The 57671-nt window shown below is 49.0% G+C and carries 41 protein-coding genes (2 of these 41 running past the window's edge); 12 read left to right on the top strand and 29 right to left on the bottom strand.

The window, feature by feature from the left end:
* The 5 genes from L0660_RS08140 to L0660_RS08160 all read right to left on the bottom strand — a co-directional run.
* Nucleotides 1-320, bottom strand: the 5' portion of a protein-coding gene (locus L0660_RS08140; protein ID WP_235159032.1) for an efflux RND transporter permease subunit. 2773 nt of this gene lie to the left of the window's left edge; the window shows 320 of its 3093 coding nt (coding positions 1-320); its start codon is at nucleotides 318-320; the stop codon falls past the left edge of the window.
* A 9-nt stretch (nucleotides 321-329) separates the two neighbouring features.
* On the bottom strand, nucleotides 330-1430 hold the full coding sequence (locus tag L0660_RS08145; protein WP_235159033.1) for an efflux RND transporter periplasmic adaptor subunit: 1101 nt from the start codon (nucleotides 1428-1430) through the stop codon (nucleotides 330-332).
* A 38-nt stretch (nucleotides 1431-1468) separates the two neighbouring features.
* Nucleotides 1469-2767, bottom strand: a complete 1299-nt coding sequence (locus L0660_RS08150) for a TolC family protein (protein ID WP_235159034.1) — start codon at nucleotides 2765-2767, stop codon at nucleotides 1469-1471.
* 109 nt (nucleotides 2768-2876) lie between these two features.
* Nucleotides 2877-4229 (bottom strand): HAMP domain-containing sensor histidine kinase, encoded by a 1353-nt coding sequence (locus L0660_RS08155; protein ID WP_235159035.1) that lies wholly within the window; start codon nucleotides 4227-4229, stop codon nucleotides 2877-2879.
* Entirely contained in the window at nucleotides 4229-4906 is a 678-nt protein-coding gene (locus L0660_RS08160) for a response regulator transcription factor (protein ID WP_235159036.1), read from the bottom strand. Before L0660_RS08160 ends, L0660_RS08155 begins: the two co-directional genes overlap by 1 nt.
* 263 nt (nucleotides 4907-5169) lie before the next feature.
* On the opposite strand from L0660_RS08160, the gene L0660_RS08165 reads away from it, so the two are divergent.
* Entirely contained in the window at nucleotides 5170-5688 is a 519-nt protein-coding gene (locus tag L0660_RS08165) for a DUF4142 domain-containing protein (RefSeq protein WP_233798711.1), read from the top strand.
* 125 nt (nucleotides 5689-5813) lie between these two features.
* Here L0660_RS08165 and L0660_RS08170 read toward each other — a convergent pair whose 3' ends face one another.
* From L0660_RS08170 to L0660_RS08200, 7 genes are read right to left on the bottom strand one after another with little or no spacing between them, the layout of a single operon-like run.
* Entirely contained in the window at nucleotides 5814-6974 is a 1161-nt protein-coding gene (locus L0660_RS08170) for an exo-alpha-sialidase (RefSeq protein ID WP_235159037.1), read from the bottom strand.
* 2 nt (nucleotides 6975-6976) lie between these two features.
* On the bottom strand, nucleotides 6977-8203 hold the full coding sequence (locus L0660_RS08175; RefSeq protein WP_235159038.1) for an AGE family epimerase/isomerase: 1227 nt from the start codon (nucleotides 8201-8203) through the stop codon (nucleotides 6977-6979).
* Between the two features lie 6 nt (nucleotides 8204-8209).
* Nucleotides 8210-9742 carry a sialate O-acetylesterase gene (locus L0660_RS08180; protein ID WP_235159039.1) on the bottom strand — a complete coding sequence of 511 codons (1533 nt, stop codon included), beginning with the start codon at nucleotides 9740-9742 and terminating at the stop codon, nucleotides 8210-8212.
* Entirely contained in the window at nucleotides 9739-12336 is a 2598-nt protein-coding gene (locus tag L0660_RS08185; protein ID WP_235159040.1) for a sodium:solute symporter family transporter, read from the bottom strand. The genes L0660_RS08180 and L0660_RS08185 overlap by 4 nt, the downstream gene beginning before the upstream one ends.
* 47 nt (nucleotides 12337-12383) lie before the next feature.
* Nucleotides 12384-13325: a dihydrodipicolinate synthase family protein gene (locus L0660_RS08190; RefSeq protein ID WP_235159041.1), complete on the bottom strand. Its 942-nt coding sequence runs from the start codon at nucleotides 13323-13325 to the stop codon at nucleotides 12384-12386.
* A 24-nt stretch (nucleotides 13326-13349) separates the two neighbouring features.
* The gene (locus L0660_RS08195; protein WP_235159042.1) at nucleotides 13350-14930 is read right to left on the bottom strand and encodes a RagB/SusD family nutrient uptake outer membrane protein; all 1581 of its coding nucleotides are present in this window, start codon (nucleotides 14928-14930) and stop codon (nucleotides 13350-13352) included.
* Between the two features lies 1 nt (nucleotide 14931).
* Nucleotides 14932-18318 carry a SusC/RagA family TonB-linked outer membrane protein gene (locus L0660_RS08200; protein WP_235159043.1) on the bottom strand — a complete coding sequence of 1129 codons (3387 nt, stop codon included), beginning with the start codon at nucleotides 18316-18318 and terminating at the stop codon, nucleotides 14932-14934.
* A 154-nt stretch (nucleotides 18319-18472) separates the two neighbouring features.
* Here L0660_RS08200 and L0660_RS08205 point away from each other — a divergent pair, with 154 nt between their 5' ends.
* Both L0660_RS08205 and L0660_RS08210 read left to right on the top strand, forming a co-directional pair.
* Entirely contained in the window at nucleotides 18473-19207 is a 735-nt protein-coding gene (locus tag L0660_RS08205; protein ID WP_235159044.1) for a FadR/GntR family transcriptional regulator, read from the top strand.
* A gap of 158 nt (nucleotides 19208-19365) precedes the next feature.
* Nucleotides 19366-20046: a VTT domain-containing protein gene (locus L0660_RS08210; RefSeq protein ID WP_235159045.1), complete on the top strand. Its 681-nt coding sequence runs from the start codon at nucleotides 19366-19368 to the stop codon at nucleotides 20044-20046.
* Nucleotides 20047-20064: 18 nt separating this feature from the next.
* Here L0660_RS08210 and L0660_RS08215 read toward each other — a convergent pair whose 3' ends face one another.
* From L0660_RS08215 to L0660_RS08245, 8 genes are all read right to left on the bottom strand, one after another.
* Nucleotides 20065-21798, bottom strand: coding sequence for an ATP-binding protein (locus L0660_RS08215; protein ID WP_235159046.1), 1734 nt, complete (start codon nucleotides 21796-21798; stop codon nucleotides 20065-20067).
* A gap of 22 nt (nucleotides 21799-21820) precedes the next feature.
* On the bottom strand, nucleotides 21821-22945 hold the full coding sequence (locus L0660_RS08220) for a universal stress protein (protein WP_235159047.1): 1125 nt from the start codon (nucleotides 22943-22945) through the stop codon (nucleotides 21821-21823).
* A gap of 208 nt (nucleotides 22946-23153) precedes the next feature.
* On the bottom strand, nucleotides 23154-24254 hold the full coding sequence (locus L0660_RS08225) for a porin (RefSeq protein ID WP_235159048.1): 1101 nt from the start codon (nucleotides 24252-24254) through the stop codon (nucleotides 23154-23156).
* Between the two features lie 84 nt (nucleotides 24255-24338).
* A complete protein-coding gene (locus tag L0660_RS08230; protein ID WP_235159049.1) occupies nucleotides 24339-24896 on the bottom strand; it encodes a K(+)-transporting ATPase subunit C in 558 nt (185 codons plus the stop codon).
* A gap of 37 nt (nucleotides 24897-24933) precedes the next feature.
* On the bottom strand, nucleotides 24934-26973 hold the full coding sequence (kdpB, locus tag L0660_RS08235) for a potassium-transporting ATPase subunit KdpB (protein WP_235159050.1): 2040 nt from the start codon (nucleotides 26971-26973) through the stop codon (nucleotides 24934-24936).
* Nucleotides 26974-27041: 68 nt separating this feature from the next.
* Nucleotides 27042-28727 carry a potassium-transporting ATPase subunit KdpA gene (gene kdpA / locus L0660_RS08240; protein WP_235159051.1) on the bottom strand — a complete coding sequence of 562 codons (1686 nt, stop codon included), beginning with the start codon at nucleotides 28725-28727 and terminating at the stop codon, nucleotides 27042-27044.
* A gap of 27 nt (nucleotides 28728-28754) precedes the next feature.
* Nucleotides 28755-28832: a K(+)-transporting ATPase subunit F gene (gene kdpF, locus L0660_RS26295; protein ID WP_084439444.1), complete on the bottom strand. Its 78-nt coding sequence runs from the start codon at nucleotides 28830-28832 to the stop codon at nucleotides 28755-28757.
* Between the two features lie 303 nt (nucleotides 28833-29135).
* Entirely contained in the window at nucleotides 29136-30485 is a 1350-nt protein-coding gene (locus L0660_RS08245; protein ID WP_235159052.1) for a sigma-54 dependent transcriptional regulator, read from the bottom strand.
* A 138-nt stretch (nucleotides 30486-30623) separates the two neighbouring features.
* Between L0660_RS08245 and L0660_RS08250 the strand changes: the two genes are divergently transcribed.
* From L0660_RS08250 to L0660_RS08285, 8 genes are all read left to right on the top strand, one after another.
* Nucleotides 30624-31262: an ATP-binding cassette domain-containing protein gene (locus L0660_RS08250; protein WP_235159053.1), complete on the top strand. Its 639-nt coding sequence runs from the start codon at nucleotides 30624-30626 to the stop codon at nucleotides 31260-31262.
* Nucleotides 31259-32332 carry a hypothetical protein gene (locus L0660_RS08255; RefSeq protein ID WP_235159054.1) on the top strand — a complete coding sequence of 358 codons (1074 nt, stop codon included), beginning with the start codon at nucleotides 31259-31261 and terminating at the stop codon, nucleotides 32330-32332. Before L0660_RS08250 ends, L0660_RS08255 begins: the two co-directional genes overlap by 4 nt.
* 188 nt (nucleotides 32333-32520) lie before the next feature.
* A complete protein-coding gene (locus tag L0660_RS08260) occupies nucleotides 32521-35676 on the top strand; it encodes a SusC/RagA family TonB-linked outer membrane protein (protein ID WP_235159055.1) in 3156 nt (1051 codons plus the stop codon).
* Nucleotides 35677-35688: 12 nt separating this feature from the next.
* Nucleotides 35689-37167 carry a SusD/RagB family nutrient-binding outer membrane lipoprotein gene (locus tag L0660_RS08265; protein WP_235159056.1) on the top strand — a complete coding sequence of 493 codons (1479 nt, stop codon included), beginning with the start codon at nucleotides 35689-35691 and terminating at the stop codon, nucleotides 37165-37167.
* 30 nt (nucleotides 37168-37197) lie between these two features.
* Nucleotides 37198-38754: an alkaline phosphatase family protein gene (locus tag L0660_RS08270; protein WP_235159057.1), complete on the top strand. Its 1557-nt coding sequence runs from the start codon at nucleotides 37198-37200 to the stop codon at nucleotides 38752-38754.
* A gap of 98 nt (nucleotides 38755-38852) precedes the next feature.
* Nucleotides 38853-40247, top strand: coding sequence for an alkaline phosphatase (locus tag L0660_RS08275; protein WP_235159058.1), 1395 nt, complete (start codon nucleotides 38853-38855; stop codon nucleotides 40245-40247).
* Nucleotides 40248-40400: 153 nt separating this feature from the next.
* Complete coding sequence (locus L0660_RS08280; RefSeq protein ID WP_235159059.1) at nucleotides 40401-43760, top strand: TonB-dependent receptor; 3360 nt, start codon at nucleotides 40401-40403, stop codon at nucleotides 43758-43760.
* Between the two features lie 10 nt (nucleotides 43761-43770).
* The gene (locus tag L0660_RS08285) at nucleotides 43771-45309 is read left to right on the top strand and encodes a RagB/SusD family nutrient uptake outer membrane protein (protein WP_235159060.1); all 1539 of its coding nucleotides are present in this window, start codon (nucleotides 43771-43773) and stop codon (nucleotides 45307-45309) included.
* Between the two features lie 128 nt (nucleotides 45310-45437).
* On the opposite strand, the gene L0660_RS08290 is transcribed toward L0660_RS08285, so the two are convergent.
* The 4 genes from L0660_RS08290 to L0660_RS08305 form a co-directional block, all read right to left on the bottom strand.
* Nucleotides 45438-46532: a phytase gene (locus tag L0660_RS08290; protein WP_235159061.1), complete on the bottom strand. Its 1095-nt coding sequence runs from the start codon at nucleotides 46530-46532 to the stop codon at nucleotides 45438-45440.
* 71 nt (nucleotides 46533-46603) lie between these two features.
* Nucleotides 46604-47863, bottom strand: coding sequence for a right-handed parallel beta-helix repeat-containing protein (locus L0660_RS08295; protein WP_233798739.1), 1260 nt, complete (start codon nucleotides 47861-47863; stop codon nucleotides 46604-46606).
* 39 nt (nucleotides 47864-47902) lie between these two features.
* Nucleotides 47903-50662 (bottom strand): TonB-dependent receptor, encoded by a 2760-nt coding sequence (locus L0660_RS08300; protein WP_235159062.1) that lies wholly within the window; start codon nucleotides 50660-50662, stop codon nucleotides 47903-47905.
* Between the two features lie 259 nt (nucleotides 50663-50921).
* The gene (locus tag L0660_RS08305) at nucleotides 50922-52565 is read right to left on the bottom strand and encodes a tetratricopeptide repeat protein (RefSeq protein WP_235159063.1); all 1644 of its coding nucleotides are present in this window, start codon (nucleotides 52563-52565) and stop codon (nucleotides 50922-50924) included.
* 209 nt (nucleotides 52566-52774) lie between these two features.
* Here L0660_RS08305 and L0660_RS08310 point away from each other — a divergent pair, with 209 nt between their 5' ends.
* Complete coding sequence (locus tag L0660_RS08310) at nucleotides 52775-53770, top strand: endonuclease (protein ID WP_235159064.1); 996 nt, start codon at nucleotides 52775-52777, stop codon at nucleotides 53768-53770.
* Here L0660_RS08310 and L0660_RS08315 read toward each other — a convergent pair.
* From L0660_RS08315 to L0660_RS08335, 5 genes are all read right to left on the bottom strand, one after another.
* Nucleotides 53749-54855: a glycosyltransferase family 4 protein gene (locus L0660_RS08315; RefSeq protein ID WP_235159065.1), complete on the bottom strand. Its 1107-nt coding sequence runs from the start codon at nucleotides 54853-54855 to the stop codon at nucleotides 53749-53751. The genes L0660_RS08310 and L0660_RS08315 overlap by 22 nt on opposite strands.
* Nucleotides 54856-54905: 50 nt before the next feature.
* The gene (locus L0660_RS08320; RefSeq protein WP_235159066.1) at nucleotides 54906-55889 is read right to left on the bottom strand and encodes a lysylphosphatidylglycerol synthase transmembrane domain-containing protein; all 984 of its coding nucleotides are present in this window, start codon (nucleotides 55887-55889) and stop codon (nucleotides 54906-54908) included.
* Nucleotides 55886-57058, bottom strand: coding sequence for a glycosyltransferase family 1 protein (locus L0660_RS08325; RefSeq protein WP_235159067.1), 1173 nt, complete (start codon nucleotides 57056-57058; stop codon nucleotides 55886-55888). Before L0660_RS08325 ends, L0660_RS08320 begins: the two co-directional genes overlap by 4 nt.
* Nucleotides 57059-57160: 102 nt before the next feature.
* Entirely contained in the window at nucleotides 57161-57493 is a 333-nt protein-coding gene (locus tag L0660_RS08330) for an outer membrane beta-barrel protein (RefSeq protein WP_235159068.1), read from the bottom strand.
* A 44-nt stretch (nucleotides 57494-57537) separates the two neighbouring features.
* Nucleotides 57538-57671: the 3' end of a hypothetical protein gene (locus L0660_RS08335; RefSeq protein WP_235159069.1), read on the bottom strand. Its footprint extends 472 nt past the window's final position; 134 of the gene's 606 nt are visible here — the last part of the coding sequence; the start codon falls outside the window, past its right edge; it ends in the stop codon at nucleotides 57538-57540.

Raw genomic sequence — 57671 nt, forward strand, 5'->3', positions numbered from 1 at the left:
AAATCCTCCACATTATCCTCAAAAAGCACGGTTACCACCGATAATCCGAAGAGCGAAATGGAACGCACGTCCGTTTTTTTCGGGATCGTGTTCATTTCTTTCATCACGGGCAGCGTCACGAATTTTTCGATTTCCTCAGCGCTGCGTCCGGGCCATTGCACAATGATCCGAGCCCGCGTGTTGGTGACGTCGGGAAATGCTTCGATGGGCGTGTGGATGTAACTGACCACGCCCACCACGGCCAGAACGGCTGTCATAAAGAATATGATCATCGTATTTTTCAGCGAAAATGCGACGATGCTTTGTGTTAATTTTTGCATGATATCGGATTATTTTCTCGAAGCATTCATCGCTTCGGAAAAGAGGAGAAGTTGGTTGCCTATGACCACTTTTTCACCGGCGGCAATTCCGTTTTTTATGAATATGCGGTCGTTATCTTTCACATCCACGGTCACTTTACGCGGTTCCAATGTCTGGTCGGGCTTTTGGATCAGCAGGTAATTTTCGTTGTTATGAAAAATGAGCGCATTGGCGGGCAGGCCGATGGCTTTATCACTGAGCTGTTTCTTAATGACGGCTTCTATCGTCAGTCCCGGCTTAAATTTCATTTCCTTATTAGGCATCAGAATGCGGGCTTTGAGCACTCTTTCATTGGGATCAAAAACCTGCGAAATCTCCGAAACCACGCCATCGAAAGCTTCGTCGGGATAGGCTTTGGATTTGATAACGGCTTTCATTCCTTTTTGTACAAAAGGCAGATCGACGGCATAGACATTCGTTGTTACCCAGACGTCCGACAAGTTAGATATTGTGAACAGATCGGAGTCATTACCGCTGATCTGGGTGCCTGCTGAAATGTTATTTTCAACGACATAACCGCCGATCGGGGCTTTGATCTGAAAGATCCCTTTTTCCGAGCTCGCATTGTAAAATGATAAACTAGACTGCACCTTATCGATCTCCGCTTTTAAAATTGCGACCTCGCTTTGCGCTTCCAGCAAATCCTTTTCCGAACCTATGCGATCCGAAAACATGGATTCTGCAACAGAGAGCTTTCTTTCCGCAACATTCAGTTGTGATTTCAACGTTTTGTTTTGCGCACTCAGCCCGGTCAGTTCGTTGCTGCGAAGCTCGGCCAGCACCTGTCCTTTTGCTACTTTATCGCCCAGCGAAAAGTAAGTTTTGGTCACAATCCCGTTCACCAGGCTCGCATAGTGCACAACCTGATTGGGATTGTATTCGATCTGCCCATTAAGCCGGATCGATTGCGTCACGGGTTCTATTTGCACGGCGTAAGTTTCAACAGCTCTCGCGGGAGCCGCATTAGTTTTAGGATTTTTCTCCAAAACCGTTTCCTGCTTTTCGTTGCAGCCGGCCAATGTTAAGGTAAGCATAGTGAGTACCAGAAAGATTTTTGAATTGTGTAGCATGAGGAAGTTTGTTCTGAAATTGAATGTTCGCGGAATGCTTAATCGATGTCGCTGGCGGTCATGAATGAGAGCTCTTCCCGTTTGTCGAGCAACTGCTTGCGGGTGACCAGAATGGTGCGTTTATTGGCAATGTAGGCGTCGAAGAAGTCGAGATATTCGACCATATTGATCTGTCTTTTGAGGAAATATTGGGTATAAGTCCGGAAAACCTGATCGAGATCGGCGTCGTAGGAGCTTTCCAGGCTGCGGAATGCTTGCAGGCTTTTTTGCAGGTCACGGAATGTGCCTGTCACTTCCGCCTCGATCATTTTGTTCTTCTGCCCGGCTGCGATCCTGGCTTTGTCGATGCCAATCTTGCTATCCAGTATGGCTCCCTGGTTCCGGTTGAAAACAGGCACATCGACTTTTAATCCAAACCCGAAGAAATTGAGCAGAAAATTGCCGCCACGGTCATAATTCAAGCCCAATGTGAGATCAGGCTTGCGCCGGGCGTATTCATAATCATATTTTTTTTCAGACCATTTCTGTTCAAGAATGCTGATCTTGCCGTCGGGACGGTTGGAAAGTGCGGTTGTGATGAGTTGTTCGAGTGATAATTTGTTCAGCGAATCAAATGTTGGATTCGGATCCGCACCGGCGACCAGATATTTGCTCGCAGGAATGTTCAGCAGGATGCCCAGGTCCTTTTGCGCGGCATGCACTTCCCGCTGCGATTCGAGCATTTGCTGGTTCAGTTCAAGCCGCAATGCTTTGAGCCGGAACAGCTCCTGCTTGCCCAGATTTCCCTGCGCATATTGTCTTTCAAATGACGCCAGCAGCTGATCCAGTGCGCTTAACTGACCATTCAGGACGGATAAATAGGATTGTTGGAATGAAAGCTCGTAAAAGTTTTTGCGCAGCTGCGTTCGCAGTTCCCGCAGCAGCTCGCTGAAATATTCGATTGAAATGTCACGCGAAACGGTTTCTAATGCAATGCGTTTTCTACGTTTTCCACCCGTTTCGATAAGCTGGCTGAGCTCGGCAGTGAACTCGCGATTTTTGCCAAAATTCCCGATCAGCGGCGGGATCGTCTCACCTGACGAAAGCTGGTTCTGCGTCGCCCAAAGATTAACTTCGTCCAGACTGAATTCGGGATTAGGCCAGAGTTTCGCCTGGATGATCTGCGCCTCGGCTTGCTGAATACTAAGCTTTTGCGCAACCAAATCCAGGTTATTGTTCAGAAACAAGGCTTCTGCCTGCTTTTGCGAAATGCGCAATGTGTCCTCGGCAGCATAGGACGCTTTCGGAAAAATAATGGTGATAAAAATGAGGATTACTGATGCAATGTGTGCCTTCACTACGAACGGGTTTGTTAAAAGCACAAAATTACCCGCGCAACATTAGACGCTTCTTTGAGCAACATTAAACCTGCATGAGGCCAACATTAAATCTAAATGAGAAAATTTCTTAGAAAAGCAGACTGATAACCGTTCCCTCTTCTCGCTCCGACCGGATATCCATATCAATGTGATGAATGTCCAGAATTTTCTTCGAGATGGCCATTCCAAGCCCGCTACCACTGGTTTTACTCACATTCTGACCCCGGAAAAATGGCTCGGCAATGTGCAAAAAGTCCTCCTTACTGATCCCTATGCCCCTATCCCGGATTTGCAAATGCAGCTTTGCATTTCTTTCACTGACAGTTATCTCAACCGGCTTGCCATCCGAAAACTTGGCAGCATTCTCAATCAGGTTATACAAAGCAATGTAAAGCTGCGTGTGGACACAGTTGAAAAGGAGCAATTCCTGCTTGTCCTCGGAAAGGTTCCATTGCAGATTAATCCTGGTGGATGGATATTCCTTGGCAAGCTGGTCGAGGACTTCCCATAGGATCTCGTCCATACGTTCCCGGCTGTTTTTCATCGGTCCGGATTGTTCCAAACCAGCGAGTACGAGCAGATTTTGAAGGATTTTTTCGAGCCGTGCGGCATCTTTCAGCACTTGCTGGTTCACGTCTTTATACTCCATAATTTTTCTGTCCTTATGCAAAAGCACTTCCAGGTTCCCGACAATGGAAGCGAGCGGACTTTTCAATTCATGCGAGGCATGGCTGATGAAATTCTTCTGAATCTGCACACTTCGGTAAACCTTTTCGAGCATGGAATTGAATTCCTTGAAAAGATCTTCGAGCTCATCTTTTGTATCGGGATAGGTAAGCTGATGCCGTTTTCTGGTCATATCAATCGTTTTGACCTGTTCTATAATGTGCCGAACAGGCTCATATGCCAGCCTCGAAAGCGTATAACTCACTGCAACGATCACCACCAGACCAATCACCAATGCAATCCCGAGAATGTTAATCAGTTCCCATTCCTGCGCCTGCAATGTGGGATTATGGGCCTTGATAATGATGCTGAATGAACCCTGATTATCCCTGTAGTAAATGGCATAGTAAAAAGCATCGCCCACTTTGAAGTTGTAGCGGCTGTTGGATCGGATCGTTTTCAGGATTTTAATCGTAATGTTGGTGTCGGGATCGGCTTTGCCGTAATGGATCTTGCCGGTCTTGTCATACAGACGGATCTCCTGATTGGCGCTTGCATTCAGGAATTTTTCTTCAATCCGCTGATATTCCCGCGTGCTTAATTCGTCTTCTTCAAGGTAAAATGAAGCCGTCAGATTCGCGGTCCGCGCGAGTTCAGCGAAGAAAATATTCTCTGCTGATTTTTTAAAACTAATATAAATGAGCGCCGAGGCAACCGTGAAAACGAGCCCGAAGACGAGTGAGGAATTGAGGGTAAGCTTGTGCTGTATTTTCATCAATGGCAGAAAATCATGTAGCCGCGGCCTTTCACGGTCTTAATGAGCTTTTCAGAAAACGGATTATCGATTTTGGTCCGCAAATAGGAAATGTAAACATCCACAACATTTGTGAATGTGTCTGTATTCGTATTCCAAACAACATTCAATATCTGCGTGCGCGTCACAATGCGGTTTTTGTTTTCAAGCAAAAAAACGAGCAGCTTGAATTCCTTCGCCGAAAGCACGATTTCCAGTTTTTCACGCTCAATCGTGTTAGCATCCACATTGACGGACAAACCACCGCATTCGATCACTTTGTCTTTGGAATAGTGCAGCTCATAACGTCGCCTGAGCGCTTTGATTCGGGATAAGAGTTCGGGAAAGTGCAGCGGCTTTACGAGATAGTCGTCCGCGCCGATATCCAGTGCCATGATCTTATCCTCGGCTTGGCCAAGTGCGCTGAGCATCAAAACCGGTGTATCAATTTTTTTGTAACGAATGAACTGGGTAAGCTGTAACCCATCGATATCGGGCAACATTACATCCAAAATAAACAGATCCCAGGGATCAGCCTGGATCATGTCCCGGGCCTCGTAACCATCGCTTGCAACCTGCACATGGTTTCCTTCTTCCTGCAAACCTTTTTGCAAGAAGTGGCTAATCCTGACATCGTCTTCTACTATGAGTATTTTCATCGCTATTTTTTCAAAACCACGGGCATTCCCAACAAAAGAATGTCAGGAAAACAGGTTTGGTTCTGATTCAAGCGCGAAACGCCGCATTATAATAAGATTCTAATCAGGCCCGGACTACACGCTGCGAAAAAATAAATGGCTGCATGTTGCTGGGATACGCGTTTCTGGAACAGTTTTTTAAAGCCGGGGCGCAAAATCGCAATACTGCATATGCGATGTTAACTAACGTTCATTTATTATTTATCAATTCATCAAAACTACGTATGAAAAAGCGCGTACTTTTTTGTTTAATGGCGGCTCTTGGGTCCGCAGTCATTTCTTGTACAGACCACGAAGGGGTTGGTATGGTTGCCGAAGCCGACAGACAGTTCATGATCAAGGCTGCCGATGGGAATATGTTTGAAATCAAAGCCGGTGAAATGGCTTCAATGAAAGCAGTTGTCGATTCTGTGAGAGAATATGGCCATCATATGGTCATGGACCACGGTAAGGCTAGCGACGAATTGAAAGCGCTTGCTGCCAAAAAAATGGTGGATCTGCCAATGATGCTTTCAGAGGCAAAACAGAAAAAATTGGATAGCCTGGCTTCCCTGAACGGAATGGCTTTTGATTCCACTTACATGATGATGATGGTTGTTTCCCACGTAGAAACGATCGATCTCTTCAAAACGGAGATTATTTTAGGCCAGGATGAGGAGACGAAATCCTTCGCGAGCGGCAAGCTGCCCACGCTTCACCACCATCTGGAAAAAGCAGAAAAGCTTAAAGACTGGCTTTGGTAAAAATCAATGCTAATGTAAAGTCTTGACAGCCATTTGTTTGCAAAATAAAAAATAACCATCATTGATGCTGTTATTTCCTGCGAGGGTTAACAGCATTAATGATGGTTATCAGAACTGCAAGGATTTTAATATTCCAGTTTAATGTCTTTGAATACAATGGACTTGTAGCCATCGAGTTCATATAGGACTCCTACACTTTTCTTCCCCGTCTGCACCAGATCCGAATAGGCGGTGTAATCCCTTTCGCCGTTTTTGCTTTTGTCTACCAGATATTGCTTCGTCCAGGTTTTTCCATCGTCAAAACTGATCCTTAACGTGAGATTGTCACGGTTTTTGGTGTCGGCTGCGTTAGAGAATGCAAGGATGTTTTGTTTTTTGTTTTTGCCAATAGTGAGAATGCTTCCTTCGCAAACGGGATCGGGCAGGTTATGGTCAAAATAGGTGGTATCCCATTTCACGCCGCCATCGCTGCTGACCGCCACAATGCGCGCACGCACATCGCCCTGCTGATTTCTTGCATTGAACATCACCCTTCCACCCGAAATTTCTGCCGCCGTAGCTTCGTTGGAGCCTTCAAAAGAAATGGTTTCGCTGAGCTTGAATGTCTTGCCGTGATCATCGCTGTAAAATGCATGTGCCTGATAATCTGCACTTTTTGGCTTTGGATCGCCCGCTGAATGGTTGGCGGCAATGTAAATCCTTCCCTTATACGGGCCTTCGGTGAGTTGCATGCCGTGACCGGGCGTGTTGGCGTAGCTTCTCCAGTCTTCACTGAAATTATAAGCCGCATTCAAATCCGGCATTTTGGGTTTGTGAACCTGCGTAGTAATATTCACAGGTTCGGTCCAGGTTGCGCCCGCGTCTGTGGAAGTTATATACCAGACTTCACGCAGTCCTTTGCCCTTCCGGACTTCGCCTTCGTGGTTATTGCCTGTATTAAAAAATAAAAACAGCCGCCCTTTCGGAAAAGCCGGATCGCTCAGATCGAACACCGGGGCTGGATTTCCGGCTTGCAGCTTGTCATAACCCGCCACCACTTGCGATAGTGACCAGGTTTTACCTTTGTCTTTGCTGCGTTTCATCACAATGTCGATGTCACCAAAATCGCCGCTTCCGGCTACGCGGCCTTCGGCAAATGCGAGCAAGTCACCATTCGGCGCACGAACAATGGCGGGAATCCTGAATGACTTGTAACCTTCTGCGCCCGACACGAAAACGGGCGTCTGCGCGTGAACGGCAAGTTGACAAATCAATAATGCAATGAGGGTGAATTTTATGATTTTCATTTTCAAAAGTTCTGTTTTTCTGTTTCCAAAATGTTTGTCTCCGCTGTATTTCCAACCAATTGCTGCATTAGCTGCGCGCAATACCATTCCTGTCGCGGCAGGTGGAACGGGCCTTTGAACAAATTACCTTTGGCCGTCTGCGCTACGCTTCCGTCGCGGTGCAGGTAACCAAACCATTCGCCTTGCTCCTGGTCGTGGAAATGGGTGTAGGCCCAATCGTGCACCAAGGTGTGCCATTTCGCGTATTTTTTATCCTGTGTAAGCGTATAAGCCAGCAGCGTGGCGATAATTACTTCATTATGAGGCCACCAGAACTTCATATCCTGCCAATATTCCTGCACCGGCCTGCCATACACATCCCTGAAATAATAGATGCCTCCAAACTCCTTATCCCATCCCCGTTCCCACATATAATCGAGCATTTTACAGCCCAGCGCGATCAGGCGCGGATCATTATTGCGGTATTTGGCTTCGTGTAAAATAAACCATGCTCCTTCGATCGCGTGGCCAGGATTGAGCGTGCGGCCATCGATATGGTCGATAATGCTGCCATCCGGCGCCACTTGCTCCATCACACATTGAATGTCGTCTTTGACAAAATCCCTTTCTATTTTTTCAATAAACTGGTCGATCAAGGCATCACAACGCGGATCGCCAATGGTTTCGCGGAGTTGCTGGGCGGTGTTCATCAGGATCATCGGCACACCGATTCCCTTGGCGGGGCGCGTGGATGTGAACTTCGGTTCGAGCAGTCCCGGGGTGGTCGCATATTCAATGCATTTGCCAAAGAGACTGCGCGCTTTTTCAGCCGCTTCCTGGTCGCCGCTGGCTTTTGCGTAGGCTGCATGGGCGATGACGGCGAATGTTTCGGAGAAGAAATAGCGGCGTTTGCGGATGGGCTCACCGTTGCGCGTCATGTGGAAAAACATGCGTCCGTCGGTGTCAAAACAATGTTTATTTAAAAAATCAATGCCCGATTTCGCACCTTCCAGCCATTCCTGCCTCGGCTCCACAGTGTTATATAGAGTCGCCAGCAGCCATGCCGTGCGGCCCTGGATCCAGACGGCCTTGTCGTCGTCGATCAATGTTCCGTCGTGATCACGCATTAAGAGATATCCGCCAAACTCCTCATCCAGCGACCTCGGGAACCAGAACGGCAACGTGTCGTTCAGCAGTTGATTTTTGTAAAAATCCCCCAGGTTTTCCAGTTCTGATTTTGTGTAATGCATTGCTTTTTATTTTACTGCTATTGAAAAAGTCGAAGCAGGCAAACCCGCCTCATTATAAAGATTTGCGCGTGTAAATGCCTGATAGGCGTATAAAACAGTCCTGATCCGCTCGCCAGCAGGAACATGAATGATCACTTCGTCACCTTCAATTCTGGCATTGGCCACGAGTCGTTTGCCGCTCTCGGTTACCAATTCAAAGCCGGTCATTGGCGCATTGTTTTTGGTTAAAAGCTTTTGTTTTGGCAAAGCCTTGTTATGATCTAATGTTGTTTTTTCAATTAAAAACTGAATCCGGATCGCTCCGTTTTTTAACGTGGCCCTTTGAGGAACCGGACCATTGGCCATAACTGACTTTTGATAATGATCCCGAAGCGCCAGCAATGCCAGCCGCTCCCCTACTTCCTTTTTACGGGTCGGATGCACATTTAGTGAGTCACCAAAGTCATAGCTGACCGCCATGCCGGAATTTGGAATTTTAGTCAGCAGCTTTCGTTGCGAATCCCGGAATTCGGGCCAGTAAGGCCGTTCTATGCTGGATAATTGGACATAATAAAATGGAAATGTGTCACGCCACTTTTCGCGCCAGCTTTTCACCAGCATCGTAAAAAGCTGCTCGTGCAGCGGCACATTGAACACATTGCTTTCGCCCTGATACCAGATCACGCCCGTAATCGGGAAACCGGTGAGCGGCGCGATGCCTGCCTGGAAACTGTAACCAGGCTGGTAAGGGTGCTTTTGATCTTTGGATTGGGCATTAGTAATGTTTTTGGCAGCGCGTTCGCGGCACCAGTCCATAACCAGGTCGGAATGCGACCAGTCACCGAGCATGCCGGCGAATTGCGGATCTTGTTCCAAAAGTGCGCGGTCGATCCAGGATTCCGTCGGAGAACCGCCCAATGCGACCTGGATGAGGCCGATGGGCACATTGGTTTCCTTTTTTATTTGTTTACCAAAATAATAAGCGATCGCTGAAAATGAGGCCGCGGACACTTTATCGGGCGATTTCCATTTGCCTGAGAAAAATTCATATCTATTAACCTTCTCCAATGATGCGGAATCCCAGGCCACGTCACCCGTCGAAACAGCGCCCGCCATTTTCAGCAATCGCATCTCGGGATCGAACTGACCCTCCTGCAATTCGTCGGGTCCCGTTTGCGCATCACGCAATGCAAAATCCATGTTCGACTGTCCCGAACAAAGCCACACATGCCCGATCAGCACATCATTAACATTGATTTTCTGCTCATTAGCCGCAACGGAAATTACATAAGGACCACCCTCTTTCGCAGCCGGAAAAACCACATCCCATTTCCCGGATTGATCTGCTTTTGTCCGCATTGTCTGATCCAGAAACTGAACTGTAACATTGCTCCCGCTTGCCGCTTTTCCATAGATTTTAATAGGCTTGTTTCTTTGCAAAACCATGTGATCCGAGAAAACCGGGGCCAATGTAAGCTTGCTATCCACGCCATTTTGGGCTTTGCAAAAATCAAAAGCGAGCACATTCAGCAACAGCAAAAACAGGAATCTGACCATCATTCGTACATTGTTAACCCCTTTAAATCACGATCTGCGGGCATCATTAAACTAAATAAATAACCGAAAACGACGCAGCTTACCAGGCCGGTGAAGGCGTACATCAGCAAATGAACGCTGGTGTAATGCTGGATCAGGATCTGCGTAAAGCAGCTGATCGCCATACCGATCATCACACCGTTTCCGCTGGCTTTTTTGGTGAAAATGCCGAGAATAAATGCGCCTCCGATACAGCCTGTGAACAAGCCAAGAATGGTGTTAAACTTATCCCAAAGCGAAGAAACGCCCTTATGCGCCATGTAGAGCGCGATGCAGGTTACGAAAATGCCGAGTAACAATGTTGTGGTTCTGGCAAAGAACAGCGTTTGTTTCGGTGTGACTTCGGGTTTGAATTTTTGGTAAAAATCGGTGGTCAGCAAGGTTGCCGTGGAGTTCATGCTCGCCTCTGTGCTGCTCATCGCTGCGGCGAAAATGCCTGCAATAAGCAACCCCGACAATCCTGCCGGAAGCTGGCTCACGATATACCACGGAAATATGTTGTCCTGATCATTCAAAGCCATATTAACCTCCTGCGGATGCTCGCGGAAAAACAAAAACAGCAAAGTCCCGATCGAGAAGAAAACCAATGTCGAAGGCAATGTGAGCCACGCGCCGAGTTTCAGACTTTTGATCGATTCTTTTTCGGATTTGGTCGTCAGGTAACGCTGTACGGTGGTTTGGTCTGTCCCGTAAGTCAGTAAGTTGATAGCCAGCCCGCCGATAACCACCACCCAGAATGTGGGTTCGGTGAAATCGAAACGGAAATCGAAGACCTTTAATTTATCGGCGTTGTCCAATGCCTTGAAGCCTGCATCCCAGTCGGTGATGTGAAACGGCAGGTAAAACAGACAGAACAACGCACCGGTTGCCAGGATCAGAACCTGGATCACTTCCACCCAGATCACGGCTTCGATGCCGCCTTTGACGGTAAAGAAAATGCTGATCGCCCCGATCATAATGATGCAGATGTTGATGTCGATGCCTGTTACCAACGTGAGCGCAATGCTCGGAAGCAGCACCACGATGCCCATCCGGCCGATTTGGAGCAGCACGTAAAGTGATGAGGCCATCACGCGCGAACCGTAATTGAAGCGCTTACCCAGGTATTCATATGCCGACGTCACGTGCAGCCTTCTGTAAAAAGGGATGAAATAACGGGCCACCAGCGGCATCACCATAATGATCGTCATAAGCAGGAAAAAGTACGTCCAGTCGGTCCCGTACGTTTTCGCTGGAATGCCCATGAATGTGATCGCACTGAGTTTCGCCCCGAAAATGCTGATGCCCGCAGCCCATTGCGGAATGCGCTCGCCGCCTTTGAAATAGTCGTCGGTGTTGCTGGTCTTGCCGGTAAAAAGGAATCGTCCGGCAGTCATCAACAGGAAACAAATGCCCAACACGGCCGAGTCGATCCAGGAAAAGAATGGCTTGTGCTGAATGCTGCCTTTGGTAATGATGGGTGTGCGCGTGCCGGGGCGGATTTCGCCGCTGGGGATGAAAATGTCGTTGTCCCATTTCACGGCAGTGGTCGTGACCTGCGCCGGGCCGGGCAGCGCGTCGAGGGTAGTCCAGGCGTTGGTAATGGTGTTGTATAAATAAATGTCTTTGCTGAAACCTGCATGGGAAGTCAGCAGCGCTACTTTTTCGGCTTGCAGTTTTTGTTTCAATGCTGCGGTTTCTGCTTTTGCAATCTGCGCATTGAATGTTTCGATCTGGTGAAACACATTGCCTTTGTCCCCGCCGATGAGCAGGATGTAGGAGGCGCCGCTGGCCACGCCCGTCCCCGCCGACCAGGTGGTAACCTGCTTTCCATCACTGATATCGGCCAGTTTCCGCCATGTTTTTTTGGCCGGATCATACGTAAAATTGCTGCTATGCAAATCACTGATCCCACTCGCCGTCGCGCTTCTTCCGCCCAGCACATACACTTGCGGCTGCTTGCCATTGTGCTGCGTCACCACCACCGAATGCGACATGGCAACCGGCAATGCAGGCAGGATTTCCCACTTCGGCGCAGCATCTGAGAGGTTTAATGCAAAAAACTGGCTGGACGGCTTGCCATTATTTTCCCCGCCTGCCACATAAATGACGTTACCAATGCTGGTCGCGCCGGCATTGGCCAGCGCAACCGGCATATCCGGTAAGGGTTTAGAAATTATTTCTTTTTTTACAGCATTCCACTGCATTAAAAATGCCTTGTTGCTCACGCCATTCTCCTGCTCTCCGCCGAGACAAACAATGCCGTCCGCGACAGTCGCGCTGGCTCCGTAAGCCGTTTTAACGGGCAAATGAGCTGTGTTGATCCATTCGTATACATCCTGCTTTTTCTGCAAGACATAAATCTCATCACGGTACACCTTTTTGCCGCCTTCCCAAGGCATACCATTGGGGAAATTAGCGCCGCCGCCCACGATGAGCACACCATTGTGCACGCCAGTGAATGCACCGGCTACGCCCAGCTGTTTTTGGCCGTCGGATGCGGGCGGCAGGTTGGTTAATTCCGTCCACACGATCTCATTCGCCTTTTGATCCTGGGCATGCAGGGTTGGTGACCACATAAAATGTAAGCAAAGTAGAAAACAGAGAAAAGGAATCTGGCGCTGCATCAATGAGTGGTTTTGGCCATCGCCTGGCCTGATTTAAATGTATCAAAATCCAGCGCGGCAACGTCCGATTGGAATGCGGCAAACTGCGCCTCGCTCATGTTTTTTACCGGCAGGCGAAATGTACCACAATCCATCCCAACAACCTTCATATAAGCCTTACCAACGGAAATTCCACCGTATTTGCCCAAAAGGCGGATCATATCAATCGACTGCTGCTGCAACGCGCCCGCTTTGGCCATATCATTTTGTTCAAATGCCTCGATCAGCGCATGATACAGTGGCGCGGCGTAGTTGAATGTGCTCCCTACTGCGCCTTTCGCGCCCACAGCCAGCGCAGAAAGCATATTTTCATCACGTCCCCAGAGCATATCATATTTGCCATTCTGAAAATTCAGGCAAGATTGAAAATCCATAAAATCCTCATGCGTATACTTGATGCCCGCAAAATTCGGAATTCGCCCGTCAATGGCTTTCAGCAAATCGAACATGGCAAAACCGACGCCGGTCAGGACCGGAATGTGATAATAGTAGAAGGGCATGTCCGGCACCCGCTCGGCAATGGCGATAATGCATTCCGCCAGCATTTCCACATTAGCGGGTTTGAAATAAAACGGGCTCGTGAATGAAACCGCGTCTAATCCAATCTCCTGGGCATGTTTGGCCAGCTCAATGCAATCGGCAAGGCAGGTTCCGCCCAGCAGCGGCATAATGGTAAAATCATTGTCGTCGCCGGCGCAATCTGCCCACGCCTCGGCCACCTGCTTTTTCTCGGAAACGGTCATGGAAACGCCTTCACCCGTGGAGCCGCAGATGAATGCGCCTTTGATGCCGTTTTGTTTTAAAAATTGGTAATAAGCCGGGATCAAATCCAGGTTAAGGCTGCCGTCGGCGCGCATGGGTGTAAACGGAGCGGCAATGAGGCCTTTCAAATGTAAATTCATAATATATTAGTGAAAATCTGATGCTTAATTAGGTCTTGCAGTGGTGTAACCCGGCGTCTGCGCCACAAGCGGATCGTTGGTCCAGATGGCAGCCTCGATAGGCCACAAAATCCGGTACGCCTGGGTGGTTTTGTCCAGGACTCCGTAAGGATGGTTTGTGCTCTTAAACATAAGAGGTTCAGCGCCATACTTCATCCGGCGCAGGTCGTACCAGCGCTTTCCTTCGTGTACAAATTCTTTGGTACGCTCCTCAAAAATCGCCAGCTCGTTGGCATCTTTCCCTGCATTCTTAAATGGCTTCGGATCTTTCGCAGGCGCAAACGCGCGGTCACGCACGGGCTGAATGAATTGTGTGGGATCGCCGCCCTCTGCATTCGTGATTTCGGCCAGCATCAGGAGACGATCTGCTTCGCGGTAAACGGGCCAGTCGTCGGAAAAATAGCGCTTGTTGGCATCAATTGTTCCCAGGAATTTGACCAATGCTGTATTTTTGATCGTGGTCACATAGGGTTTCACGTCTGTGCTTACTTTGTAATAATCGTAAAAGGTCGCGTTGCGCCTGCTGTCGGCCACATCGTAAGACTGGAAAAGCTCGAACGTATAAGCATACCGCTGGATCACCTGCTGCGAATTAGGCGCAGCCAGTACGAGCGGGTCCACGAGGAAATTTCCTACGCCTGCGCTCACCGTCGAGTCTTTATAATGCAGCCCGTTGAAGTTGAAAGTCGAGTAAGTGTAAGCCGCCACGCCGCTCATTTCTGCCTCGCCCACCCGGAAACGGATCGCGAATATGATCTCGTTGTTATTTTTTTGATTATAGGCGAATACATTGGCAAAATTTGGAAGTAATGCCGCGCCGGTCACTGCATTCAATGCTGTTTTGGCTTCCGCCAGATCGGCCGTTGCGCCATACACTTTGGCAGACCACAGAAAAACCTCTCCTTTCAGCATCAAAGCTGCATTGGGCGACCATTGACTTTTATCAGTAACCGCAGCCTGTGCTCCAAAAAGCGAGATCGACTTGTTCACATCCGCCTTCACCGCCGCCAGCACATCCGCCTCGGCTGCGCGTGCTTTCCGTAAAATCACCGCATCGGTGGTCCCATTCAAAACATCCGCTTCCAGCACCAGCGGCACGCCGCCGTAAGTTCTCAGCAAGTGGAAATAATAGTAAGCGCGCATGGCATAAGCCTGGGCCAAAAGGTAACTTTTGCGCGTTTCGGACAGGAATGTGATGGCTTCTACTTTTTGAATAAATAAGTTGAGCTGCAAAATAGGCCCGTAGAATCCGGCCCAGTTGTTCACGCCCGAGGACGTTTCTTCAAGCCGCTGTTCGATCACGGGCAACTCGTTCAGGGACGTCGCCTGGCGGTCGACCGTGCTGTAATTTCCACCACGCATTTCGCCCAGGCGCAGAAACTGAAACTGATTATCACGGAATTGCTTGTGCAAACCCACCATAAAGTTACTTACCTGCGACTCGTTCTGCCAAAAGTTGCTGTCCCCGAAATAATCCTGCGGAACGAGTTCAAGCGCATCCTGGCAGGAGCTGCCCAGCACCGAAAGCAGTGCCCAGCAGATGTAAATTCTGATTTTTTTCATCATGTCAAAAAGTGAAGTTGGCTCCGAGAATAAGGGTTGTAGGAATAGTATAAGCGCTGTTTTGCGAGCCGGTGCGCTCGGGCAGGCTCAGCATTTTGTTGGTCACATAGCCCAGGTTCTGGCCCGTCGCGGTGAATGTTAACCCGGCAATTTTAGCCCGCTGCAACAGCGATGAGGGAACAGTGTAGCTCAGGGAAACTTCGCGGAATGCGAGGTAAGACGAGTTCACCCAGAACATGCTGCTCGGGCGGTCGAAATTCTTGGAATTCAGCTGATCGGCCCAGGTGTAGCGCGGATATTTTGCATCCGGGTTGTCGGGCGTCCAGGTTTCTTTTACCATTTCGGTTGCATTGAATTCACCCTGGAAGCTGCCCAGCGACCACATTTGCTGGAAATCCATTTGTTTGTGTCCCAGTGCAAAGTCCATCCGCGCGAAAAGCGAGAGGTTTTTCCAGCGGATCGTCGTGTTGAAACCGCCCGTCCATCTTGGAATCGTCCGGCCCAGTGAAACCATGTCCCGCGTATCAATCGTGTCGTTCTGATCCAGATCTTTCCACATCATATCGCCCAATTGCGTCGAAATGTAAGTGGCCCTGTTCAGATTTTTAGAATTGATCAATGCATTGCTTGCCACCCGTTTTCCGGCCGACGCGCCATATTGCACTTCGCCGGCGGCGATGTCTATTTTGTTGTATTTGTCAAGATCTTCGCCCGTGCGGATGATGCCATCGCTCACGTAACCAAAAATTTCCCCCGGCTCCTGCCCTTCCTGCAAGCCGCCCGCCCAGATCACATTGCCTGACCGCGGATCGTAAATGCGCTGCCCGCCCTGGCGGTTATTGGCATTGCCATTGAAAGGCAATTTCAGCACCAGATTCTTGTTATAAGCCGCATTCGCTCCGATCTGCACCGTGAAATCCTGTTTTTGGACCGCCTTGAAAATTCCTTCCAGCTCCACGCCGCGGTTGCGCATGCTCCCGTTATTGGTACGAATGCTCGTCACACCTGCGGATGTCGGCAGCAATACGCTGGCAATTTTGTCCGTAGTCACGCGGTTGTAAACGGCAATGTTGGTTGTAATGCGGTTATTAAAGAATCCCATTTCCACGCCTGCTTCCACCGTATTGCTTTTCTCCCATTTCAGGTTCGGATTGGCTACGCCGGTTTGCAAAAATCCAATGCTCCCATTGTAGGGAATTTGCGAATTATAAGCGCCCTGCAACTCATAAACACCGATTCCGTTGTTGGTACCAATGCCGATGTTGCCATTTTTTCCATAACTCGCACGCAGTTTCAGGAAAGAAAGCCATTGCTGGGTAGAGGCCATAAATTCCTCCTTATGCACAAGCCACCCCGCGGAGAATGCCGGGAAAGTGCCAAATTGATTATCGCCAATCAGCCTCGAATAACCATCACGTCTAACTGTAAACGAAGCCAGATATTTGCCGTCGTAGTCATAATTCAATCTGGCAAAACCCGAGATAATGCGTTCCTGGGTATGGTAGGAATCGATGCTGCGCGTGTTGGCGTCGTTGATCGTCAGGCCGAGATCCTGAAAATCGTCTGTGGGCGCCAGTCTGCCGGCTGCGGAGAAACCACGTGTGGCTTCGTCGTAATATTCAAATCCGGCCATGGCGTCGATGTAGCTTTTGCCAAGGAATGATTTCTTATAGTTCAAAATGGCATTGTAAGTCTGACGGATGGTGCGGTCGAAGCCTGCGGATGAAGCCCTGTCCCTGTTCCAGCCTGTGTTCGGATTCGTCGCGCTCATGATCCCGATCCGGAAGTCGCGGTTGAAGGATTCGGCTTCGGCTTCGTCGTACATTAATATCCCGCCCACGCGCAAAAACAAGTCATCGCTGAAATCAACTTTAAATGCTTGCCCGAGCGTGAATTTGTCGGACTGGTTTCTTCTTTTGTACTTGTCCAGGTTCAGGCTGGGATTGCCGTCGTTGGCATCGCGGCCGAGGATCAGCTCTCCGTTAGCATTCGTCCCGCGCATCGTAGGCGGCGCGGAAAGCATTCTGCCCCAGTAGTTTGCCTCGCCGTTTTGCAGCGACTGGTCCCGCCAGTTAGCACGTGCAAATGCCAGACTACTCTCTGATTTCAGCCAGCTTTTGATCTTGTAATCACCATTCAATGTAAAGGTTAACCGGCGATAGAATGTGCCAAGCGACAGTCCGTCTTCATTGTAATAGCCCAGATTAGCATAGTAACCGCCTTTTTCATTTCCGCCATTCATCCCAATGTTATAATCCTGAGAAATAGCGGGCGATTTGAATGCATAATCTCCGTAATTGAAGCCTTTGTAGATCAGATCCGCATTCGTCCCGTTGGGATCGTAAGCGCCTGCTTCATTGGTTTTAATAGGATCTTTCATCGTTTTCCAGCCGTCGTTAGCACTCAGCAATTCGCGGTTCTGGTCGGTGAGACGCATCGTGCTCCATATCGCGCGGGAATCGTAGTTTCCGTCCAGAATGTTGCCGTTTGCATCTTTATATAAGTTGCCTGTGCCGCGCGGACCAACGCCGCTTAGCAGCGATGAAGTGGTAACGCCGTTCTTAATGGCTTCCACCACGCCCATCCGCGTCCATTTGATGTAATCTTCCGCGTTGAGATAGTCGTAAGGCACATTCAGGAAGTTGATCCCGGTTTTGGATTTAAATGTAATAGAAGAAGAACCGGCCTTCCCTCTTTTGGAAGTGATCAGCACCACACCGTTGCTGGCGCGCGCTCCGTAAATAGCTGTGGCAGAAGCATCTTTTAACACTTCCATGCTCTCAATGTCATCCGGGTTAATGTCGCTCAGCGAGCCGCGCACCTGTCCATCCACTACGATAAGCGGACTTCCGCTGCCGTCGAAATTGGTCCCGCCGCGCAACGTGATGGTTGCTACTGAGCCGGGGCGGCCCGTTGCCGTCGATACGCGCACACCGGCAATGGTCCCGGCAAGCGCCTGGGCCGGATTGGACCGCATACCCGTTTCCAAAACCTTGGCGTCCAGCTTGGCAATGGACGAAGTGATCTTGGTCCGACTGGCTGATCCATAACCGGTTACCACGACTTCATTCAACGAGGAAACATCCGGTTTAAGGACTATATCCAGCGTCGCAGCCGCGCCCGCAGGCACTTCCTGGATCACGTAACCCACCATTCTGAACTGCACCACATCGCCGCCGCTCACCTGGATCGAATAATCGCCGTCCACCGAAGTTTCTGTGGCAACGCTTTTTCCTTTGAGCAAAACCGTGACGTTCGGAAGCGGTTGCTTGTCGTCCTCGGAAATCACCTTGCCGGTGAGTAACCTCCCCGACTGCGCTTGCAGAGCCATTGCCAGGCAAACCCCGGCAAGGCTCAAAAGCACTTTCAGGCGCGTAATGTTGAATTTCATAAAAAGGTTAAGTTTTAGGATTTGTATTATGTATGACATAATAAAGGTAAAGGGTTAACGGTGTTGATTCCAAGCATCTTGTGAAAATTATTTTTTATGATGGTAAATTGATAATAAAAAAATCCACTTGCGGATTGGAAGAAAACCCGCACATTTGTCATACATAATACGCCTTACGCTTCAAATGGACGACATTTTTCACAACATCAAGAGCATTGACACCAGCTCGCTGGTAGACAAAGTTGAGAGTAACCTGATTGCTTTATTTATTGAAAAGAATTTCAAAGTGGGCGACTCCATCCCCAAAGAATTGGAATTGGCGCAGTCGCTTGGGGTAAGCCGGACGGTGGTGCGGGAGGCCATGCTGCGCTTGCGGCTGATGGGATTGGTGGAATCCAAAAAGCACCGCGGCGCTGTGATCACCAGCCCCGACCTGGTTTCAATTTTGGAAAAAAGCATGAACCCGAAGATCCTGGATGGCAATACATTGAAAGAGATCTTTGAAATGCGCCTGTCGCTGGAAATCGGGATGGCCGACTTTATTATGGAGCGCGTTACGCCCGATGATATCGTTGCTTTGAAAGTTCTCGTGGAAACCGAGCCCTCATCCTCGGACCGGATGCTTTTCCAGATCGAGCATGAGATCGCATTTCATGGAAAACTCTATGAGATCACGCGCAATGAGACCATGAAAAAATTCCAGCGGTTGCTTTTACCCGTGTTCGATTATGTGCACAAAAGCGGTTTGCTGCGCAAATATTCATCGAATGCAAATTTCGTCTCGCACAAAGGACTGGTGGAAATTATTGAAAACGGGAATTCCGAGCAGTTGCGCAATGCCATGCGGAGCCATTTGGAAAATCATTTTGCACGGCTTTTTATGAAGTAAGGCTCATTAACAATACGAACATGGCTGATCATTTGATCCAACATTAGGTTAATCACCATTATACCTGTAATTTTACAACTGCAAAAATAAAAATGCGGCGTTTTAATGACGCCAGCATCTATTTTGGTTTTTGAAGTCAAGTTTAAATTACATTCACAGTGGAGGTTTTTGACCAATTCATCGACCTGTTTGTTCACCTGGACAAGCATCTCGGACAAATCATTCAGGACTACGGGGCATGGGCCTATGTCATTCTTTTTATGATTATTTTTATTGAAACCGGTGTTGTTTTCATGCCTTTTTTGCCGGGTGACTCATTGCTTTTTGCAGCTGGCATGATGGCGGCCAAGTATCCGGAATCCCTGAATATATGGCTGGTTGTGATTTTGCTCCTGATAGCAGCAATACTGGGAGACACCTGCAATTATCTGTTTGGCAGATATTTTGGACATAAAGTATTGGGAATCAAAGTCATGGGAACCGCGCTGATCAAACCCGAGCATCTTGCGCGGACGCAGGGATTTTATGAGAAATACGGTCCTTCAACGATCATTATTGCCCGGTTTGTGCCGATAGTCAGGACGCTGGCCCCGTTTGTAGCGGGTATTGCAACAATGAATTATAGTGTGTTTTTCAAATTCAACATTATCGGAGCCATCCTATGGGTAGTTAGTCTGACGATTGGTGGCTACTTTCTTGGAAACATCCCGATGGTGAGAGACAATTTTGAAAAAGTGGTTTTAGCCATCATTGCATTATCGGTGTTGCCGATCGTATGGCAGTTCGTTAAGGCAAAATTCGTTTCCTCCGAGGTGCCAAAAGCGTCTGAATCTATTTAACAGGATGTATTCAAGCAATCAGGCGCTGGCAAGCTCAAAGTAAAAACTGCTGCCCATCCCGATTTCGCTTGTTACGCCAATGCTGCCGCCCTGCGCCTCGATGAACTCTTTACTGATCGCCAGCCCGAGGCCGGTGCCGGTTTTTGAGCTGCCGGGAACTTGGAAATAGCGGTCGAAAATTTTGGTCCGGTAACGGCTGTCGATGCCTTTACCTTCATCCCGAACCAGGAATTTGACGCCTTGCTGGGTGGGTGTGAGTTGAATGTGAATTTTGCTGTCTTCTTGTGAATAACGGACTGCGTTAGTCAAGAAATTGATTAGTACCCAGGCCGTTTTTTCCATGTCCGCCTTTACGTCGGCGAGCTGATGTTCTGCCTGCACCACGAGCTCGATGCGTTTTTGCTCAATCGGTGTTTTGACAGCATCCACGGCGTATTTCAGGATTGCATACGGGCTGCTCGACTGGATGTTCAACTGAATATTCCCCGTTTCAACCTGAGACATATTCAGCAGCTCGCCGGTGATTTTCAGCAGCCGGTCGCTGTCTTCTTTAATGCTGGACATTAATTGTTTTTGCTCCTCGTTCAGATCCCCGGTATGCTGGCTTTCCAGCAGTTGCAGGCTCATCTTGATGGAAGCGATGGGTGTTTTCAGTTCATGGGAAACGGTGGCGATGAAATTGGTTTTGGCAAAATCAAGCTCTTTGAAAGGCGTAATGTTCTTCAAAAGGATCACCTGACCGATGAATTTTTTCAGTCGCTCACCCGTCGGAACGATCGTGATATCGACGATTTCCTTTTCAAAGTAGCTTTCTTTATTGTCTGCATAAATTTTCAGCGACGGCACTGCGGCATTCGCGCTATTGGCATGCAGCCCTTCTTTTTCCTCGATCAACGCACGGATCAGATCATTCTGCTCTGCCAGCTCAATGGCCGATTTTCCCAATAAATCACTCACCGCAATGCCGGTAATCTTGACGGCTTCTTCATTGGCAAACAGCACCTTTTTGTTTTCATCCAGACCGATAACGGGCTCGTGCATGTTGTTGATCAGGGCTTCAATGCGCTTCTTTTCCACCAGGATCTGCGAAAGATTGCTGTTATCATATTCTTCGAGTTTCTCGGCCATCGTATTGAATGAACTCGCCAGCTCTCCAAACTCATCCTTACCAGAAAAATGCAGCCGCTCGGCATAATTCTTCGCTGCAATAGCGCGGATACTTTCCGTCAGCTCGCGGATCGGGTTGCCAACATTACCCGGCAAATTGACCAGCAGCGTCAAAGCGATCAGAAAGCAAACGGTTCCCGTCAGCGCGATCCAGATAAACGCCGAATGCACCGTATCCAGCGCCTTGTCACTCTTCGCCCGTATCGCTTCCATGTTAACCCGCGTCAGCTCAGCCAGATCATTTCTGATCAGGACCGGCATTTGTGGGTTATTTAAATCTTTTTTCAGAGAATCATAATGACCCGCAATTTTATTGGTCACCTCCCCTTCTCCCGGCTCGGTCACATTCGACCGCTGTTCTTTCAGGTTTTGCTCAAATCTGGCTCCTGCTTCGGGGCCCTGGTGGATCTGATCGAGGGCCAGGAACATGCTGCGACTGTAATCCAGCGTCTTATAGTTGTCCTGCAAGATGTTTTCAGTGTCCTCTTTGAGCGTATAAATGTAGCCCGCGGCAATCACGGACAATGCCAGGATCATCAGAAACAGCACGCCCAGTCCGAGTCGCAGTTTGGTTTTTATTTTCATAGAAAAAGGCGAAGTGGTTACGCTAAGACAAGATAACCAGGTCGATATCAGAAGATGAAAGTTTTTTCAAAAGATTATTAAAAAGGTTGGTTGCCAGGATCACCCGCAGCAGGTTTATATGCGGCTTACCCAGACAGATCGTGGTAATTTCACGCTGCTCGGCGACCTGTATAATCGCCTCAGACACATTGGTATCCTGGACCCGTATGATCTCTGCGCCCATTTCGGTGGCCAGTTTGAAATTATTGATCAAATGCCGCTGCTTGTCCAATGCAATCTTGTCCTGGCTTTCGTTCGGGGTCTGCACGTAAAGGACAAACCATTTGCTGTTATAATAGCTGGCCAGCCGCGCCGTTTTGCGGATCACATGCCGGGCCGTGCTTTCGTTGCTGCTGATACAGGCCAGAAATTTCTCCCTTTTCGAGGCAACCAGCTTGGGAATTTCCGTTTCCACCTTACGCTCCACCTGGCTCGCCACTTCTTTCAATGCAAGCTCGCGGAGTTGCAGGATATGGTCGGGTTTGAAAAAGTTATTAAGTGCTGTCTGGATTTTTTCAGGCTTGTAAATTTTACCCTCTTTCAGTCGCGTAATGAGCTCGTCGGCAGTTAAATCAATGTTGACAACCTCGTCCGCTGCGCCCAGCACGCTGTCCGGAATGCGCTCTTTCACCTCCACGCCCGTAATGCCTTTTACTTCTTCATTCAACGATTCAATGTGCTGAATGTTCACTGCGCTGATGACATTGATGCCTGCTTCGAGGATTTCGAGCACGTCCTGCCAGCGCTTGTCATTCTTGCTGCCTTCAATGTTGGTATGCGCCAGCTCGTCCACCACCACAACCTCCGGCCTGAGGCTAATCACGGCTTGCACATCGAGCTCGTCGAGTTCTTTTCCTTTGTAAAAAAGTTTGCGGCGCGGGATCACCGGCAGTCCGTCGAGCAGATCGTGCGTTTCTTTCCGGTTATGCGTTTCAATGTAGCCGATTTTGACATCGATCCCATTGCGCAGCAGGGCGTGCGCTTCCTGCAACATCCGGAATGTCTTGCCAACACCAGCACTCATGCCAATGTAAATCTTGAATTTTCCACGCCTCGATTTTTTGATCAGATCCAGAAAATGCTGCGCACTGGGGTTGGTTTCGGACATTGGGTTTAGGTGTAGGGTTGATTTTGTTTTGAAATTGAATATTCAGTGAATGATGCCAGTGTTATTGTCAGCCTGAGCGGACCGGTCCGCCGGGCAGTCGAAGGCGCGCTACTTCTTGGTAACGTGCCTTCGACTCCGCTCAGGCTGACAACTGTCCTTATGAGAGACAATATCAATAAATATGTTATCTAACTGACTTGACTAAATATTAAAAAGCAACTGAAATTGAAGTGGTCAGAAAAAAGTTATTCTTTCTGGACATTGCTTCCGCTCCTGCCTGATTCCTTTCAAGGAATATCCGGTCTCTGCTGCTCAGGTTTCTGGCTTCCACGCGCCAGAGCACGCCCGGGAAAACGGCATAGTCAATGTTGACGGACAGGCCGAAAGTTTTGAAACCATTCTCCGTGCCCGTCGTAATGATCACGCCGTTTTGATCCTGAAAATATTCACCTCTCGCTGCAATGTTAACCTTTGAAGATGGTGAGTAGCGTACGATTAATGTGGGCACCACCCAGTTGTTGTATTCGCTGCTTCCCTTCGCTTTCTGCTCCGTTCCGTAGTCGAAACCGGCCGTGATCCCGAACTTTTCAGCAAGCTGAAAAACACCATAAAAGTTGTGATAATAACGCATGAGCCTGGCACTATCCGGCTTGTCTGATCCCATGAATGTGCTGTAATTCAATGTGACATTAGCGGCCGGCTTGTAGGTAACCTGCGTCCCTAAGGCAGGCATAGTGTTTCCATCCACGCGCTGCATGCGTTGCCAACCATTGAGATACATGGCGGACACATAAAGCTTTTCATCTTTTGTTGTAAAACCCAGCTTCAAGCCCGACTCAAAGTAGGGCGTATTTTCAGCCACCAAACTCCTGGTCAATGCCCAGTTATCCTTGCCGACAGCACTCTCGAAACCAATGTGCGACGGCATAATCCCGGCATCCAGCCATAGGTTCACATTTTTTGAAATTTTCAGACCAATGTTGGCTCCAAAGACATTTTTGAGCACGCCCGGCTCTGCCGCATAGTTCGCATTCACGTAGGTTCCGGCTGCCAGGGCCAGGTTACCTCTCACGCGGTCGGTTGTGTAGTTTGCTTTGATAAAGCCGAGGTTCAGATTCACTTCGCCAATGCGGTTGAAATTGTAAAGAAAGCCCGGAGCCGTGTTGTTGAGCGGCCTGTTGAAATCGTAATTGTAATAAGCCTCTGCATATCCGCTGATTGTCAAAGGGTTCGTAGTTTTCGTGGAATCCTGCGCCATAGCCGATTTTAGAATTACTAAACCGAATGCAGCCAATAATAAACTTTTCATTGAAAATGTACTGTAAATGAATGTAGCGGCGCTGTTGAAAACCTCGCTCCCCGCGTCGCTGCCGGTAAGGATCAGGGCATGTTTTTATAATTTTTCCAAAGCTATATTCAGGCTCAGCACATTCACTTTTTCAGGTCCAAACATGCCTAATAATGGTTTTTCCGTGTGCTCGCTGACAAGCTGTGCGACTCTTTCTTCGGAAACTTTCCGAGCAGCAGCCACCCTTTTTACCTGGATCAACGCAGCCTTAGGCGAAATATCCGGATCAAGTCCGGAGCCGCTCGCAGTCACCAGCTCGACGGGAATATCTTTCTTGTCAACGCCCGGATTATGCATCAAAAATGTATCGATCCTGGCCTGCACCACAGCCAGATATTCCGGATTGGAAGGTCCCTTATTGCTCCCGCCGCTTCCAGCCGCATTATACTCCACAGCGGAAGGGCGACTGTTGAAAAACCCGTCTGCTGTAAATTTCTGACCAATGTTGGCATAGTAACGTTTACCATCAGCAGTAACCGTCTCACCCCGACCACCGTCGGGCGTCATTTGCGCAATTGCCCAAACCACAGCCGGGTAAACCACACAGAAAAACAGCAGCGTTACAATCGTTAATCTGATTGCGGGAAATATGTTCGTTTTCATGTTTTTAGCTTTTCAGCTTTGTTAAATTCTTTAAATTCTAAATCCAGATACTTACTACCAGGTCAATGACCTTTATGCCTGCAAATGGCACCAATATGCCTCCCAGGCCGTAGATGAAGAGGTTTCTTCTTAGCAGGGCGCTGGCGCCTATGGGTTTGTAGGCCACGCCTTTTAGTGCCAGCGGGATGAGGAATGGGATGATGACGGCGTTGAAAATTACGGCGGACAGGATGGCGCTTTCGGGACTGTTGAGGCGCATGATATTCAGGCCTTGCAAGGCTGGGATGCTGGCGATGAAAAGGGCTGGAATGATGGCGAAATATTTAGCGACGTCATTTGCAATCGAGAATGTGGTCAGCGTTCCGCGGGTCATTAACAGCTGCTTTCCAATTTCGACAATTTCGATCAGTTTTGTCGGATCATTGTCCAGATCCACCATGTTACCGGCCTCCTTGGCTGCCTGCGTGCCGCTGTTCATGGCCACGCCCACATCAGCTTGTGCGAGGGCGGGTGCGTCATTGGTTCCGTCCCCCATCATGGCCACGAGCTTACCGCCTTCCTGCTCTTTTTTGATGTAGTTCATCTTGTCCTCGGGCTTGGCTTCGGCGATGAAATCGTCCACACCCGCTTTTTCGGCAATAAACTTGGCGGTAAGCGGGTTATCGCCGGTTACCATCACCGTTTTGACACCCATTTTACGAAGCCTTTCAAAACGTTCGCTGATGCCTGGCTTGATAATGTCCTGCAACTCAACCACCCCCAGCACACGCTCATTTTCCGAAACCACGAGCGGTGTGCCGCCATTGTTGGAAATCGCTTTTACACTTTCTTCAATTTCGGCAGGAAACGCATTTCCAGCGCTGGTAACCAGGGTGCGGATCGAGTCAAATGCGCCTTTGCGGATTCGCGTGCCTTCGAAGTCGACGCCGGAGCTGCGTGTTTCTGCGGTAAACTTGATGAATGTGGGATTGGAAATCTGATAAGATGTCGGCGTAGCATTGGCCAGTTCCAGGATGGATTTTCCTTCCGGCGTTTCATCGGCGATTGAGCTGAGTACGGCGGCTTTGATGAAGTGATTGTCGGCAATGTCTTTTGCAGCGTGAAATTGCGTGGCCTTTCTGTTTCCAATGGTGATTGTTCCCGTTTTGTCCAGCAAAAGCACATCTATGTCGCCGGCTGTTTCCACGGCTTTACCCGACTTGGTGATCACATTGGCACGCAACGCACGGTCCATGCCTGCAATCCCGATTGCCGAAAGTAAGCCGCCGATCGTAGTCGGGATAAGGCATACGAACAGGGAGATGAATGCCGCAATGGTAATGGGCGTATTGGAATAATCGGCGAAGGGTTTCAGCGTCACACATACGATCACAAACACCAGTGTAAACCCGGCCAGCAGGATAGTCAATGCGATTTCGTTGGGCGTTTTCTGGCGGCTGGCACCTTCTACCAAGGCAATCATTTTATCCAGAAAACTCTCGCCCGGCGCAGTCGTTACCATGACTTTTATCTTGTCGGAAAGCACTTTCGTGCCACCCGTGACGCTGCTTTTGTCGCCGCCTGCTTCGCGGATCACTGGCGCAGATTCACCTGTGATGGCGCTCTCGTCGATGGTGGCGAGCCCTTCGATGATCTCGCCGTCGGTGGCAATGTTGTCGCCGGCTTCACAGATAAAAATATCCCCTTTTTTCATCCGGGCCGACATCACACTTTGGGTCGATACTGAGAAGCCGGGTTTGTTGTCGACGACCAGTTTGGCGGGTGTTTCTTCGCGTGTCTTACGTAAGCTGTCGGCTTGCGCTTTTCCCCGTGCTTCGGCGATGGCTTCGGCGAAATTGGCAAACAATAATGTGAGCAGCAGGATCAGAAAGATCACAAAATTATAGCCAAAACTGCCCTGGGAAGTGTTTCCCGATAAGATCCACAAACACACCACAAACATGACGAATGTGCCTATTTCAACGGTAAACATGACCGGATTACGAAACATGATTTTGGGGTTCAATTTGGTAAAAGACTGTCTTAAAGCCTGATTCACCAGATCCTTTTGGAACAAGGATGCATTTTGATTTTTCATTGGATGTTAGGAGCGCGGCTTCAATTCCGGTGCCCGTTTGATGTTGTTAGTCAGTTAACTTGTGCTGATTACAGGCTGAAATACTCGGCGATTGGGCCTAGGGTTAATGCTGGGAAGAATGAAAGGGCCGTGATGATTGCGATGACGGCCATGACCATCATCCCGAATGTGGCTGAATCTGTCCGCAGCGTGCCGGCACTTTCGGGGATATATTTTTTATTGGCTAAAAGTCCTGCAATCGCGACGGGCCCGATGATGGGGATGAAGCGCGAAAGGATCAGTATAAAGCCTGTTGTAATGTTCCACCAGGGATTATTATCGCCCAGCCCTTCAAACCCGCTCCCATTATTGGCCGCCGAAGAAGTGTATTCATACAGCATCTCGCTAAATCCGTGAAAACCGGGATTGTTCAGATTAGCGGAAGTAATTGCGGGGAATGCTGCTGCCAGCGCCGTCCCGGCCAATATCAATAATGGGTGGAGAAGTGCTACGATCATGGCGATCTTCATTTCACGTCCTTCAATTTTTTTACCTAAAAACTCAGGCGTACGCCCCACCATAAGTCCGCTGATAAATACAGCCAGAATGATGAAGATGAAGAAATTCAGGATCCCGACCCCGCAGCCGCCGTAAAATGCATTGGTCATCATGGCCAGGAGCTGCATCATTCCGGATAGCGGCATGGCACTGTCGTGCATGGAGTTCACCGAGCCTGTGGATATAACGGTAGTGGCTATACTCCAAAATCCCGAAGCCGTACTGCCGATCCTGGATTCCTTACCTTCCATCGCGCCGGAGCTCATGTCTATGCCCATTTGCGCAATGGCCGGGTTACCTTTTGCTTCCCACATGATCGTTGGCAAGCAAAGCAGCAAGAACCCAATGGTCATGACGCCGAAGATCATCCAGGCCATTTTCTTTCTTTTCAAAAAGAATCCCAGCGCAAAAATCATGGCCAGCGGAATAATCATTTGCGAGAACATTTCAACCATGTTAGTGAAGTAATTCGGGTTTTCGAGCGGGTGGGCCGAGTTGGTCCCGTAAAACCCGCCGCCGTTTGTTCCCAAATGCTTGATCGCCACAAAAGCCGCGACTGGGCCCCTGGAGACTGCCACCGTGTCGCCCTGCATGCCGATCATGCTGTCTTTTCCTTCAAAGGTCATCGGCGTGCCGTTGAATGCGAGGATGCTGGCTACGACAATGGACGCTGGCAATAAAATTCTCGTGCAGGAGATCAGCATTAGATTGTAAAAGTTACCCAGCTTGTCGGTCGCTTTTTGTTTTAATGCAATAAATAAAACAACAGCTGCGGCCATCCCCGTGGCTGCACTTACAAATTGTAAAAACATTAAAAAGAGCTGCGAAAGATAACTTACCCCGCTTTCGCCCGAGTAATGCTGCAGGTTACAGTTGACCACAAAGGATATGCTGGTGTTGAATGCCAGATCCGCCGTTTGTCCGGGATTTCCGTCCGGGTTCAGCGGCAGCCAGCCCTGGTTCATCAACACAAACATGCCGAGCAGGAACCACACAAAATTGATTGTCAGCATGGCCACCAGGTGTTGTTTCCAGTTCATTTCTGCTTTGCGGTCGATGCCGCTGATGCGGAAGAAAATATTTTCCAGGGGATTGAATACGGGATCGAGCAGCGTCTTTTCTCCTGCGTAGACTTTGGCAATGTACTTTCCGAATGGGATAGCCAACAGGATAGTAACTCCATACATGGCAATGACGCTTAAAATTTCTGAGTTCATTTTATTTAAAAATTGATAGCGGGCCCGTTAAAATTTCTCTGGTTTGATGAGCACATAGCACATGTAGACAAACACACCGATGGATACAACAAGTAATGCTGCCATGTCAGATCTTTTCAAAAAAGTGGACGGATTGGTAAAAAAGCGCGAAGCATAAACAGCCTGCGGCAACTAAGAGGATTGTAAGCATGATATGTAATGTTTAAGTGAATGCCTGTTCGCTGATGCCCGAAAGAGCGATCATCGATACCAAACATTCCAAAGGCATACCAAACTTTTCCACTGTGTATTTAAACAGCTATATATCAGCCATTTAATGCTTTTTTGGGGAAATTTTATTATTCTGGAACCTTATCATTTTGATAGGGCACCCTATCAAAAATATAGGGTGCCTTAGCAGCGGCCCGGCTATTGACCGGAACTTTGAAGGCCGTACTCTTCGATTTTGCGATACAGCGTAGCAATTCCTATTTCGAGCAAACGGGCCGTTTCTGCCTTGTTGCCTTTGCAGTAATTAAGTACTTTCTGAATGTGTAATTTTTCAATGCTTGCCATCGAAAAAGCGGAGAGCTGCTGACTCTTCAATGGCGCCGACTCCTGGACATTGGATGGCAGGCTGGCAATTTCCAGTTCACCGTCGCTGATGATCACTGCCCTTTCAACCACATTTTTCAGTTCCCGGATATTGCCGTTCCATTCGTAGCTTTCCAGGTGTTTAAGAAAATCTTTCGAATAGCCCAGGTTGGGCTTATTGGACTGTTTGCAGAAATAATCAAGAAAAAAATCCAGCAGCAAAGGGATATCTTTTACCCGGTCCCTGAGTGGCGGCAGCTGGATCTGAAATACATTTAATCTGAAATAAAGGTCTGCCCTGAACCTGTGCTGCTCCGACTCGGTCTTCAAATCACGGTTGGTAGCAGCGATCAATCTGAAATTTGATTTAATTGTTTTAGTATCACCCAATTTAATAAACTCGTGCGTTTCCAGCACGCGCAACAATTTGGCCTGCAATTCAAGCGGCAGCTCCCCGATCTCATCCAGGAATAAAGTCCCGTTATGGGCTTCCTCCAAAAGTCCGCGTTTGTCTTTTTGCGCGCCGGTAAATGCGCCTTGCCTGTAACCGAAAAGCTCGCTTTCGATCATGTCCCTTCCAAAAGCACTGCAATTGAGCGCAATGAAGTTTTTATCGGCACGCGGGCTGTTGTAATGGATGGCCTGCGCGAACACTTCCTTTCCCGTTCCCGTCTCCCCGGTGAGCAGCACCGCCGTGTCGGTTGCGGCCACTTTCTTAGCCAGGCTGATCGCGTCATTGATGGGCAGCGACGTTCCTATGACTTTGTCAAATGAAAATTTATTGGAAACAATCGCTTCCAGCGTTTTCACTTTCTTTTTAAGCTGCGCCTTTTCAATTGCTTTGTCCAGCAGCGGCAGGATCTTGTCATTATCATCGCCTTTCACGATGTAATCCATCGCCCCGTTTTTCATGGCCTGAACTCCGTCGGCAATGTTGCCGTTGGCGGTCAGCAAAATAATTTCGGCCTGCGGGTTACGGCTTTTTAGAATGGGAACGAGTTCAACGCCATTGCCGTCCGGCAGCCTTACGTCGCAGAGCACGGCATCAATCAAAGGGTTATCTATCTTCGCCAGCCCTGATTTACAATCGCCTGCTTCCAAAACTTCAAAGCCTTCCGCCCGGATGATCCTGGCCAGCAGCGAACGGAGCTTTTCTTCATCATCAATAATCAGTACCGTCTTCACATTTGTCAATTTAATGTTCTTTATTTCCAGCCGGATGCTCCGCTGATGATGGACTACAAAAGGATCCTTTCTTAATTTGCCTGCCCAAAACAACCATTTGAGCAATGCAAAGTTAGAATTCCTTAAATTTGTTTTACAATGGTTTTAGAAATCAGGCAGCTCAGGCAGCGCTATGGCGAGCGCGAAATTCTTTCGATCCCGTCATTTTCAATTGAAAAGGGAATTTATTGGATACAAGGTGAGAACGGCGCAGGAAAGTCAACGCTTTTCAGGACGCTGGCCGGTATGTTGCCGTTTGACGGAAGCATCATACTCGACGGCACTTACGATCAAAAAAAAGATCCTGTAGAATACCGACTCCGCCTGAACCTCGGCGAAGCGGAGCCGCTTTATCCTTCGTTTCTTACACCCGCAGACCTGATCGCTTTCGTTGCCGAAGCGCAGCGAGCTCCGCGCGGGCAAAGCGAAAAGCTCATTGAAGCATTTGGGATTAATTACCTGCAAAATCCATTCGGGAGCTGTTCCAGCGGGATGGTGAAAAAGGTGTCCTTACTGCTCGCATTTCTGGGAAACCCCGCCGTTATCATTCTCGACGAGCCGCTGATCACCATCGACCGGGAAGCACGGGAAGTGCTTTTTGAACTGATTAAGGAATATGACCGCAACGGCGTCACTTTCCTGCTGTCATCGCATCAGCTGTTCGAGCAGGAAGGCTTGCACGTTTCCCAAAGTTTCCGGTTAAAAGACAAAACACTCATCGCGACCACTGCATTATGAAAATGCTGCTGGTCTCCACGGTCTCAGTATTTTTCAGGCAACGCGCCGGAACGTTCCTGGTGCTGTTAGGCGTGCTATTTGGGTTTTTGAGTGCCAATGAACACCACGCTTTCGCCGTTTTCTTCCTGACAGGCGGCATATACGGAATGCTTGCACTTTTTACGATCTGGCTCATTTACAGCCTGATATGCATTCAATTTTTGATCAGCACCTGGAAATTACCTGAGTACAAGTTCATTTATCACGTCCGCACGTGGCCTGCCTTCGTTCGCACGCGGAGGTTCACCATACAGGCTTTGGGCTTATTGCAACCCGTTCTGTACTACGGTGTTTACCTGCTCGTCATTGCCATTCAGGACAAGCTGACAACCCGATTTTGGCCGGTAATTCCGTTTTACATTGTTCTGATAGTCATGCTGGTTATCGCAGCAGAGTGGCGCATCAGAAAGCCGGTTTTATATGTGCCGGTCAAAGGAAAGCAAATCATACAATGGCCTTTCCCAAGGCCTGCATCAGCGCTATTCTGGTCCATGGAGTGGCTTTTGCGGGAGCGCGGCATCACCCTCCTGGTGGGAAAGCTGGGAGCAATGCTGGTAGCAGCGGGAACGATGCTTTATTACAGCTCGGGCGAATACGACATCAGAATGCCGGCTGTGGGCATGTCGCTTGCCTATCTGCTCAATCTGGGCATTTCGCTGGAATTGTATAAATGGGAAAGTGAGATCTGGCTTTGGGGAAGATCGTTGCCCGCTTCGTTCCCAAAACGCTGGTTTAGTATAGTCATTTCGCATCTGGTGCTGGTCTTGCCGGAGACGATCGTCATGCTCCGCCACGGAGGCCTTGGCTTTTCAGCGGTGTTGCAGTTGTACATGCTGGGTGCTGCTATCGTCATCGTTTCGCATTTATATATTTACAAAAGATCCGGATTGCCTGAAAACGCATTCCAGGTGTTTCTCTTTGGATTTATAGCGCTTACCTTATTGGTTTTATACAAAATACCTCTCCTGCTGATCTCCGCCTGCGGTTTGCTGTTCTCGCTCCTGGCTTTCCGCAAGTGGTGCAAAATATGACGGTCTGAGCTGCCCGGTTATACAGACATGATTTAAAAGTTTGGAAACGAGATCACCAGCCAACTTTTTCATAACAAATCCATAACCTGCGCTTAACAACCTGCTGCACCTGACAGAAATACCTTTGGGGTTTTAAAAAACGACCGGCGCAAACCCCGCTTCCGGCGCTCACTTAACCCCTATTACGAATGAAACAACATTTACTACACGCAATCTTTGCATTGCTGGTCGGATGCGGCATGTCGCTGCAGACATCCGCACAGGCTGTCACCGTCACCGGTAAGGTAACCGCCGCTACGGGTGAAGCACTTCCAGGTGTAAGCATTCTTATCAAAGGCAGCAATTCGGGAACGACAACGGATGGCAATGGTGCCTATACGCTCTCAGCGCCTTCGACCAGCGCCACTTTTATTTTTTCTGCCATTGGTTTTCTTTCGGAGGAACATACAATCGGCAACCGCAGCGTGCTGAACATTACATTGAAAGAGGACAACAAGCTGCTTAATGAGGTGGTTGTTACGGCTTTGGGCATCAAACGTGAAGAAAAATCACTCGGTTTTGCCGCGCAGACTATCAATGAAAACGCAGTGAAAGATGCCAAATCCAACAACTGGGTCAATACATTGTCCGGAAAAGTGGCCGGGCTGAACATTCAGGGTGCCGGCGCGGGACCTATGGGCTCTGCACGCATAACATTGCGGGGAGAATCCTCGCTGAACCTGGACAACAACCAGGCTTTGATCGTTGTGGATGGTGTGCCGGTCAGCAGCCGCATTACAGGAACAGGCTTTAATTCGCACCTTTCTGCCGACAGTCCGGTGGATTACGGGTCGAGCTTGTCGGACATTAATCCTGATGATATCGAAAAAGTAACCGTGCTGAAAGGCCCGGGCGCTACGGCATTGTACGGAAGCCGCGCCGCGGGCGGGGCCATTATTATCACTACCAAGTCCGGCGTTCGTCAGGACAGGGGTATTGGGGTAACGGTGAATTCCAATTTCAGTTTTGAACAGATCAATCGCTATCCCGACTATCAGTTTGAATATGGAGAAGGAAGAAGCGGCGCTTATTTTTCCTATCTCGACAGCGAAGACGGCCCTAACACCGCAACCACAGTGGCAGCCGGCCGGGCCTGGGGCCCCAAGTTCAACGGCCAGATGTATTACCAGTATAACCCCGATGCACCGGACGGCCGCCCGACGGTCCGCACGCCGTGGGTTGCCAACAAAGACTACATTTCCGGATTTTTCCAGACAGGGACAACATTTTCAAACAGTATTTCTGTTGAAGGCGGTGGAGAAAACGGCTCTGCGCGCTTGTCTTTGACGCATTTGAAAAATAAATGGATTATCCCCAACACAGGCTTTGAGAGGATTAATGCGGCACTTTCTGTCAACCAGAAAGTTTCGAACAGGCTGAAAATTAACGGGAAGGCAAACTATACCAACAAGAAAAGCGGCAATCTGCCTATGGCCGGCTATAACAACCAGTCGCTCATGTATTTCCTGATCCTGGGAACGACGCCGAATATTAAGCCCGAATGGTTTAAGCCTTACTGGGAGCCAGGTTTGGAAAATGTGAAACAAAGAAGCCCGTTTAACCCTACGCCTGATAACCCTTACCTGGGCATGTATGAAATGCTGAACAAGATGAACAAACACGGGTTCATCGGCAATGTGTCGGCCAATTACGAGATCTCTCCAAAACTGGACCTTATGGTGCGCACGGGCCTGGATATGGCCTTTGAATTCCGTTCACAGCAGCGCCCGTTCAGCATGACGCGCTACCCGCGTGGCATGTATCGCGAGCAGAATGTATTTACCTACGAGTCCAATACGGACTTTTTATTAAATTATAAAGACAAAATAGCCAATCTGATCGACGTTACGGCTTCGGCGGGAGGTAACGCCATGCGGCAGTCGTACGACTTTGCCGGCATGTATGCCGACCAGCTTGCACAGCCCGGCATTTACCAGATTTCCAACAGCTTGGACCAGGCGGTGGCCGATCCTTTGAAAACCAAAAAAGCCATCAACAGCATTTACGCCGCGACACAGTTTTCGTGGGACGAAAAAATATTTCTGGACGTAACGGGCCGCAATGACTGGTCGAGCACATTGCCCTATGGCAACAACTCGTTCTTTTATCCTTCCGTGAGTTCCAGCTTTTTGCTGAATGAGCTTTTTGCATTGCCGCGTGCGATCTCGTTTGCCAAGTTCCGGGCTTCATGGGCACAGGTTGGAAATGATACGCGTCCGTATCAGACGGCCCGCTATTACGACCGGATCTACGGAAACAGCTTTACCAATTCCAACACCCTTTTCAATGCTGACCTGAAACCTGAGATCACGGCCAGTTATGAGTTTGGCCTGGATATCCGCCTGCTTAAAAACCTGGTGGGCCTGGATGTGGCTTACTATAATAACAACAGCCGCAACCAGATTCTGGCCATTCCGTTGGACCCGGTTTCAGGATATAACAATGCATTGATCAATGCAGGGCTTATCAACAGCCGCGGCGTGGAGATCAAGCTGACGGGCAAACCAGTTACATCCCGGAATTTCAGCTGGAACACGACATTACTTTGGTCAAGAAACAGAAGTTATGTAAAAGAGCTTGCTTCGGGCATTACCAATCAGGTCATTTACGCGCATAACACCAATGTGAGCATTGAAGCGCGCGTGGGCGGTTTGATGGGCGATATGTATGGCCGTGGCTTTCAGCGCGCACCGGATGGCCAGATCATTTATTCTTCGGTAGGGCTTCCCGCCGCACTGGACCCAACGGCAAAAAAATGGGGGAATGCATTTGCAGACTGGAAAGCGAGTTTTTCCAATGAATTCACGATCCGCAATGTGCGTGTAAGCCTGCTGCTGGACGGACAAATGGGCGGAGACATGTTCTCGCAAACCTCCCATAAAAACAATACACTAGGCAAAACAAAGGTCACATTACCGGGCCGCGAAGACGGGATCATTGGCCAGGGTGTGGTGAAACAGCCGGACGGAAGTTTTACGCCTAACACCGTAAAAGTGCCCGCCAGCTCCTATTACGACAACTATTACCAGATCGCAAATGCCGAAACCAACATTTTCGACGCTTCTTTCCTGAAAATCCGCGAGCTAAGGGTTGAGTTTAATCTGCCGCAGGCACTTCTTTCTAAAATCGGCGTACGCCAGACCAGTCTGGCTGTTTTCGGGAGGGACCTTTTCAATTTTACCAAATTTCCCGGCTTCGACCCGGAGGGCGGAAACTTGAACAACGGCACCCTGACGCCGGGCGTAGAACTGGCCCAATTCCCGTCCACCCGGACCATGGGAATGAACCTTACCCTGAAATTCTAATCCAAAGAAATCATGTTTAAAAAAGCATATATTCCCTTTTTGCTAGTCCTAACGCTACTTGGATCCTGCACCAACAATTTCGAAGAGCTCAATACGGACCCCAACCGCCCCAAAGAAATAACCCCGGGCGTGATGCTGGGACAATTGCAATACCAGATCGTGAACAGCACGGTGAATGCCAGCCGCAATTTTACGCATGAGCTCATGCAGGTGGACGCGCCGCGGGCCAGTGCCGGAGGAGGTGGTTTGCACCGCTACATTGTAAATCCCGGAAGCGGCGTTTGGAACAACTTTTACACGTATCTGAATGATATTGAAGACATTTACCTGATCGCGGATCGTTTGAATGAAAATAATTACAAGGCCATTTCGCTGATTTACAAAAGCTGGGCCTATTCCATCCTGACCGATCTTTACGGCGACGTGCCTTATTCGCAGGCCACCAAAGCCATTGAAGGCAATTTCAAGCCGACCTTTGATAAGCAAAAAGACATTTACATTCAGCTTTTAAAGAACCTGGAAACGGCCAACACGCTGCTGGACGACACGAAAGCGCTTACTTATGGTGGTGACATGCTTTATAATGCCAATGCATTGTCGGGTGGAAAAAATCCGGGGATCGTTAAATGGAAGAAGTTCTGCAACTCGCTTAGATTAAGGTTACTGCTCCGGATTTCCAAGCGTGAGGGCGAAGTAAATGTAAAGGAACAGCTTACTGCTATTCTGGCTGATCCGGCTGCAAACCCTGTATTTACGGCCAATTCGGAGGAAGCTATTTTCCGCTATCCAGGCACATTTCCATTCTTCAATCCATTTTACAACGCCCGCCAGGTGGACTGGCGTGACGGGAATTATTATACCAAATTTTTCATGGATCGCATGAACGACCTCGGCGATCCGCGTCGGGCCGCATGGGCAACTCAGGTGAAATCCGGGAGTGACAATGTGTTTCGTGGCATTGAAAGCGGCTATCCTACCACATTGGAATATGCCGTAGGAAGCAATTCCAGTTATTCGGATGCATTGAAAACCTTGCCGCAGCTGGGCGTAATGATGACCTGGGCCGAAGTTGAATTCATCAAAGCCGAACTCGCATTGAAAGGTTTCAAAACCGGCTCCACGGCCAGACAGCATTATGAATCGGGCATTGCCGCCTCTATGACGCAGTGGGGTGTGACCGTTCCGGAAGGTTTTGCTGACCAGCCGGGCATTGCCTTCAACGTATCGGCATCCACGGAAAAGCAATTGGAGCAAATTATGCTGCAAAAGTATTATGCGTTCTTTTTTGTGGATTATCAATCGTGGTTCGAGAAACGAAGAACCGGATATCCTGTGCTGCCGCGTGGAGCGGGCATCCCGGCGGAAAACACATTCCCTTCGCGCGTCCCTTATCCTACTTATCTGCAATCGCTTAACCCAGAGGCCCTGGCCGGAGCCGTTGCTTCCATGGGTGGTGACGACAGCAACATTAAAGTGTGGTGGGATAAGTAGTTTTTCAAATCCGTTTATTTTCATTACTATATGATTTTCAGAAATATAACCACCGCCCGGGCAGTCCTGATCGTTTGGACTGCCTTCGCTGCCCCTATCTCGCAAGCGCAAAATCCCGCCGCGGAAAAGTCTTTGGACGGCAAGAACAAAACGCTCATCGTGTTCTTCGATGGCCTTCGTCCGGACTACATTACGGAGGAGCAAATGCCCAATTTATATGCATTTAAACAAAAAGCTTCCTACGGAAAAAACCATCACAGCGTATTTCCGACGGTAACGCGGGTGAATTCATCGTCCTACGCCACAGGGTCCTATCCTGGCACGCACGGACTTCTCGGCAACGCCGTTTACTTTCCGAAAGTGAGTCCTAACAAAGCGATCGGCACGACTTACCCGGATCTTATGAGAGCACAGGATTCGGAGAATGGTCGTCTGTTAACGGCTGTTTCACTGGGTGAAGTGCTGGAAGCGGCTGGCGGTAAAATGATGGTTTTCAGCTCAGGAACCACAGGACAGGCATTTTTGCAAAACCATAAAGTCGGTAAGGGCGCGATTATCAATCAGGAATTGATACTGCCGGAATCGTTTAAGGCGCAGGTGATGGCCGACATTGGCCCTATGCCGAAAGGAACCGGCGACGTTTTTATCAAACACAAATGGATCGCAGACGCATTGCTGCAATATGGCTTGAAAAATAACGGCCCGCTCGTGAGTGCAATCTGGTTCTCAGATCCCGATGGCGCTGCGCACCGTTACGGCATAGGCTCAGACCAGGCAGTGGCGGCGATCAAGTATGTGGACGCGCAGTTTGGCCGCATCCTGGATTCGCTGTCCAGCAGGGGATTAAAGGAGAAGTTCAATCTGCTGATCTCAACCGATCATGGTTTTGTGACCCACACCGGCAAGCAGGACATAACAGACCTTCTCATTGCGGAGGGTTTGAAAAAGGATAAAGAATCTGATGACGTGGTGATTGCAGAGGGGGCTATTTATGTAAAAAACCATGATAAAAACCAGATCGAAAAAATTGTAGCCTTAATGCATAAAACGGACTGGATCGGCGCGGTTTTTACCAAACCCAAAAAGAAAGGTGATATGGCCGGCTCGGTAAAGGGAACATTGTCCTTTGACGCCATTCACTACAATCACCCGACGCGTTCGGGCGATATCCTCGTGGCACCCAACTGGAACGACGATAAAAATGACAAAGGCTTTGCCGGAACCGACTTTTCGGGAGGCGTTGCCGGGCACGGCGGATCGAGCCCTTATGAGATCAACATTGCTTTTTTTGCTGATGGCCCGGACTTCAAAAATGCATTTACCAGCGAGCTCCCGACTTCAAACATTGACATAGCACCGACAGTGCTCGCCCTTTATGGTCTCAAAGCCCCGTCACAAATGGACGGCCGCGCATTATCGGAGTTTCTGCAAAACCAGAAAGCAGCTGACAACAATGCAAAAAAACAAGTGATAACAGCCGAGGCGAAGTATGATTGGGGCACTTACAAGTTACAGCTTGAAATGTCCGTATTAGGCAACTACAAGTATTTTGATTTTACAAAAACAGAAAGAAACAAGTCCAACTGATAACACTTTCTTCATATCCGGACCCACATCTTAACCTGACGATAATACGCGCTCGACTAGTTTTGCGGTAAGCTAAAACTGAATATACCGAGCCTCAAATGAACAGAAGGGACTTTTTTACAAACGGTTCTGCCGGGCTCCTTGCCGGGCACATGACGCTTTTTGGCGAGCGAAGCGACGCCAAAACATTTTCCAGGGGAAAGCAGGGTGCAAAGAATATCATTTTCATGGTCAGTGACGGCATGAGCACGGGGACGCTGAACATGGCGGACCTGTTACTCAACCGGAAAGCCGGGCGCATGAGTAGCTGGATGAAGTTGTATGCCGAACAAACCGGTCGCCGGGCGTTCATGGAAACCTCTTCTTCCAATGCACTCGTTACCGATTCAGCGGCCGGAAGCTCGGCGTGGGGAGGCGGCAGAAAAGTCCCGAACGGAAACCTGAACGTGAATGCGGACGGGAGTTTTAACAAACCAATTTTACAAAAATTTAAAGAGGCAGGAAAATCTGTTGGCTGCGTCACATCGGTGACGATCACGCATGCCACCCCTGCCGGATTTTGCATCAATAATAAGTCCCGCGGTGATGAGTCGGAAATTGCAGATCAATATCTGGACCTGAAATTCGACGTGATGATGGGTGGCGGCGCGGAGTTTTTTTCTGCTGAAAAACGCAAGGACAAAACGGACCTTTTTGCGGCCTACGAAAAAGCCGGTTACACGGTCGCGCGCAGCCGCGATGCAATGCTAGGCCTCAACAATACACAAAAACCGATCATGGGTGTGTACTGCGAAGGTGCGCTTCCCTACTCGCTGGATACATTCCAGGATGAACGGCTGCAAAAAGCTGTTCCGACATTGGCCGAAATGACGCAAAAAACGCTTGATCTATTATCAAAAAACCCAAAGGGATTTGCGGTCCAGATCGAAGGAGGAAAAGTGGACTGGGCGGCACATTCCAATGATGCGGGCGGTTTGCTGTATGACCAGGTCGCGTTTGACCAGGCGGTCCAGGTTACATTGGATTTTGCCACAAAGGACAAAGACACGCTTGTGATTATTACGACGGATCATGGCAATGCCAATCCGGGTCTTTTCGGCAGCGACAAGCAGTTTGATCTGCTGCAAAAGTTTAAGCATACCAACAACTGGATCCTGGGTGAGCTCGATAAAGTGCCCACCGCGGCGCAGCTCATCGAGCGAATCGAATTTGCACAGGGTTATGCCATCAAGCAATCCGAAGCCGAAAAAATCCTGGCTCGGTTCGGAAACAAAAATGAGTCGGGCCTGTATATTGCCAACAAACCGCTCTTCCGGGAGTTGGCTGGAATCCAGACACATTATACTGGAATAGGCTGGGCCGGAATGGATCATTCTGCGGATTACGTCGAACTGGCGATGTTCGGACCGGGAAGCGAAACCCTTAAACCTTTTGTCAAAAACACCGAGCTGCACCATTTTATGCTTGATATGACCGGAGTCGCCAGGGCTTAGGCTGTCTTGTAAAATTCACATTACCTTAACATTTATCGCCTCGTGGCTTAACACGGGAAAGTTACTTTTGCGCCCTTATGGGGCGCTTTTTTTGTTTCAAACAGCAAGAAACAAAAAGTGTCTTCTTGTTAAAATTAAATTTATAATCATTCTATGAAAAAACTACTTTTACCCATTGTCCATGTGGTAATTGCTGGTTCTCTGGTTTTCAGTGCATTCAGCCCCGCAGGGGCGGCCGGAGCAAAGCGCCATGACTCCAACATGGAAGCCGGGACCCAGGCCCCGAAAATCCGGGTGACTGGCCGTGTGCTTGACGACAACGGAGATCCTTTGCTGGGTGTTACGGTGATTGAAAAGGGAAACAGCAGCCGCGGTGCGGTTACGGATGTGAACGGAGAATTTGTAATCGAGGCCGCTGCGGGTGCTACCCTGGTGTTTTCGTTCGTCGGGTTCCTTGCGCATGAAGTGGTGATATCAGACGAAAAACCACTCAATATACAATTGAAGCAAGATGCAATGATGCTCGACGAGGTTGTGGCGGTGGGTTACCAGACGCTCAGAAAAAGCGATCTGACAGGTGCAGTTTCGAGTGTAAAAGCAAAAGAATTGAACCTGACTACGCCTACCATAGGCCAGGCTTTGGTCGGGAAAGTGGCAGGTGTCCAGATTTCGCAAGTGAGCGGTGCGCCCTATGTTGGCACTAAAATCCGTGTACGGGGCGTCGGCTCTATCAATGCGAGTTCAGATCCGCTTTATGTTGTTGATGGCTATCCTGCTGGTAATGACGTGTTTATCAATCCCAATGACATTGAATCGATTGATATTCTGAAAGATGCTGCGTCCGCAGCCATTTACGGCTCGCGTGCAGCAGGCGGCGTTGTCCTGATCACAACGAAGCGCGGGAAGGAAGGCAAAGGGAAGCTGGAATATGACTACCAGTTCGGGGTGCATCAGCTGGCCAAGAAAGTGGATATGCTCAATTCGTCGGATTTCGCCCAATTGCTGATCGACGGTCGTAACAACACTTACCGTGACCTGATGGTGAGCGGAGGCAAGCAATGGAACGATGGGATGTTTTCGGACGACAATGCAACCCGGATCAAGAACCTGGGCGGCAGTGCAGGGTCGGTAAGTATCCCAAACGACATCTATGATTTTGCAAACCAGCGGGTGATCACACCTAAATATAACACCGATTGGCAGGATGAACTTTACCGCAATGCGCCGGTAAGCCGTCATAACATCAGTTTCAGCGGTGGGCAAAAAGGACTTCGCTATGCGCTTAGCGGCGGGCACCTTACCCAGCAAGGCATTATCCTGAGCACCAAGCAGGAACGTACCAATTTCCGGGCGAACATTGATGCCGATGTCAACAAGAAGGTGAAAGTCGGCGCTAACCTGGCATTTACCTATAATACCAACCGCGAAGTGCAGGAAGGGCGCTTCAACCAGGGACCAATCCTGGGCGCGCTGGTTTATATGCCGATTTTCAAAGCTTATAATGAAGACGGCTCTCTGGCTAAGAACGAGGCGGCGGCACTGAGCTCGGGGTTTGGTTTGCAATCCATTGAAAACCCGGTGGCACTGGCCACCGAAACGCACATTAACAGAACCGGTCAGCGTGGGACGTACAATGGTTTTGCAACGTTTGAGATCGTAAAGGACCTGAATTTCAAGGTTAATCTGGGTTTGCAGACTTACAGCGAAAAATATGAATTCTACCGCCCCACCAGCCTGAGCGAGGGTGCCAACCCGCCGGGATCGCCACAGGCCATTGCGGCAGCGAATGCTGTGGCGCGCACGGTAAACTTCATGGATAAGCTTGCCGAATTTACCCTTAATTATAAAAAAGCATGGGGCAAGCACAGTTTCGACGGACTGGTAGGTTATACTGCGCAGCAGAACAACCGTGATGTGATTTCGGTTACAGCACGCGGATTCCAGAATGACCGGATCGAGGAGATTACCGGGAAAGGCGCAGATGCCATTTACTTTGGCCTCAACACGGGTAACCCCGAAGGCGATGGCACCGGTAAAACCGACTGGACGCTGCTCTCCTATCTGGCCCGCGCCGTTTACAATTTTGACAACAAATATTACCTGACGGCATCATTCCGCACCGACGGATCGTCGCGTTTCGGTCCTAATAACCGCTGGGGAAGCTTCCCATCTGTTTCGGCAGGCTGGAACATTTCGAATGAGCCGTTTTACAACGATCTGCTGGGCAAAGCCTCCACTATGAAATTGCGCGCAAGCTGGGGACTGAGCGGGAATAACAACATTGGTAACTATAACTTCCTGCAAACAATGGCCGCTCCGGGCGGCGTGGTTTTCGGGAACGGATCGGTGAATACTGCATTGTGGGCGGAGGGAATCAAGGACCAGGATCTGGGCTGGGAATCTACTTCGCAATACAATGTGGGGCTGGACCTGGGATTGTTTGAAGACAGGCTTTCCATCATTGCCAACTACTATCTGAGCCGCTCTTACAACCTGCTTTTCAACCAGCCGCTGTCAGCGATTTCGGGCTCGTCGACCATTCTGACAAACCTGAAAAACTCGAAAGTGCAGAACACCGGCTTTGATATCCAAGCCGACGCACGCGTGATTTCGAAACGTGATTTTAACCTGAACATCACCGGTAATTTTTCGGTAAACCGCAACAAGGTCCTTGATATGGGAGGTGCTAATACGATCCTGTCGACAGGCGCTGAGCGTTCCTATATAACGCATATTACACAGCAGGGACAACCCATCGGTATGTTTTATGGGTTCAAAGTAAAAGGCATGGTTCGCGAAGCGGATATGGAGAACCTGGAAGCGGATAATGCTGCTTACAATGCATCCACCCAAAAATTCCCAGCCGGTTATGTGTTGAAAGGCCCTGCGCGTTCAACGGCTTCTACAAACCCGCTGCGTCCGGGTGATCTTTATTTCGAAGATATCAATGGTGACGGGGTTGTGAATGATGCGGATAAGCAGGTGATCGGCACACCGCATCCGAAATTCACTTACGGATTTGCTATTTCGGCCAGCTACAAAAATTTCGATTTCAGCTCGTCGTTCAACGGGATCTACGGCAACCAGGTGCTGGACGGACAGGATTATTACATTTTCAATATGGAAGGTTCGGGTAACCAGTATTCTAAAGTACTGAACCGTTACCGTTCCGAAGCTCAGCCGGGGGATGGAAAAATTTATCGCGCTGCACGCGGAGGCACGCAAAGCAACAGCACGCGGTTATCGACATTCTACCTGCAGGATGGTTCTTTCCTGAGATGTACAAACCTGACATTGGCCTACAATTTCCCTCAGATTGCCCAGATCAGCAAAAATGCGATCAGTAACCTGCGGATTTACGTTGGAGTAGACAATGCATTTACCCTGACCAAATATCTCGGCTATAACCCGGAGGTTGATTACAACAACGGTTCTAACCTGACGCCGGGTGTCGATTATGGTAAATATCCACTTGCCCGCGCCTATAACATTGGTGCCCGTATCACATTTTAATTCAGCAGCTATGTTTGACACAAAATATAAATTTTCCCATATCCTTACCGCGCTCGCACTTTGCGTGCTAACCTCCTGCTCCACTGATTTTATTGACCTTGAAAATCCTAATGCGGTTTCCAATGCATCATTCTACCAGTCGCCCGGCGAAGTGGAAGCGGCCGTGAATGGCATTTATCAGTCGTTGCGCAATGGGAACGGAATCGGCGAAACGAGCGCACTTTACAGCGAGGAACGATCGGACAATACAGGCCGGAATGACAACCAGTCCAACGCGGGTGAGCCGTTCCAGTTCAATGATTTTTCACTTTTGCCCAGCAACACTTACCTTAAAAGCCACTGGCTGGCATTATATCAGACCATTACGCGCTCGAACCAGGTTCTGGAGGGGATTGAAAAAGTGAATTTCACGGACAATGACCTGAAAGAAAAATACAAGGCAGAAGCCAAATTCATGCGTGCGCTCATCTACTTCCACCTGGTGCGGAGATGGGGCGACGTGCCATTGATCACGCGCCCATTGACATTTGCCGAAGTGCAGGCAAGCACGTTCCGGGAGAAGCAGGATATAGTGTACCAACAGATTGTCACAGACTTAACCGACGCCGTCAACAGCACATTACCTAATGTCCAGACAACTGCTACCAAAGGAAAAGTGACCAAAGCTGCGGCGAATGCATTACTCGGACAGGTTTATCTGACCATGGCGACCACACTGGCCCCGGCAAACCGGACCGAGAACCTGAACAAAGCAAAAAACCATCTGACCGCATGCTATGAACTGCGCACTTTCGGGACATTGAAAGAGATCCCTTATGCGGATGTTTTCGATGTAGCCAAAAAATCCACGGTGCCTGAAATCATTTTCCAGGTGGTTAACAAGCAGGGCGACATTAACTTTTCTTCTGCCATTGCGCGGAATAATCAGGCAAAAGGCGAAACAATCAACTCATTGATCAACTCAACCGGGGCTGGTGGCAATGTTACGCCTGATCTTGTGTTGGATTATGAGGAAGCGGATGTTAGAAAGGATTTCAACATCAAATTTGCCAACGACCCTATCGTACGCGATTATTTCATTACCAAATTCCGGGATGCCAGTCCGGCTGCAACTAACCAGGGTTTTGGAGGAAATGACTGGATTTTGATTCGTTATGCTGATGTGATTTTAATGCTGGCGGAAGTCAATATGTATCTCGGAAATGAACCCGCCGCCATCGGCTTTCTGGATCAGGTAAGGGAACGCGCCGGGCTGCCATTGTACGCGGCATCGATCCGTAACACTGCTTACCGCGCCAAATATCCGACATTGAAACTGGCAATCCTTCACGAGCGCCGTGCGGAGCTGGCATTTGAAAACCACCGCTGGTTTGACCTGCTGCGTTTCTTCTCAACCGATGAGCTGGTTGCGTATTTCAAGGCCAAAAGCCAGGATAATTTTGGTCTTGCCAAACTATCGAACTTTGGGCCCAAAGACCGCTACTACCCGATCCCATTTGACGAATACAAACTGGACCCAACCAAAATGTACCAGAACCCGGGGTATTGATCCTGTTAAATGAAATCTCAATTAGAAAAAAAGAATAAAGCCGGACATTACTGTCCGGCTTTTTCCTTTTTTCTAATAAGGGGCAATCTATATTCCGAATCTGCTATGCCCCTCATTTTAGAAAAAAGTCACTTTATTTTCAGAAGCGTGCTGCCGGCAATATCTTCCCAGCGATACAGGTGAAAGGTTTTATCATCGCTCATGACAACGAAGAGTCCTTTTGGGAAATCGGCATTCAATGGAACGGAAACTGTTTCAGAACCGTCACTTTTGTTTGCGAGAACAGTGATTTTTTTCAAAAGGGTGTGCTTGTTAGCATCGCCGGCATCTCCTTCACGCGGGAAGATCTGGAAACTGTTGGCACCCTGGTCCGAAACGAGAATGTAGCCGGTGCTGTCCGTAAGCTCATAAATGGATATGCCTTCATGGTCTTCGGTAAACCCGGTTGTTGCAAACAACGCCAGCTCTGCATTGCCCTTTTCAGGATCGGCGTAGTATTTCCGCACGCCTTTGCCTTCATCGGAATAATATACATAGCCCAACTTATCATCCACCGCTATGGCCTCGATCTCTTTCAGCCCGCTGTAAGCACCGAATTTCCGGACCAATGTCGCCTTCACGTTACCCTTACCATTGTCTTCCAGCAAATATTGCCACAAATAAGTGCCGTCCGTAGGCCCGGATTTCCGGCCAACGATTGCATAAATCTTTCCTGAAACATTCTTATAAAGCGCAATCCCCATCAGGTCGCGATGGTTTTCACCCTGCTGTCCCTCAAAGACTGCTATGCCGCCTCCATCCAAAGGTTTCATATCTGGTAAAGCATAAATCCGGAGCTTGTGGGTGAAACGTTCGGTGGTGACAGCGATGTCGGTTTTCTTGCCATTGAGCATCAATCCATACTCGATGTCTACATTATCGGGGCGCTGTAAGCCGTGTATAGTCTTGTCTTTCAGCATTTTGCCTTTCAGATCAAACACATACAAGCCGCCATTCTGGTCTTTATCTGTTCCAATGATGAGGCTCGCCGCGGGATCTGCCGGGTTGATCCATACAGCCGGATCGTCGGTGTCATGCGCAACGGTGTCTGTTATATAGCGTGGCTTGATGACGGCAAGCGTGTCCTCCGCAGCTGCTGCCTGATCGGCATGAAGCTGTTTTTTTTCACCGCAGGAAGTTAGTACGCAGCCGCAGCCAAAAAGTAAAATGATAAATCCTTTCACAAAAATTCCAGTTAAAAAAGCAAAAAAAAGCCCTCCCGGTGCTGCCATGTGCACACCGGGAGGGTTTGAAATTATTTTGTTCCAAATGCACCTGCGAAGCTCGCTGGCGCGGGAGATTTGTAAGTAACACCGTTCACAAGCAGCCCCTCCGCGTACAAGCGGGTGAAATCCGTTTTTCCTTTGCCCAATGCAGGCGAACCTGCCTGCAAATGAAAGTCCCACTGCGTGTTGAACGCCGCATTGTTCATGGCTGTGGTCAGTGGATAGTTCACAAACTTAGGATCATTCTCACCAGCTTTTGCGGAGATAAGGTCATTCGCTCCCTTCACGATCTCGGCCGACGGCTGAAACTGATTGGTTGTAGTCTGGTCTGCACCGTAGTAGAATGTGTTGGCAATTACCGAACGCGCATCTTCCGGATCGCCCGCGTCGCGTTTGATGCCGTAGCGGTCGTTGGCAAGCAGGTTATTGTACAAATCCGCCCGAACACCCGATTCCACCCAGATCGACCCGCCTTTGGTGGTAGGCCTTCTCCAGCCTGCATTCACAATCGTGTTGTTATAGCCCACAACATAAGCCTGCGGCGTGCGCTCACCAGAGTTTGAAAGTTTCAATGCATTGGTATTAGGACTATACACGACATTGAAAGCAACATCTGCCTGCACCCCGGACTTGATATTGATCGCATCACCGCCCGATACGCCCGTGGTATAGAACATGTTATTGGCAATGATCACTTTTCCGCCTTCAATGTAAAATCCGTCCTCGTTGAAATTGCGGATCGTGCTGTTGACAACAATGAATTTACCATTGATATTCATAAAATAAGCGACCGGAACGTGCTCGCCAGCTTCGGCTTTGTAAAGTCCTGCTTTTACGGATGGAGACTCTTCTGTCGTTACCGCACCGCCGTATTCGAGAATTGTGTTACTCAGGACCAGCTCGGTCGTGTTGGGTCCGGCAACCAGTCCGCCCCAAAGATTTCCGAATTGGTTACCCGGCGTTTTCCAGGCATCGGGAACCGTAAATTTGACGGGCGCCGCCGCCGTACCCAGGCTATACAGGTTACCCAGCACAACTACTTCCGGTTTCACAACCGAGTCGCTGAACAACACCGTGACGCCTTCCTCAATGGTCAGCGACTTACCTGCAGGGACCTGAATGTGACCGGTTATTTTATATGTGCCGCCCTTGGTCCAGACACCGGAAACTTCGCCCGAAACCGATTCTTCAACAACCGGCGGAACAACGGGCGTCGGCTCCGTATCATCATCACTGCAGCTGGCCAGCGCGAAAATGGCTAAACCCGCTGCCAGAATTGTGTTTTTCATTTTCAACGTGTACATGTTTTTTTGTTTTGTATGAATTGTTTAAAATTTGATTCTTGCTCCCAGCAAATAGGATCGTTGGTAAAAATCCCTTCTGATTAATGTACCCTCGCCCAGGTCCTGGCCCGGCGCACCTTCATTCTTCGGACTCCGCGTTTTCATATACACTTCCATAGGTGTATTAAGCAGATTATTGGCTTTGATAAATATTCCTAAACCGTTTTTGAAGGTTTTTTCCAGAGAAGCATCCAATTGTACGAAGCCCTTTTGCCAGAGATCATTGTCCAGAAACTGCGCCACTGTATTGATACGGTCACCCGTATACGAGCCTGCGAGTTGCGCATCAATGCCGCGATCGGCATCCTTTAACAGCACCGACACATTTCCTACATGCGCCGACTGGCCATAGAGCGGGCGGGTCTGGTCTACGCTGATCGTTGCCAGATCGCCTTTGGCATCCCTGATGCGTTTCGATTTCGGGGTGGTGATCTGTGAATGCGTATAAGTGTAGTTCGCCTTGATGCCTATGAGCCTGAAATATTTGATATAATCCACTTCCAGACCGTAATTGGTTGCATTTCCAAAGTTTCCGGGCGCATAGTAAATGTCCTGGCCCCGGTTTGCATCGCGTTGCAGAGTGTATTCAATCGGGTCTTTGATGTGTTTGTAAAACAACCCAACCATCAGTTGCTCCGCAGGCTTTGGAAAAAGCTCGTAACGCAGGTCAATGTTGTCGGCTATTGCCCTTTTCAGATCTGCATTTCCGCGTTCCTGATATTCTTCCTGCACAATGCGGTATGGAACGATTTCGAAATAGCCGGGGCGGTTGAGCGACCTGAAATAGGATGCCCTGAGATTTACATTTTGCCGGGTTTTGTATTTAAAATGAATGCTCGGCAACACGTCCGTGTAAACCTGCTTGCCTTCCGGGCGTTCCTCCCCGATCGGGAAAAGCATCTTATAACCCTGGTCCGTTGCTTCCACCCTGACGCCGCCCAGCACTTCCAGTGTCTCCGTGCCTGCTTTAAATTGAAGATAACCCGCCTTGATCTGCTCGCTTGCATCATAGTTCAATGCGGACGCAACGGACCCTCTCGGGTTTTGTACAACCCATCCGATCTGCGTGTAATCCGTAAAATCGGTTCCGAACTGGTCAAATGGGCGCGATGGGCGCAGTTGGTAATTGTTGTAAAAATTGCTTCTGGCTTTATCACGATATAGTCCGCCGGCCGACCATTCGGTCCGGACATTGCCTACGGGCCATGCGTAAGTGAAATTCAGATATCCTGACCAGTCGCGATCCGTGTTGTGTTCCCACCGCCTCGTGGCGTCTCCTGCTGTCGTCCGTTTTTCAATAAAATTCTCTCGAATTCCCAGCAAAGGCACATTGGCATTATCGGGCACTTCATTGGTTGCCTTGGAATAAACCGCCGACCATTGCACGGCAATACGGCCTGTAAGCTGATGCTTGCCTTGCAGTGTACTGTTCAAAATCTGTTGCCTGGTCAGCCTCGATCGCGTGGTATAACCGAGTGTTGCATTGCCCAGCACAGGATCGTAACCGCCAATGGTCAGCTGCGTCGATTTCACATCCCGGACCTGCACATTGGTAAGGCTCATCCATGCATTGTAAAACTGGATCTTGTGTTTGTCATTAATGCGGTAATCCATCTTGGAATGCAGGCCATAGCGCGTTTGCTGCTCCGAATATTGCCGCTCGCTCATATTAGTAAGCGTTTCGCCACGAAGCGTATCCACACTTTCGGAATTAAAGAAAAGGCTGTTGCTTCCGCGGAATGTATTCTGATAGCTGCCCGCCAGCAAAACCCCCAGCTTATTATTCAAAAAACGGTTTCCGATAGCCAGGCTGCCGAGCAGATTCGGAAGCGGGGATTTGGAAGAATAATCAACCGGAGCTTTTGTAAAATCCTGTGGCGTGGCATTATACTGGTTTCCACCCCGCTCGTAAGGAGATTTGGATTGAATGTTTTTGAAATCGTAACCCATAAAATTACGTCTCAGAAAAAGCTCATTGTAACCCGTGGAAATGGTGCCGGAAACAGTGAAATGGTCTGGCGCATCTTTCATGACCATATTAATGGCCCCGCCTACGGCATCACCCTCCATCGATGGCGTCAATGCTTTGTACACTTCCAGTCTGTCCAGCAGATCCGACGGGAAAATGTCCAGCGGCACATAACGGTATTTGTTATCCGGGCTCGGGATTTTCACCCCGTTTACCAGTGTATAATTGTAACGTTTATCCATGCCTCTCAGGATCGCATGCTGGCCGTCACCATTGCTGTTGCGCTCAATGGCAACCCCTGAAATCCGCTGGATCACATTGGCCACTGTCAGATCCGGCGAAATCTCGATCGTCTTACCGGAGACAATGTTCATTACTTGCCCTGCATTGCGTTCCAGCGACCTGGCCGACTGATCGCTTGTCCTGTCTTTCTTTCCATAAACCTCAATTTCGTGCAGCTCGTGATCGCTCGCCGTTTGCAGTAACAGGTTCAGCTGCACGACTTCATTGGCATCAATTGTAAATTCCTTCTGGGTTGAGGCATAGGAAATATGCCGGACAATGAGCCGGTAGGAACCGCTTTGCAGGTTTGGAATTATAAAAGATCCGTCCAGGCCGGATACATCATGAAAGTCTGTTCCTTCAATCATCACCACCACGCCCAATGCGGGTTCGCCGGTTGCGGCTTCCAGTAATTTTCCTTTAACAGTTCCTGCCTGCAAGAGTGACGAGGAGAGCATTGCAAGCAACAGGGATGTGTAAAACTTTATCAGCATATATCAATTCGCATTCGACTTTTTAAATCCTGTCGGCGCGGCCAATGAAATGTCCGGCGATGACAATGCGAAGGTGATAAAAGAATGAAGAGCTGGCCAAATGCACGGCGTTACAAAAAAGCAACGCTGCCGTGACGGGCGTTACAAAAAGGAAACACAGCGCATTTTAAATACACAAGACACTGATTTTCAGGCAAATACAAATGGATTCTTCACCATTAACATTCTGTTACCACAATGTTATCTTAATGTGAAGTCCCTAAATCGACTGAATGAAGGTTGAAATGTTGTCACCCTGCTGGATGTTCAACTTTTTGCGCAGGCGGTGCCGCATGACGCGGAGGCTGTCCTGGGAAACGCCGAGGAGTGTTGCAATGTCGGCGGAAGTGTGGTTCATCTTCATCAATGCGAGCACGCGCAGGTCGTTGGAGGTGAGCGAGTCCGATTGCTGTTGCAAGCGGTCGAAAAATGACTGGTGCACCTGCTCGAATATCGTCCTGAATTCTTCCCAATGCTGGTCGTCGCTCAGGCCAAGGCGGATCTGTTCGGCGAGTTGCCGGATCTGCTTTTTCTGGTCGCGCTTGTCTTCTTTGCCCAGCTCGTCGAGTTTTGTTTGCAGATCTTCCAGCAGCTGGTTTTTGCGGATGACATGCAGTGTATAGCTGCTGAGTTCCTTTGTCCTGATCTCCAGTTGCTGTGTCAGGTTTTCTTCCTGTAACTTTTTGTTTTGCAAATCCACTTCCATCAGCTGGTTTCGGGCTTCAAGGAATTGCTTGTGTTGTGCATGCAGCTTTTGCTCGTTCCTGAATTTGAGCCGCTGCCTGCTGATGACCAGCCCTGCAATGAGAATAACCAGCACCACCACAACACCAATAGCGACGGAGACCATCAGATCGGCTTTTCTGGCCTGTGTTAGTTGTTCAATCTCATTATCTTTTTGCTCAATGTCGTAGAGCGTTTGCAGCAGTGCGAGCTGCTTGTTGCTTTCCTGCGAATAGATTTTGGTTAAATACTCACGGCTTAATGCCAGGTAATAAAAGGCGCTGTCATTTTTGTTCAGGAAGTTGTATCCCTTTGCGATATCATTGTATGCGCCCGAAAGCTGGTAAAAATCATCCTTCCTGCGCGCCAGCTCCATCGCCTGAAAGCTGAAATGAAGCCCTTTCCGATACTGGCCCGTTTTGCGCAAAACATCACCCAGGTTATTCAGCACTTCAATCTGCGCCTGCTCATGTCCCTGCTGCCGGTTGATCTTGTAAGCCCGGTCAAAATTGGCATAAGCCGAATCATAACGTTCCTGATCTTCATAAATGCTTCCCAGGTTTTCATAGATCTTGGCGACTCCCTCCCGCATATTTTCCTGCTGATATGCTTCCAGGGCTTTGTTCTGAAAGTAAAAAGCACTGTCATAATCCTGCTTCTTTTCATATAAATGCCCTATCCGGCCGAAAATGTCCGCCCTGCCTGCCCCGCTTTTCAGTTCCTCATAATGGCCAAGCGCTTCGTCATATTGCTTTCGGGCAGTGGGTGATTGCCTGTTCCGGTAGTAAAGCTCGCCGAGCATAGCGAGGTTTTCTGCGAGCAGTTTCTTCTCGCCTTTGGCCCGGTAAATTTTATCTGCTTTGAGCAGATATTCCAGCGATTGCGGATAGTGACCGGAGAGAAAAAGAATGCGGCCGATCTGCTGCAGGTAAGCCGCCGCTGTAAGATCATTATTTTTAGCAATCGCCTGGTTATACTTTTCTTTTGTGACAACAAGCAGTGAGTCGGGCCTGGTGTATTCGCTGATGATCCTTTCACGGCTGCTTTCCGCATCTGCGAAAGGACTGCGGGATTGCGCGTGACCATACGCGGATATAAAAATAAAACAAAGGCAACACGCCCAACCTAACCAGACCTTCATTTGAGAGATTCTATTTCGGGCTTATCCATGCCTTAGTCCGGCTTTAAATTCTTGCTTGACCTTCATACAGTCGTTACAGATCGCCATCAACATTTTTTCAAAAATACAATTTGTTTTTCTGCTTGTCACAGATTTAACGATTCAATAACACCTGCTCTTCATTGAGGTCATACTGCAAGTGTAATTTGGCATCAACTAATTCAATGACGATGCCAGCTAATTGCAGAAACAAAAGATTTTTGAGCGTGTGGGGACTTTTCGTGCTTGTATTAACATGCAACAGCACCGAACGCACCAACGGGTCGACCGTGATTGACTTGCAGATGGGAAAGAACAGTTTCATGAAAAATGAAACCAGGGGACAGTTCTCAGCCATAAGCTACAACATTGCCGGTCTGCCAGCGATCATTTCCAGCGCAAAAACGCCCAGGGCTTCCAGCATTGAAGCCATTGGCAAGAAATTACAGGCTTTTGACATTGTGCATGTTCAGGAAGATTTTAATTATCATACCCAATTGTATGACGGCGATGATGTCCACAACTACCGTACCGAAACCAAAGGGGCTGTCCCGTTTGGCGATGGCCTGAACACGTTGTCGAAATTCCCTTTGAGCAATGTTGTCCGCGTGAACTGGGATGACTGCACCGGGGCCGATTGCCTGACTCCCAAGGGATTTTCCTACACCAGGATACAAGTAGCGCTGAATGTTTTCATTGATTTTTATAATGCTCATTCCAATGCTTACAATACGCAGCCTGCCGCTGCGGCACGTCGTGAAAATATCAAACAGCTTTCAAAATTTATCCGCGAACATTCGGCTGGTAATGCGGTTGTTCTGATGGGTGACTTAAACGGACGTTATGGTTTTTTCTATGACAACATTCAGATCCTGACAAAGGAAAACGACCTGCAAGATGCGTGGATCACACATAAGAACAGCGGGAAAATGCCGGATGCATCCAAAGTAATCCCCTTGGCCAACATCCTGAACCTGAGCGACAGCAGTGAAACGATTGACAAAATATTTTTCCGCAGCAGCGAAACGTTAGAACTCCGGGCGACCAGCTATTCTTTTTTGAACAATGATTTCAATAATGAAGAAGGCCTGCCCCTATCCGACCACCATCCCGTAAGCGCACAATTCTCGTGGCAAGTCAAAACCGGTGTAAAATATGGTTCCGATCATTTGGCAAAAGCGCTGTAATACGCTCTAACCATTTTATCCCAACTGTAATTTGCGGCTGTAAACTCCCGGAAAGCTTGCCTTTTCCCCTCGAACTTTCCGCTATCCGTGAGGATTTCATTGAGCTTTGTTGCCCAGGTATTTGCATCCTGACTTGGAAGCAAAAAGCCATTTTTACCCTCCTGGATGGCATCGGGAATGCCGTCCATGTCCGCTGCAAAGACCAGTGCTCCCGCGAGCGCTGCTTCAATGCACACCAACCCGAAACCTTCCATATCACCATTGATGTGGATATTCGGCATAATAAATGCTTCCGACGCTTGTAGTATCACTTTTTTATCCCCGGAAGGCAGGCGGCCCAGATGCTTTACGGATGTCGTGAAGTCAGGGTTGTTCAGCAGAGACCTGATTATTGCCGCATCGGACCCGAAGCCCAGGAAAAGCATGATCTGTTCCCGCAGCTTGCCGGGAACGAGCGATAATATGCGTTCAAAAAAGCCCGGACGGTTATCAAAAGGACCGATGAGTAACACAAAAAAGCGGGGATCCAGCCTGGGAACGACTTCCATGATAAACCAGGAGAAACCCTTGCGCTTCACCGCCCTGCCCACCGCAACCAGCAAATGCCTATTTGCGGGAATGGCATATCGTTCCAGCACTTGCTGACTGGTTTTTGAATGCTGAATTGCCTCTCCGCGCTCTTCATCCACACCATTATGGATAACGATGATCTTACGAGGATCAATTCCCAATGCAATTGCCTGATTTGCGGTGGCCCGGCTTACTGCGATGAAAAGGTCGAACCGGTTGAATTTCGGGAGGACGCGCTTTCTGTATATTTCACTTGGAAATACGACATCGAGTCCGTGCAATGTTACTGTGCGTTTCAGATGCTCGTAACCTTTGTGATGCAGGCAGCATGTTGCCAGAAGGGCATCATTGAAGTGGATAACGGTGATCCCGGAGTGCGCTTTGCAGATTCGCAGAATATTGCGCCGCAGCGTTAGGAAGAACATAAACCGGCTCCCTTTTCCTTCATATACAAGGCGGTGGACACGGCAGTAACCTTCCATCCCGGTGACCAGCTCGAAACTTTGTTTTTCCATTCCGCCAACCGCTGGGGGGAATTTGTGGCTGACAAACAGAATTTCCATAGTCAGGAGTAGAGGCGCTTTTTGTATATAAAAAACGAATAGAAAATGGCCCCTACCAGGATCCAGAACAGCTGACGAGCCCTGCGCAAAGCAGAAACGGAAAGCCACAGCGGAATGCTGCTGATTCCCAACAGTGACAACATGATCTTATTACCAAATTCTTCCACCCCCACCTGCCCAGGCACAAAAGCACCGGCTGCTTTGACCAAGATAACGCCCATATCCAGCAAAAGGCTGTCGGCGATCGTGACATTGTAGCCGAAGAGCTTTAACACAATATAAAATTCCAGCGAACCGACTACCCAATGCAGCGTGAACAGGACAAATGCAAATGCGAGTTGCCTGGGATATGAATGATAAAAATCAGCCAGCTCTGCGCGTAGGTTGGCGAGCCGGGATTTTATGCGTGCCAACTTTGGATTTTTGTCAGCATTTAAATTAAAACCATAAATTTTATACAAAATAAAAACCAGCAGCAGGCAGATGATAAGCACCAGCAGGACAGATTTATATGGTAACCACGCGGCCATCGGTAATGGGTTTTTAAGCGAGAACCATACTAATGCTAAAATCAGAAGGCATATCTGGCTTGCAACCATCAACAACCGGGAAATGACTACGGATGTTAAAACTTTGGTTTCGCTCACCGGGTAAGGCCTTAGTAGCACAATTTTGAGCATATCGCCTCCCGCAAAGCTTGCAGGGTTGAACAGGCCGACGGTTTCACAAACGTGCCGGATCATGAAAAGATCGGTTTTCGGGATGGATCCTTTCGCGTTGCCGAGGCAATACCACCAGCCCAATGTCCCCAGCGCATAAGCCACTGAGGTGCTGAGTAAGACCCAGCCAAAACCCGCTCCCACTTTTGCCAGAGCTGCCTGCACCTGATGCGGGTCGATGACTTTCAGATATTGCCAGAGCAACACCAGCATACTCACCAGAAGCAGCGCTTTAAGGATTTTTATGAGAAGCGGATGTAATTTCAAACTTTCAGGTTTTTCGTAAATGAGGTTGCCAGCTCATGCAGGTCATCAAAATAGGTCTTAGCCAGTGTTGTCCAGTTGAACGCTTTGCTATGATCTACCGCATTGGCAGACATACGCTGCTGCAATGTTGGGTTTTGAATGACCCGACGGATCTTTTCAGCATATGCATGGGCATCATCCGGGTCGCATTTGAAACCGTTTATGCCATCTTCGACTATATCTTTACTGCCACCGCCGTCTGCGATAACGGGCACCAAACCCGACGCCATCGCTTCCAGCACGACATTACCAAATGTTTCGGATATGGACGGAAAGATAAAAACAGAGGCCGATGCGTAAAGCACTGCTAATGCGTCATGGTCCTGTTTTCCGACGAAAATCGCGTCCGGCATTTTTCGCATGCAATCTTTTGCCGCCGTACCATCTCCTGCAATGATCCAATTGCAGGCAAAGCCCTGGGCTTTCAAAAGCGCATAGACAGCAATCAATGTTTCCAGATTTTTTTCCCAAACCAGCCGGCTCGCAAACAGGATCGTAGGAAGCGAATTGTTGGTAAGCCGTTCTAAATACCGCGGATCTTTTTTGTGCGGTGAAAATAGCGCCGTATCAATGCCACGCTGCCAGATCCTGAGATTCATGGCAGACATTCCGGTGGATACCAGCTCATCGGCCAGGCTTACAGACGGAACATACACACGGTCGCAGGCGTCGTAAAACCTGTTCTGGATTGTGGTAAGCCGATCTGCCACGGGTTTGACCAAAAATGGAACATAACTGAAATAGTAAGCCATGTAGCTCGGGAAGTGCGTGTGATAAATGCTGATGACAGGCAGTTGCCGCTCTTTGGCGTATGCGAGTGCAAAATGTCCGAGGATTGACGGCGTGGCAATGTGTACCACGTCCGGGTTGAAGTTTTCCAGCTGTATTGTGATTTCGTCAGCCGTCAAGGACGGGATGGCCAGCTTGTATTTGGGGTTCAGCGGGATGCTGAATGAGCGCGTTTTAATGCACTCGAACTGGTTGATCCGGTCCGGCCCGCTCCCGCATACGAACAAAAAATCGAAGCGACTGGCATCAATCCTGTCCAGCAGCTGGAACATAGTCCGCGACGCGCCATCAAAGTCGGGAATCAGGATTTCTGCAAAAAATACAACTTTAATTTTTTTCATGGGCGCTTCAAAGCAACGAAAATAACCCATCCGCAGCGCCCGAATATGACCCTAATGTTAAATATGAAATCGTGCAAAAAGCCAACGCATTGAGGTGCCTGGTCAGAACTCCTTTTCTCCAAATTCGCTGGCTGGCAGCTTGCCTTTTTTGGAGGTTTGGTTGAGGTTATAGCTCAGGTTTAAAAGAAAGATATCTGTCTCCTGAATGTAGTTGGTTGTTGTAAAAAAATCTTTCCCAAATGTGGTGATCCGTTGCCGGTTTGAGCCCAGGAGGCCAAGATCGACATTCTGCCATTGTAATGTTGCGGCCAGCTTGCCTTTCAGGAAGGTTTTTCTGGCGGATAAGTTGGGCAATGTCCGATGTGCTGCCTGCTTCAAGTCCCCAGGACGTTGCCAGGCCAGCATTGGTGTAAATGCGGTTGAGGATCGTATCATTATAGACACTGTTGACCCTATTAACCACATTCTTGATACGCTGATTATATGATCACATCACCCGTTTGCAGGTCCGTTTTTGTGTTATTATAAACGATATCGGCACGCCTCGACTGGGAACGAAACCCTGTATAAAAACCTACCGAAAATGCATCGCTCGAACGAGGCGTAAATGATA

The organism is Dyadobacter sp. CY351, assembly GCF_021502625.1.
Classification (GTDB): domain Bacteria; phylum Bacteroidota; class Bacteroidia; order Cytophagales; family Spirosomataceae; genus Dyadobacter; species Dyadobacter chenhuakuii.

Coding starts and splice junctions, on each gene's coding strand:
- L0660_RS08215 (WP_235159046.1), bottom strand. CDS start 21,798: ATGAAAATAAAAACCAAACTGCGACTCGGACTGGGCGTGCTGTTTCTG.
- L0660_RS08310 (WP_235159064.1), top strand. CDS start 52,775: ATGCCAGCTAATTGCAGAAACAAAAGATTTTTGAGCGTGTGGGGACTT.
- L0660_RS08230 (WP_235159049.1), bottom strand. CDS start 24,896: ATGAAAACGAACATATTTCCCGCAATCAGATTAACGATTGTAACGCTG.
- kdpF (WP_084439444.1), bottom strand. CDS start 28,832: ATGGCAGCATTACTTGTTGTATCCATCGGTGTGTTTGTCTACATGTGC.
- L0660_RS08305 (WP_235159063.1), bottom strand. CDS start 52,565: ATGAAGGTCTGGTTAGGTTGGGCGTGTTGCCTTTGTTTTATTTTTATA.
- L0660_RS08180 (WP_235159039.1), bottom strand. CDS start 9,742: ATGATGGTCAGATTCCTGTTTTTGCTGTTGCTGAATGTGCTCGCTTTT.
- L0660_RS08145 (WP_235159033.1), bottom strand. CDS start 1,430: ATGCTACACAATTCAAAAATCTTTCTGGTACTCACTATGCTTACCTTA.
- L0660_RS08195 (WP_235159042.1), bottom strand. CDS start 14,930: ATGATGAAAAAAATCAGAATTTACATCTGCTGGGCACTGCTTTCGGTG.
- L0660_RS08265 (WP_235159056.1), top strand. CDS start 35,689: ATGTTTAAAAAAGCATATATTCCCTTTTTGCTAGTCCTAACGCTACTT.
- L0660_RS08255 (WP_235159054.1), top strand. CDS start 31,259: ATGAAAATGCTGCTGGTCTCCACGGTCTCAGTATTTTTCAGGCAACGC.
- L0660_RS08175 (WP_235159038.1), bottom strand. CDS start 8,203: ATGCATTACACAAAATCAGAACTGGAAAACCTGGGGGATTTTTACAAA.
- L0660_RS08225 (WP_235159048.1), bottom strand. CDS start 24,254: ATGAAAAGTTTATTATTGGCTGCATTCGGTTTAGTAATTCTAAAATCG.
- L0660_RS08260 (WP_235159055.1), top strand. CDS start 32,521: ATGAAACAACATTTACTACACGCAATCTTTGCATTGCTGGTCGGATGC.
- L0660_RS08285 (WP_235159060.1), top strand. CDS start 43,771: ATGTTTGACACAAAATATAAATTTTCCCATATCCTTACCGCGCTCGCA.
- L0660_RS08190 (WP_235159041.1), bottom strand. CDS start 13,325: ATGAATTTACATTTGAAAGGCCTCATTGCCGCTCCGTTTACACCCATG.
- L0660_RS08170 (WP_235159037.1), bottom strand. CDS start 6,974: ATGAAAATCATAAAATTCACCCTCATTGCATTATTGATTTGTCAACTT.
- L0660_RS08325 (WP_235159067.1), bottom strand. CDS start 57,058: ATGAAAAAAATTAAAGTTGTATTTTTTGCAGAAATCCTGATTCCCGAC.
- L0660_RS08300 (WP_235159062.1), bottom strand. CDS start 50,662: ATGCTGATAAAGTTTTACACATCCCTGTTGCTTGCAATGCTCTCCTCG.
- L0660_RS08155 (WP_235159035.1), bottom strand. CDS start 4,229: ATGAAAATACAGCACAAGCTTACCCTCAATTCCTCACTCGTCTTCGGG.
- L0660_RS08330 (WP_235159068.1), bottom strand. CDS start 57,493: ATGATACGATCCTCAACCGCATTTACACCAATGCTGGCCTGGCAACGT.
- L0660_RS08250 (WP_235159053.1), top strand. CDS start 30,624: ATGGTTTTAGAAATCAGGCAGCTCAGGCAGCGCTATGGCGAGCGCGAA.
- L0660_RS08160 (WP_235159036.1), bottom strand. CDS start 4,906: ATGAAAATACTCATAGTAGAAGACGATGTCAGGATTAGCCACTTCTTG.
- L0660_RS08185 (WP_235159040.1), bottom strand. CDS start 12,336: ATGTGGTCACCAACCCTGCATGCCCAGGATCAAAAGGCGAATGAGATC.
- L0660_RS08270 (WP_235159057.1), top strand. CDS start 37,198: ATGATTTTCAGAAATATAACCACCGCCCGGGCAGTCCTGATCGTTTGG.
- L0660_RS08200 (WP_235159043.1), bottom strand. CDS start 18,318: ATGAAATTCAACATTACGCGCCTGAAAGTGCTTTTGAGCCTTGCCGGG.
- kdpA (WP_235159051.1), bottom strand. CDS start 28,727: ATGAACTCAGAAATTTTAAGCGTCATTGCCATGTATGGAGTTACTATC.
- L0660_RS08165 (WP_233798711.1), top strand. CDS start 5,170: ATGAAAAAGCGCGTACTTTTTTGTTTAATGGCGGCTCTTGGGTCCGCA.
- L0660_RS08295 (WP_233798739.1), bottom strand. CDS start 47,863: ATGAAAAACACAATTCTGGCAGCGGGTTTAGCCATTTTCGCGCTGGCC.
- L0660_RS08280 (WP_235159059.1), top strand. CDS start 40,401: ATGAAAAAACTACTTTTACCCATTGTCCATGTGGTAATTGCTGGTTCT.
- L0660_RS08315 (WP_235159065.1), bottom strand. CDS start 54,855: ATGGAAAAACAAAGTTTCGAGCTGGTCACCGGGATGGAAGGTTACTGC.
- kdpB (WP_235159050.1), bottom strand. CDS start 26,973: ATGAAAAATCAAAATGCATCCTTGTTCCAAAAGGATCTGGTGAATCAG.
- L0660_RS08220 (WP_235159047.1), bottom strand. CDS start 22,945: ATGTCCGAAACCAACCCCAGTGCGCAGCATTTTCTGGATCTGATCAAA.
- L0660_RS08275 (WP_235159058.1), top strand. CDS start 38,853: ATGAACAGAAGGGACTTTTTTACAAACGGTTCTGCCGGGCTCCTTGCC.